This window comes from Pseudonocardia sp. NPDC049154 (genome assembly GCF_040648315.1).
Taxonomy (GTDB): Bacteria; Actinomycetota; Actinomycetes; order Mycobacteriales; family Pseudonocardiaceae; genus Pseudonocardia.
On record NZ_JBEZDN010000070.1, the window covers coordinates 1 to 42,310 of the forward strand.

The 42,310-nt window shown below is 75.2% G+C and carries 38 protein-coding genes and 1 pseudogene; 14 read left to right on the top strand and 25 right to left on the bottom strand.

Annotated features, from left to right (window positions below; genetic code table 11):
* Positions 1–1,680, top strand: a pseudogene (locus tag AB0B41_RS27250) (hypothetical protein); the annotation flags it as partial.
* Between the two features lie 66 nt (positions 1,681–1,746).
* Here AB0B41_RS27250 and AB0B41_RS27255 read toward each other — a convergent pair.
* A complete protein-coding gene (locus AB0B41_RS27255) occupies positions 1,747–3,165 on the bottom strand; it encodes an FGGY family carbohydrate kinase (RefSeq protein WP_358208212.1) in 1,419 nt (472 codons plus the stop codon).
* 52 nt (positions 3,166–3,217) lie between these two features.
* Here AB0B41_RS27255 and AB0B41_RS27260 point away from each other — a divergent pair, with 52 nt between their 5' ends.
* Complete coding sequence (locus AB0B41_RS27260; RefSeq protein WP_358208214.1) at positions 3,218–3,988, top strand: NAD(P)-dependent oxidoreductase; 771 nt, start codon at positions 3,218–3,220, stop codon at positions 3,986–3,988.
* Positions 3,989–4,092: 104 nt separating this feature from the next.
* Here the strand turns inward: AB0B41_RS27260 and dgt are convergent, their stop codons facing one another.
* The 3 genes from dgt to AB0B41_RS27275 all read right to left on the bottom strand — a co-directional run bounded on the left by dgt (position 4,093) and on the right by AB0B41_RS27275 (position 7,172).
* Entirely contained in the window at positions 4,093–5,589 is a 1,497-nt protein-coding gene (gene dgt / locus AB0B41_RS27265) for a dGTP triphosphohydrolase (protein ID WP_358208216.1), read from the bottom strand.
* A gap of 129 nt (positions 5,590–5,718) precedes the next feature.
* Positions 5,719–6,888, bottom strand: coding sequence for an MFS transporter (locus AB0B41_RS27270; protein WP_358208218.1), 1,170 nt, complete (start codon positions 6,886–6,888; stop codon positions 5,719–5,721).
* Entirely contained in the window at positions 6,882–7,172 is a 291-nt protein-coding gene (locus tag AB0B41_RS27275) for an MFS transporter (protein WP_358208220.1), read from the bottom strand. The genes AB0B41_RS27270 and AB0B41_RS27275 overlap by 7 nt, the downstream gene beginning before the upstream one ends.
* A 78-nt stretch (positions 7,173–7,250) precedes the next feature.
* Between AB0B41_RS27275 and AB0B41_RS27280 the strand changes: the two genes are divergently transcribed.
* Positions 7,251–8,207, top strand: a complete 957-nt coding sequence (locus AB0B41_RS27280; protein WP_358208222.1) for an AsnC family transcriptional regulator — start codon at positions 7,251–7,253, stop codon at positions 8,205–8,207.
* A 24-nt stretch (positions 8,208–8,231) separates the two neighbouring features.
* Here AB0B41_RS27280 and AB0B41_RS27285 read toward each other — a convergent pair whose 3' ends face one another.
* The gene (locus AB0B41_RS27285) at positions 8,232–9,665 is read right to left on the bottom strand and encodes a cytochrome P450 (protein ID WP_358208285.1); all 1,434 of its coding nucleotides are present in this window, start codon (positions 9,663–9,665) and stop codon (positions 8,232–8,234) included.
* Positions 9,666–9,805: 140 nt separating this feature from the next.
* Between AB0B41_RS27285 and AB0B41_RS27290 the strand changes: the two genes are divergently transcribed.
* Complete coding sequence (locus AB0B41_RS27290) at positions 9,806–10,384, top strand: TetR family transcriptional regulator (protein WP_358208224.1); 579 nt, start codon at positions 9,806–9,808, stop codon at positions 10,382–10,384.
* Positions 10,385–10,420: 36 nt separating this feature from the next.
* Here the strand turns inward: AB0B41_RS27290 and AB0B41_RS27295 are convergent, their stop codons facing one another.
* The 5 genes from AB0B41_RS27295 to AB0B41_RS27315 all read right to left on the bottom strand — a co-directional run bounded on the left by AB0B41_RS27295 (position 10,421) and on the right by AB0B41_RS27315 (position 13,661).
* Positions 10,421–11,248, bottom strand: a complete 828-nt coding sequence (locus AB0B41_RS27295) for an ABC transporter permease (protein ID WP_358208226.1) — start codon at positions 11,246–11,248, stop codon at positions 10,421–10,423.
* A complete protein-coding gene (locus tag AB0B41_RS27300; RefSeq protein ID WP_358208228.1) occupies positions 11,208–12,032 on the bottom strand; it encodes an ATP-binding cassette domain-containing protein in 825 nt (274 codons plus the stop codon). The genes AB0B41_RS27295 and AB0B41_RS27300 overlap by 41 nt, the downstream gene beginning before the upstream one ends.
* Positions 12,029–12,493, bottom strand: a complete 465-nt coding sequence (locus AB0B41_RS27305; protein ID WP_358208230.1) for a MarR family winged helix-turn-helix transcriptional regulator — start codon at positions 12,491–12,493, stop codon at positions 12,029–12,031. Before AB0B41_RS27305 ends, AB0B41_RS27300 begins: the two co-directional genes overlap by 4 nt.
* Before the next feature lie 119 nt (positions 12,494–12,612).
* Positions 12,613–13,338, bottom strand: coding sequence for an SRPBCC family protein (locus tag AB0B41_RS27310; protein ID WP_358208232.1), 726 nt, complete (start codon positions 13,336–13,338; stop codon positions 12,613–12,615).
* Positions 13,335–13,661, bottom strand: coding sequence for a metalloregulator ArsR/SmtB family transcription factor (locus AB0B41_RS27315; protein WP_358208234.1), 327 nt, complete (start codon positions 13,659–13,661; stop codon positions 13,335–13,337). Before AB0B41_RS27315 ends, AB0B41_RS27310 begins: the two co-directional genes overlap by 4 nt.
* Positions 13,662–13,742: 81 nt before the next feature.
* On the opposite strand from AB0B41_RS27315, the gene AB0B41_RS27320 reads away from it, so the two are divergent.
* The 4 genes from AB0B41_RS27320 to AB0B41_RS27335 are packed head-to-tail and all read left to right on the top strand — an operon-like array spanning position 13,743 to position 16,463.
* Entirely contained in the window at positions 13,743–13,937 is a 195-nt protein-coding gene (locus AB0B41_RS27320; protein ID WP_037050254.1) for a hypothetical protein, read from the top strand.
* Between the two features lie 53 nt (positions 13,938–13,990).
* Positions 13,991–14,734 (top strand): SDR family oxidoreductase, encoded by a 744-nt coding sequence (locus AB0B41_RS27325; RefSeq protein WP_358208237.1) that lies wholly within the window; start codon positions 13,991–13,993, stop codon positions 14,732–14,734.
* Positions 14,731–15,417, top strand: coding sequence for a helix-turn-helix domain-containing protein (locus AB0B41_RS27330; protein WP_358208239.1), 687 nt, complete (start codon positions 14,731–14,733; stop codon positions 15,415–15,417). Before AB0B41_RS27325 ends, AB0B41_RS27330 begins: the two co-directional genes overlap by 4 nt.
* Complete coding sequence (locus tag AB0B41_RS27335) at positions 15,414–16,463, top strand: phosphotransferase family protein (protein ID WP_358208241.1); 1,050 nt, start codon at positions 15,414–15,416, stop codon at positions 16,461–16,463. Before AB0B41_RS27330 ends, AB0B41_RS27335 begins: the two co-directional genes overlap by 4 nt.
* A gap of 7 nt (positions 16,464–16,470) precedes the next feature.
* On the opposite strand, the gene AB0B41_RS27340 is transcribed toward AB0B41_RS27335, so the two are convergent.
* From AB0B41_RS27340 to AB0B41_RS27350, 3 genes are read right to left on the bottom strand one after another with little or no spacing between them, the layout of a single operon-like run.
* On the bottom strand, positions 16,471–16,977 hold the full coding sequence (locus AB0B41_RS27340; RefSeq protein WP_358208243.1) for a gamma carbonic anhydrase family protein: 507 nt from the start codon (positions 16,975–16,977) through the stop codon (positions 16,471–16,473).
* Between the two features lie 10 nt (positions 16,978–16,987).
* Positions 16,988–17,491, bottom strand: coding sequence for an O-acetyl-ADP-ribose deacetylase (locus AB0B41_RS27345; RefSeq protein WP_358208245.1), 504 nt, complete (start codon positions 17,489–17,491; stop codon positions 16,988–16,990).
* Entirely contained in the window at positions 17,488–18,288 is an 801-nt protein-coding gene (locus AB0B41_RS27350; protein WP_358208247.1) for a 5-formyltetrahydrofolate cyclo-ligase, read from the bottom strand. The genes AB0B41_RS27345 and AB0B41_RS27350 overlap by 4 nt, the downstream gene beginning before the upstream one ends.
* Before the next feature lie 53 nt (positions 18,289–18,341).
* Here AB0B41_RS27350 and AB0B41_RS27355 point away from each other — a divergent pair, with 53 nt between their 5' ends.
* The gene (locus AB0B41_RS27355) at positions 18,342–20,603 is read left to right on the top strand and encodes a molybdopterin-dependent oxidoreductase (protein WP_358208249.1); all 2,262 of its coding nucleotides are present in this window, start codon (positions 18,342–18,344) and stop codon (positions 20,601–20,603) included.
* Positions 20,604–20,700: 97 nt separating this feature from the next.
* Here AB0B41_RS27355 and AB0B41_RS27360 read toward each other — a convergent pair whose 3' ends face one another.
* Positions 20,701–21,414 (bottom strand): DUF4383 domain-containing protein, encoded by a 714-nt coding sequence (locus AB0B41_RS27360; protein WP_358208251.1) that lies wholly within the window; start codon positions 21,412–21,414, stop codon positions 20,701–20,703.
* 121 nt (positions 21,415–21,535) lie between these two features.
* On the bottom strand, positions 21,536–21,793 hold the full coding sequence (locus AB0B41_RS27365) for a Rho termination factor (protein ID WP_358208253.1): 258 nt from the start codon (positions 21,791–21,793) through the stop codon (positions 21,536–21,538).
* A gap of 153 nt (positions 21,794–21,946) precedes the next feature.
* Here AB0B41_RS27365 and AB0B41_RS27370 point away from each other — a divergent pair, with 153 nt between their 5' ends.
* Together AB0B41_RS27370 and AB0B41_RS27375 are read left to right on the top strand one after the other, a co-directional pair.
* Complete coding sequence (locus AB0B41_RS27370; RefSeq protein ID WP_358208255.1) at positions 21,947–22,273, top strand: hypothetical protein; 327 nt, start codon at positions 21,947–21,949, stop codon at positions 22,271–22,273.
* Positions 22,274–22,276: 3 nt separating this feature from the next.
* The gene (locus AB0B41_RS27375) at positions 22,277–22,612 is read left to right on the top strand and encodes a hypothetical protein (RefSeq protein WP_358208257.1); all 336 of its coding nucleotides are present in this window, start codon (positions 22,277–22,279) and stop codon (positions 22,610–22,612) included.
* A gap of 45 nt (positions 22,613–22,657) precedes the next feature.
* On the opposite strand, the gene AB0B41_RS27380 is transcribed toward AB0B41_RS27375, so the two are convergent.
* The 9 genes from AB0B41_RS27380 to AB0B41_RS27420 all read right to left on the bottom strand — a co-directional run bounded on the left by AB0B41_RS27380 (position 22,658) and on the right by AB0B41_RS27420 (position 38,452).
* A complete protein-coding gene (locus AB0B41_RS27380) occupies positions 22,658–24,127 on the bottom strand; it encodes an MFS transporter (protein WP_358208259.1) in 1,470 nt (489 codons plus the stop codon).
* Positions 24,128–24,519: 392 nt separating this feature from the next.
* On the bottom strand, positions 24,520–25,011 hold the full coding sequence (locus AB0B41_RS27385) for an NUDIX domain-containing protein (RefSeq protein WP_358208261.1): 492 nt from the start codon (positions 25,009–25,011) through the stop codon (positions 24,520–24,522).
* 52 nt (positions 25,012–25,063) lie between these two features.
* The gene (locus AB0B41_RS27390) at positions 25,064–25,402 is read right to left on the bottom strand and encodes a UBP-type zinc finger domain-containing protein (protein WP_358208263.1); all 339 of its coding nucleotides are present in this window, start codon (positions 25,400–25,402) and stop codon (positions 25,064–25,066) included.
* Positions 25,403–25,415: 13 nt separating this feature from the next.
* Positions 25,416–26,846 carry an ATP-binding protein gene (locus AB0B41_RS27395; RefSeq protein WP_358208265.1) on the bottom strand — a complete coding sequence of 477 codons (1,431 nt, stop codon included), beginning with the start codon at positions 26,844–26,846 and terminating at the stop codon, positions 25,416–25,418.
* Positions 26,846–28,531 carry an FAD-dependent oxidoreductase gene (locus tag AB0B41_RS27400; protein WP_358208267.1) on the bottom strand — a complete coding sequence of 562 codons (1,686 nt, stop codon included), beginning with the start codon at positions 28,529–28,531 and terminating at the stop codon, positions 26,846–26,848. The genes AB0B41_RS27395 and AB0B41_RS27400 overlap by 1 nt, the downstream gene beginning before the upstream one ends.
* Before the next feature lie 90 nt (positions 28,532–28,621).
* Positions 28,622–30,574 (bottom strand): exodeoxyribonuclease V subunit alpha, encoded by a 1,953-nt coding sequence (gene recD / locus AB0B41_RS27405; RefSeq protein WP_358208269.1) that lies wholly within the window; start codon positions 30,572–30,574, stop codon positions 28,622–28,624.
* Complete coding sequence (locus AB0B41_RS27410) at positions 30,571–34,482, bottom strand: UvrD-helicase domain-containing protein (protein WP_358208271.1); 3,912 nt, start codon at positions 34,480–34,482, stop codon at positions 30,571–30,573. The genes recD and AB0B41_RS27410 overlap by 4 nt, the downstream gene beginning before the upstream one ends.
* Entirely contained in the window at positions 34,479–37,811 is a 3,333-nt protein-coding gene (recC, locus tag AB0B41_RS27415) for an exodeoxyribonuclease V subunit gamma (protein ID WP_358208273.1), read from the bottom strand. The genes AB0B41_RS27410 and recC overlap by 4 nt, the downstream gene beginning before the upstream one ends.
* A 167-nt stretch (positions 37,812–37,978) precedes the next feature.
* Positions 37,979–38,452: a DUF6319 family protein gene (locus AB0B41_RS27420; protein WP_358208275.1), complete on the bottom strand. Its 474-nt coding sequence runs from the start codon at positions 38,450–38,452 to the stop codon at positions 37,979–37,981.
* 127 nt (positions 38,453–38,579) lie between these two features.
* Between AB0B41_RS27420 and AB0B41_RS27425 the strand changes: the two genes are divergently transcribed.
* The 3 genes from AB0B41_RS27425 to AB0B41_RS27435 are packed head-to-tail and all read left to right on the top strand — an operon-like array spanning position 38,580 to position 40,857.
* Positions 38,580–39,122 (top strand): MarR family transcriptional regulator, encoded by a 543-nt coding sequence (locus AB0B41_RS27425; protein ID WP_358208277.1) that lies wholly within the window; start codon positions 38,580–38,582, stop codon positions 39,120–39,122.
* The gene (locus AB0B41_RS27430; RefSeq protein ID WP_358208279.1) at positions 39,119–40,405 is read left to right on the top strand and encodes an MFS transporter; all 1,287 of its coding nucleotides are present in this window, start codon (positions 39,119–39,121) and stop codon (positions 40,403–40,405) included. The genes AB0B41_RS27425 and AB0B41_RS27430 overlap by 4 nt, the downstream gene beginning before the upstream one ends.
* Entirely contained in the window at positions 40,402–40,857 is a 456-nt protein-coding gene (locus AB0B41_RS27435; RefSeq protein ID WP_358208281.1) for a universal stress protein, read from the top strand. The genes AB0B41_RS27430 and AB0B41_RS27435 overlap by 4 nt, the downstream gene beginning before the upstream one ends.
* A 10-nt stretch (positions 40,858–40,867) precedes the next feature.
* On the opposite strand, the gene AB0B41_RS27440 is transcribed toward AB0B41_RS27435, so the two are convergent.
* A partial coding sequence (locus tag AB0B41_RS27440; RefSeq protein ID WP_358208283.1) for an alpha/beta fold hydrolase occupies positions 40,868–42,310 on the bottom strand: 1,443 nt, incomplete at its 5' end.

Below are 42,310 nucleotides of genomic sequence, written 5' to 3' on the forward strand. Positions count from 1 at the left end.
CTCCGGCGCAGCACCGCCGCCTTGCGCGAGGCCCGAGACGGTCTCGACGTGCCGGCCGGCGACCTGGAGACCGCCGACGCGCCCCCGGTGGCCGAGGCGCAGCGGGCCTGGGAGAGCGCCGAGCGCGCCTACGCGCGGGAGGTCTCCGACTCCGCGCTGGTCGCGGCGGTCGTCGAGGCACGGCGGGCCGTCGACGTCCCGGCCCAGCAGGTGGCCGCCCTGCCCGCCGCCGTGCACGCGGCCGCGACCGCGCTGGCCGACGGGCCGGAGGCCGTCGACGCGGAGGCGCGCGCCGCCGCCGTCGCACGGGCCGAGGAGGCCGCGCAGGCCGCGGACGAGACCGTGGGTTCCGCCCGGTCCGCCGTCGGCCTGGCCGAGGCCGAGCTGGCCCGGCACCCCGCCGTCGTCGACCTGCCCGATCCCCCCGCCGACGCCGCCGGCGCGCTCGCCCTGGCGGCCGAGGCCGCGGAGGAGCACGCCGCGCACCGGGCCGCCACCGAGCGTGCCAGGACCGAGCACGAGAAGGCCGGCGGGCTGCGGGCCGAGGCGCGGGAGCGGGCGTCGGAGCTGGGCCATCAGGGGCAGCTGCTGGGCGTCGAGCCGCCCGCCGAGGACGGCACCGACACCGCCGCTCCTGGCGACGTGCTCCCGGAGGGCGCGATCTCGGTCGACGAGGCCACCGCCGAGGTGACCGCCGTCCGCGACCGTCTCGACGCCGCGGGGGCCGCGGTCCGCCGCGGCCGCGGCGCCGTCGAGAAGGTCGCCCGCGAGATCGTCCTGTGGTCCGCGGCGGATCGGTTCTCCGCGGTCAAGCCGGCGGTGCGGGACCGGTTCCGCGTCTCGGACGTGGCCGGCGAGCTCGGCCCGGAGGCCGACGGCCTCGCCGGCGAGCTGGAGACCTACGCCGCCAACCTGCGCAGCCGGCTGGAGGAGCTCGAGGAGCACAAGTCGGTCGTCGTCACGGCGATGACCGGCATGGTGCGCCAGGCGCTCAAGTCGCTCGCCCGCGCGCAGTCGCTGTCGGAGCTGCCGGAGAACCTCGGGGCGTGGGCCGGGCACCGGTTCCTCGACGTCGGGCCGCGGTCGGCCGTCGAGACCGCCGACGTCGTGGTCCGGGACCGGTGCGCCCGGCTCGTCGACCTGCTGACCTCGCGGGGCGCGGAGGTGCCGCGCGGCCAGGAGCTGCTGTGGCAGGCCACGAACGCGGTGGTCGGCGACGGGAACTGGAAGGCGCGGGTGCTCAAGCCCTCGACCGCGCTCGCCCTGGAGCGGGTGCCGGTGGAGCGGATGCGGAAGTGGTCCGGCGGCGAGAAGGTCACCATCTCGCTGCTGCTGTTCTGCATGGTCGCGAAGCTGCGCGCCACCAGCCGCGGGCGGGACCTGCCGGGGCTGGGCGCGCTGCCGCTCGACAACCCGTTGGGCAAGGCCAACTACGTGGTCTTCCTGGACCTGCAGCGCAAGGTCGCCGCCGCCAACGGCGTGCAGCTCATCTTCCTGACAGGGGTGGGGGACATGAAGGCGGTCGGCCGCTTCCCGAACATCATCCGGTTGCGCAACACGGCCAACCGCGGCCGCGAGTACGTCCGGGTGGCCGACCGCACGCAGGCGGGGGAGGACCCGGCGGGCGCGGTCGACGTCACGCGCATCCACCGCGACGACCCGGTGCTCACCCTGCTGTAGCGCTCGTGATCCACGTCCGGGCAGGAGAAGCCTCGGAAATCGGCGGTTCCGCTGCCGGGATGTGGATCATGGTCGACGGGGGAGGTACTTCTCCGCCGCCTCGCGGTAGCGCTCCGCCAGCCCGTCGGTGAGGTCGCCCTCGTAGCGCTCCGAGGTCCCGCCCGCCCAGGACGGGGGCTCGGCGCCGCCGGAGAGCACCCAGGCGGCCTGGCGGGCGGCGCCGTCGGCCACGTACTCGCCGGGTTCCGGCACCACGACCGGCACGCCGAAGACCGTCGGGGCGATGCGTCGCACCGCCTCGGAGCGGGCCGCGCCGCCGATCAGCATGATCTCGTGCGCGTGCACGCCGACCGCGGCCAGCGCGTCGACCCCCGCCTTCTGCCCGGACAGCATCCCCTCGATCGCGGCGCGGGCCAGGTTGGCGGGCGTGGCGTTGGCCAGCGTCATGCCGTGGATCGCGCCGGTGGAGTCCGGCAGGTTGGGCGTGCGCTCACCCTCCAGATACGGCACGAGCGTGAGGCCCTCGGCGCCCGGCGGGGCGGAGAGGGCGAGCCGGGAGAGCTCGGCGTGGTCGACGCCGAGGAGGCGGGCCGCCGCGTCGATCACCCGGGCGGCGTTGAGCGTGACCACCAGCGGCAGGAAGGCGCCGGTGGCGTCGGCGAACCCGGCGATCGTGCCGGTCGGGTCCGTGCCCTGCCGGTCGCCGCGGGCCGAGACCACGCCGGAGGTGCCCAGCGAGACCACGACGTCGTCGCCGGCCCCGAGCCCGAGCGCGGCCCCCGCGTTGTCCCCGGCGCCGGGGCCGAGCCGGAACCCCGGGCCCTCGACCGACTCGGTGGGGCCGAGCACCCGGGGGAGGACGACGTCGTCGCGGCCGAGGCCGAGCCGCAGCAGGTCGCGGCGGTACTCGCCGGAGGAGGCGTCGAAGTAGCCGGTGCCGGAGGCGTCGGACCGGTCGGTGACCAGCGCGTCGAGACCCGGAGCGCCGCGCCGATGGTCGGCTCCGCCTCCGGCGAGCTGCCAGGTCAGCCAGTCGTGCGGGAGACAGACGGCGGCGGTGCGGGCGGCGTTCGCGGGCTCGTGCTCGGCGAGCCAGCGCAGCTTGGTCACGGTGATCGAGGCGACGGGGACGGTGCCGGTCGCGTCGGCCCACGCCTGCGCGCCCAGCTCCTCGACGAGCGCGGCGGCGGCGGGAGCCGAGCGGGTGTCGTTCCACAGCAGGGCGGGCCGGACGACCTCGCCGGTCTCGTCGAGGCACACCATCCCGTGCTGCTGCCCGGCGACGCTCACGGCCGCGACGTCCGCGAGCCCGCCGGCCTCGTCGAGGGCCTGCTGAAGGGCCGCCCACCAGTGCTTCGGCTCGATCTCGGTCCCGTCGGGGTGCGCAGCCCGGCCGGAGCGGACCAGCTCCCCGGACTCCGCGTCGCGGACGACGACCTTGCAGGACTGCGTCGACGAGTCGACGCCGGCGACGAGCTCACCCATGCCGCCCACCCTGCCCTGCGCGACCCCTCCCGCGCGAGGGCAGGATCACGGCGTGCAGCGAGTACTGATCACGGGAGCCGCCGGACGGATCGGGCGGATGCTCCGGGCGCGGATGCCGCGCCCCGGCCGCGAGTTACGGCTGCTCGACCGCGTGCCGGTCGACGAGCCCGGTGCGATCACCGCCGACGTCGCCGACCTGGCCGCGATGGTGGCCGCCTGCGAGGGCGTCGACGCCGTCGTGCACCTCGGCGGGATCTCCGGCGAGGCGGACTGGGCGTCGATCCGGGACGCGAACATCGAGGGCACGTACGCCGTCTTCGAGGCGGCGCGACGGGCCGGGGTCCGGCGGGTGGTCTACGCGTCGAGCAACCACGCCGTCGGGTTCGCGCACCAGCCGCACGACCCGGACCTCGAGATGCCCGATCATCTCAGCCCCCGCCCCGACACCTTCTACGGCGTGAGCAAGGTGCTCGGCGAGGCGCTCGGCAGCCTGTACCACGACCGGCACGGGCTCGACGTCGTCTGCCTGCGGATCGGCACCTGCGCCGACGAGCCCCACGACCTGCGCGGACTCTCCACCTGGCTCTCGCCGGACGACTGCGCCCGCCTTGTCGAGGCGGCCCTCGCGACGCCGTCGCCGGGCTTCCGGGTCGTCTGGGGCGTCTCGGCCAACACCCGCCGGGTCTGGTCGCTCGACGGCGGCGCCGCGATCGGGTACGTGCCGCAGGACGACGCCGAGGTGTTCGCCGACCGGACCGGGCCCGGTGATCCGGCGAAGGACGAGGCGGGGCGCAGGTACGTCGGCGGGGCGTTCACCCTCTGACGTCGACCGGGATGTGCGACTCGGACGCCCGAACCTGCCGACTCGCGGGTCCTGAACTGCCGACTCGCGGGTTCAGAAGTGCCGACTCGCGGACCCCGGCGGGGTCAGAGGGCCATGGCGTCGGTCCAGAGCCGGGCGGAGCGGCCGGTGAGGACGTCGAGCAGCGCGCCCGCCTGCGCGTCCGTCAGCGAGGCGACGTAGTCGATCACCGCCCGGCCGCGGGCGAGGTCGCCGACCTGCGCCGCCTTCACCACGCCCTCCTCCGCGAGCGCGGCGTACTCGCCGCGGGCCAGCTCGACGAGGTCGTGCAGGCGCGGCGGGAGGCCGGGCGCAGCGCTGACAGCCCCGCCCGCCCGGCCGTCGGCCAGCCAGTCGTGCAGCGCCCCGACCAGCCCGGTGACGACGGTGGCCTGGCCGCGCTGGTGCGAGGCCAGGTCGGCGCGGCGCAGGACGAACTGCTGGTGCACGAACTTCAGCACCGCCACCTCGTGCCACTGCGCCTCGCCGAGCGCCACGTGCGCCGCGCGGACCGGCGGCTCCTCGAGCACCCGGATGCCACCGACCAGCCGCGAGGTCCAGCGCGCGGAGAACTCGGCGACGGCCCGCTCGGCGGCCATGGACCCGTCGAAGGGCACGGCGAGCAGGCCGTCGACCAGCTCCGCCCGCACCCGCGACACGGCGGCGGCGAAGGCGTCGTCGGAGTAGACCCAGTCGTCGCGCTCGGCGAGCCGGCGGCGCAGGCGCTCCAGCGCGGCACCGGGCCCGGCGGTCGGGCCGGGCTCGGCCGACCGCTCCCAGCCGCGCAGCTCGGAGGCCACCCCGGCCTGCTGGAGCACGCCGACCCGGTGGAAGTCCTCGACGTCGTGGATGGCGTAGGCGATGTCGTCAGCCATGTCCATCACCGCGGCCTCGACCGTCTGCTGCCACGGCGTCACCGGGAACGGTGCCCGCGCCGCCCGCAGCTCGCCGAGCTCGGTCACGTAGGCGGAGAACTTGGCCGAGCCGGAGTCGGGCACACCCGGCAGCGGGCCGCCGCCGCGGGGCGGCAGCTCGGCCTCGCTCGGGTGCGGGTCCGGGTGGCCGCGGCGCGCCCACGGGTACTTGAGGACGGCGGCGCGCACCGCCGCCGTCAGGCCGAGACCGGTGCGCCCGGGGCCGTGCAGGTCGATCGTGGTGACGATCCGGAAGCTCTGCGCGTTGCCCTCGAAGCCGTCGGTGAGGCCGAGCCGCTCGCGGGCGAGCCGGTCGAGCACCTGCTCGCCGAGGTGCCCGAAGGGCGGGTGGCCGAGATCGTGGGCCAGCGCGGCGGCCTCGACGACGTCCGGGTCGCAGCCGCCGAGCTTGTCGACCACCGGTCCGGACTCCTCGCCCAGCCGCTCGGCGATCGCCCGGGCGACCTGCGCGACCTGCAACGAGTGCGTGAGCCGGTTGTGCAGCAGCAGCCCGGCCCCGTTGGGGCTCACCACCTGCGTGACGCCGGCGAGGCGGGCGAAGAAGGGCGACGCGGCGATCCGGTCCCGATCCACGCGGAACGGCGAGCCCGCCAGCCCCGCACCCGTCTCCGCCGCGCCGGCCGCGCGCTCCTCCCGGCCCTCACTCATGCGCAGGAGGCTACTGATCCCGTTCGCACCACGGATCCACAACGCCTCGGGGGAGCGCTGCCTGGCGCAGTATGGATCCATCACGCCTCGGGGACCGGAGACTCGGTGCGTCATGGATCCATACTGCGGTCACGCCCTCGCCGGGACCGCCGCCTCGGGCGCGTGGGCGCGGGCCGCGGGGCGGACGAGCCAGAGCACCAGCAGCCCGCCGACCACCCCGGCCGCCCCGGCGACGAGGTACCCGGCGTGCAGCCCCGCGGCGACTGCCTCGCGGACCTCGTCGACCCGCAGCGCCTGCCCCGCGGCGACGGCCTCGACCAGCCCCGGGTCGGAGACGTGCCCCTCGACGGTGTCCCGGAAGACCAGCCCGAGCACGGCGACGCCGAGGGCGTACCCCAGCTGCCGCGCGGTGTTCAGCGTCCCGGCGACCATCCCGCCGAGCTGCGGCGGTGCGGCCGACATCGCGGCCGCGGTGAGCGTGGGGATCGCGAGCCCCACCCCGATCCCGACGACGGCGAGCCCGGGCAACAGCCCGAGCGCCCCGGAGTCCGCGCCCACCACCGACTGCAGGCCGGATCCCAGGCCGATCAGCACCAGGCCGATCCCGACCGTCCAGCGCGGGGAGGCGCCCTGCAGCGCCCGGCCCGCGACCGCCGAGACCAGGAAGGAACAGACCGCCATCGGCAGCAGCGCCACGCCCGCGGCGATCGGGGACAGCCCGAGCACGCCCTGCAGCCAGACCGAGGTGTAGGCGAGGATCGCGAAGGCCGCGGCCATGAGCACCAGCCCGGCGGTGATCGTCGCCGAGAAGGAGGCGGACCGGAAGAGCCGCAGGTCCAGCAGCGGGTGCTCGACCTTGCGCTCGATGACGAGGAACACCGCCAGGGCGACCGCGACCAGCACGAGGAGGGCGACGGTCCCGGGCGCGGTCCAGCCGTCGTCGCCCGCCCGGATCAGGCCGTAGGTGAGCGCGCCGGCGACGACGGTGAAGGCGAGGAGGCTGGGCACGTCGAGCCGGACGCCGGGGCGCCGGGTCTCGGCGCACACGGCGAGCGTCAGCGCGATCGTCAGGACCGTCACCGGCAGGTTGACCAGGAAGATCCAGCGCCAGCCGGCGTGCTCGGTGAGCAGCCCGCCGACCAGCGGGCCCAGCGCGGAGCCGGCCCCGTTCGTCGCGCCCCACACCCCGAACGCGACGCCACGGTCGCGGCCGGAGTAGGTCGCGTTGAGCATGGCCGTGGTCGTCGCGAACATGAGCGCGCCGCCGATGCCCTGCAGGCCCCGGGCCGTGATCAGCACGGGCGCGTGGGCGCGAGCCCGCAGGCCAGCGAGCCGAGGGCGAACAGGGCCAGGCCGGCGACGTAGGCGCGCCGCCGGCCGACGATGTCGGCCACCGACCCCGCGCCGAGCAGCAGCGCGGCGAGCACGAGGGCGTAGACGTCGAGGACCCACTGCAGGCTGGTGAACGACGCCTGCAGGTCCGCTGCCATGTCGGGCAGCGCGACCGTCACGATCGTGACGTCGAGCAGCAGCATGAAGGAACCGAGACAGATGGCCACGAGCGGCCACCACCGAGAGCGCATGCGACGAGGATCCGGCCCGCACGCTCGGAATCGCACTCAGATCTGCGATGATGCGGAGTTCCGACACGGGAGGCCCGGGTGACGCCCGAAATCGACGACCTGGACCGCCGGATCATGCACGCGTTGAACATCGACGGCCGGGCCGCGTTCGCCCGCGTCGGCGAGGTCCTCGGGGTGTCGGACCGGACGGTCGCCCGGCGCTGGGCCCGGATGCGGGAGGCGGACCGGGTGCGGCTCGTCGGCGCCGTCGGCGGGGCGGGGCTCGGGGGCGCGCAGTGGATCATCCGGATGCGGTGCCGGCCGGGGAGCGCCGAGGACGTGGCGCACGCGCTCGCCCGCCGCGAGGACACCCGCTGGGTGCAGCTGCTCTCCGGGGGCACCGAGATCAGCGCCAGCGTGCAGGCGTGGTCGGCCGAGGAGCGCGACGAGCTGATCCTGCAGCGACTGCAGCGCACCGCCCAGATCCAGTCGGTGACCGCGCACAGCATCCTGCACGTCTTCGGGGGCGGGCCGGACGTCTTCCACGCCGTCGACGTGCTGACCCCGGACGAGATCGCCGCGCTGCGCCCGGTGTTCCGCACGAACCCCGCCGCCGGGATCGCGGACGCGGACCGGCCCCTGCTGCGGGTGCTCAACCGAGACGGGCGCGCGCCCTACGCCGAGCTGGCCGCGGCCACCGGCTGGTCGGAGTCGACGGTCGCGCGCCGGATCGAGGCGCTGCGGGCCGCCGGCCTGCTGTTCTTCGACTTCGACGTCGACGACCGGCTGCTCGGCTTCCACGCCCACACCCGGATGTGGCTCACCGTGCCGCCCGCGCACCTGCCGGAGGCGGGCCGGGCGATCGCGGCGCACCCGGAGGTCGCGTTCTGCGCGGCGACCACCGGCCGGGCCAACCTCACGGTGTCCGTGGTCTGCCGGGACGAGGCCGACCTCTTCCGCTACCTGACCGAGCGGGTCGGGGCGCTGCCGAACATCGGCGACGTGGAGACCGGTCCGATCATGCGGACGGTCAAGCGGGCCGGCGCCTACCCGTGAGCGCGCACGAGCGGCGGCGCCGCGTCACAGCCGGTGCAGCCGCATCGGGATGCCGCCGACGGGGACGGGCAGCGAGGTGTTGTCCCAGCGCAGCGTGTAGCCGGGCTCGATCTCCCAGCGGTAGGTCCGCAGCATCTCGTGCAGGATCGCGGTGACCTCGTACGTGCCGAAGTGCAGGCCGATGCACTTGTGCACACCGCCGCCGAACGGGATCCACGCGTCGCGGTCCGACCGGTCCTCGCGGCGCGCCTCGGAGAACCGGTCCGGGTCGAAGGTCTCCGGGTCGGTCCAGCACTCGGGGTCGTAGTGGTTGACCCCCTGCGCGACGACGACCCGGGTCCCCTTCGGGACGTGGTAGCCGGCGACCGCGGTGTCCTTGACCGCCGTACGCATCACGACCGGGACCGGGGCGTCCATCCGGAGCGCCTCCTTGATCACGAGGTCCAGCGTGGTCAGCGACTTGAGCGCGGCCACGTCCGGCGGCGTGTCGCCCAGCGCGAGCGACTCGTCGCGGGCCTTCTCCTGCCACTCCGGGTTGCGGGCCAGGTGGTAGGCGGCCGACGCCGTGGCGATGGTCGACGTGTCGTGCGCGGCCATCATCAGGAAGATCATGTGGTTGACGACGTCGTCGTCGGAGAACCGCTCGCCCTCCGGTGTCACGGCGTGGCAGAGAGCGGTGAACAGGTCGTCGCCGGTCCCGGCGCGCTTGGTCGGCAGGGCGTCGCGGAACCACTTCTCGAGCACGGCCCGGCCGTGTAGGCCCTTCTGCCAGCGCGTCCCCGGGATCGGGTACCGGACGAAGGAGTTGGCCGCCCGCACGCACGCGACGAAGGCGCGGTTGATCTCGTCGGCCTCCGGACCGCTGCGCGCGTCCATGAACACCCGGGTGGCGATGTCGAGGGTCATGCTCTTGAGCGTGGGGTAGAGCCGCAGCGAGTTCTCCCAGTTCGGCACGACGTCCCGGATCACGGGCACGGCCTCGTCGACGTAGGCCTTGATGCGGTCGGCGGTGAACGCCTCCTGCATGATCCGCCGGTGGGCGCGGTGCTCGTCGAAGTCCATGAGCATGAGCCCGCGGTGGAAGAACCGGTCGACCAGGACCCGCCAGCCCTCCTGCGAGAAGGCCTTGTCCCGGTTGGTCAGCACCTCGCGGGTCGCCGCCGCCCCGCCTACGACGATCGCGCGGCCGTTCGGGGTGCGCATCCACCAGACCGGGCCGTAGTGGCCGCTGCGGCGGCGGTTGAGGTCGGTGCCGAAGCGGACGTAGCCGAGCGCGTGCCCGAGCAGGGGTAGGCCCTCGTCGCCGGGCACCGGGCGCAGCCCCTCGGGCGCGGGGGCGAACGGGGTGCCGACGCCGCCGCCGGAGCGCTCGAGCAGGGCGCGGTCGACCTGCTCGGGCAGGGGCAGGGTCAGCACGGAGGAGAACCGCTCGCGAGCGCGCCGGGGGAGCGACCCCAGTCCCGCACCGACCTGCTGCACCTGCTCGATCACCGTCACGTGAGTCTCCCTCGACCTCGGCTACCGTGCCGACGTTAGACACTGTGACCGATTGTGTCCACACGATTGACGAATCCGTCGTCGACGTCCAGGCTGACGCGATGGAACCGAGGTCGATGGCCCAGCGGGCGCGCGCCGGACTGCGCGGCGACGCGCTCGACGTGGCCGAGGAGCTCGTCGTCGACCGGGGGTTCCGGGCCTTCTCGATGCGCGACCTGGCCACGCGCGTCGGCGTGAGCCGGCAGACCCTCTACAACGAGTTCGGCGACCGCCGCGGCGTCGCGTCGGCGCTGGTCCTGCGCTCGACCGAGCGCTTCCTCGACGAGATCGAGCAGGCCCTGGCCGGCGAGGCCGACCTGCACGCGGCCTGGGTAGCGGCGGTGCGCGGGGCCCTGGCGCGGGCCGAGGACAACCCGCTGCTCAAGACGTTGCTGACCGGCGAGGAGGGCACGCCGGAGCTGTTCGGCACGGACAGCGAGCCGATCGTGGTGGCCGCGCGCGAGCGGGCTGCCGGCTACCTGCGGCGCCGCTGGCCCGAGCTCGATCCCGACGCCGTCGGGCTGGCCGCCGAGACCGCCGCACGCCTCACGGTGAGCCACATCGTGCTCCGGCTGGCCCCGGCCGACGTGGTCGCCGAGCAGGTCGCCACGGTAGTGGTGCGGATCTGCTGTGCGCGGTAAGTGGTGCTGGAGCACCACTTACCGCGCACGGGCGCGTCAGCGCGTGAGGCGGGGGAGCAGGGCGCTGGCGACCGTGATCATCACGGTGGCGGCGAGGACGAGCACGCCGAAGCAGAGGCTCAGCCGCGCCGGCGTCCCGATCAGCAGCCCGCGCAGTGCCTCCACCTCGTAGGACAGCGGGTTGACGTGGTTGACCCACTGCAGCCACGTCGGCATCAGCTCCACGGGGTAGAGCGCGTTCGACGCGAAGAACAGGGGCATCGTGATCGCCTGCCCGATGCCCATCAGCCGGTCCCGGGACAGCACCAGCCCGGCGATCGTGATCGACAGGCAGCAGAAGAACGCCGAGCCGAGCATCAGCGCCACGACCACGCCCAGCAGCTTCAGCGGGTTCGCGGTCAGGGACACGCCGAGGACCAGCGCCAGCAGCAGCACGACCACGGCCTGCGCCACCGCGCGTACCCCGGCCGCGAATGCCTTGGCCGCGACGAGGGCGACCCGCGGCGTCGGCGTGACCAGCAGCTTGGCCAGCACGCCGGCGTCGCGTTCCCAGATGATCTGGATGCCGTAGAAGATCGCGATGAACAGCGCGGACTGGGCGAGGATCCCCGGGGCGAGGAAGTCCAGGTAGGGCGTGTTCCCGGTCGGGATCGCGTGGATGTTGGTGAAGACCTGGCCGAAGACGAGCAGCCACAGCGCCGGCTGCACGGCGCGGGTGACCAGCTCGGTCCGGTCGTGGCGGAGCTTCTGCAGCTCCACCAGGCACATCGTGGCGACGCGCGAGACCGCGGTCCGGACGAGCGCGACCGGACCCGGCTCGGCCTCAGCCCAGGCGGCCGGCGGTGCGGCGAGCGGCGCGGACATCGCGGATCCCTCCCTTGTCGTCCGTCAGGGTGTCGCCGGTGTGGTGGCGGAAGACGTCGTCGAGCGTCGCGTCCGGCCCGATCGCGCTCTTCAGCTCCCCGGGCGTGCCGAGCGCGCGGACGCGGCCGCGGTGCATCAGCGCGATCCGCTCGCAGTGCTCGTCGGCCTCCTGCATGGCGTGCGTGGTGACCAGCACCGTCATCCCGGTCTCGGCGCGGGTGCGGGCGATCCGCTCCCACACGCCGTCGCGCGCGACGGGGTCCAGGCCGACCGTCGGCTCGTCGAGCACCAGCAGCTGCGGGGCGCTGACCAGCGCCTGTGCCAGCTCGAGCCGGCGCACCATGCCGCCGGAGTAGGTCTTGACGGGCCGGTCCGCGGCCTCGACCAGGTCCATCGCCTCGAGCACGCCCTCGACCTGGGCCTTCCGCGCGCGGCGCGGGACGTCGAACAGCCGGGCGAACAGTATGACGTTCTCCCGCCCGGTGAGCGTGCCGTCCGCGGACAGCTGCTGCGGGACGTACCCGATCAGCCGTCGGACCTGGGTCTTCTGCCGCGCGACGTCGCGGCCCAGCACGGTGACCGCGCCGGGCGGGGCGGGCAGGAGGGTGGTGATCGACCGGATCGTGGTGGTCTTGCCGGCGCCGTTGGGGCCGAGCAGGCCGAAGACCTCGCCGCGGTGGACCTCGAGGTCGAGGCCGTCGACCGCGACGGTGTCGCCGAAGGCCTGGCGCAGCCCGGTGCAGCGGACGGCGGGGGGATCGGAGCTCGTCGCCGGGCTGGTCACGGGGCCTCCGGATCGGATCGGTCCTCGAGGGTGGCGAGGAGGTGCTCCAGGGCCGGGAGCGCGGCGGTGATCGCGGCCCGATCGCCGGCGTCGAGCCGCGCGAGCGCGTCGTCGAGGAGCTCGCGGCGCGCGGCGCGGCGCAGGGCCAGGCGCTCGACGGCCGCGGGCGTGAGGAAGAGCCGGACGGCGCGGCGGTCGGCGGGGTCGGGCTCGCGGCGGAGCAGCTTGTCGTCGACGAGCTGGTTCACGAGCGTGCTCACCGAGTTGCCGGCGAGGTAGAGGGCGCGCGCGGCGGCGGCCACGCCGATCCCGGGCTCGGCGTCGACCTGCTGCAGGAGCTCCGCCTGGGCTCCGCGCAACGGCGGCTGTCCGAACCGGGCGCGCAGCCGCCGTCGGAGCACACGCCGCATCCCCACGACGACGCGGAGGACGTCGTCGGAGGTGGTGGTGGGTGCGATCACGGCTCCACGATAGCTCGCACTCAGAGCTGTTAGCAACGCTCACTATCACGAATGACGCACTCGGAGGCATGAGCGAGCGGCCCGTTCACGCACATCGAGTGAGCGAGAGTGCCGTTCGCTCAGCGTCGGAGAGGGGTGGCGGACAGTGTCGTGGCGATCTCCTGCACCCTCGCGCGCAGTGCTGCGGCGGCGTCCGCGACCGGGACGTCGAACGGGCCGGTGGCGACCGCGACGAGCCGGGCGCCGTGGCCCGTGCCCTCGACCAGCTCCCAGTGCACGGTCCCGCCGGCGAGGAGGGCCGGCTGCAGCAGTGGACGTGCGGCGTCGGCCGGGGCGGTGAGCTGCCGCTCGACCCGGACCGCGTCGCCGTCGATCACCGGCTCGTCGAGGGTGAACTCCCGGACGTAGTCCTCGTGCCGCGCCGTCATGTCGACCGTCGGCGCCGGATCCTCCCCGGCCAGCACCTGCGACAGCCCCTCGACGCAGGCCGACCAGCCCGTCGCGAAGCTGGCGGCGCCGTAGTGGTCGGTGAAGGCGTGGTGCAGGACCAGCAGCGACCCGCCGTCGGCCGGGCGGACCTCCCAGCGCAGGTGGTCGGTGTCGCCCCAGCTGAAGGCGAACAGCCGCGGCGGGTCCAGGTCGGTGACGACGCCGCGGGTGTCGCCGTCGTCGAACACGATCTCGCCGCCCTGCCGCAGGTCGAGCCGCACGGTCGACGGGAACCACTGCGCAAGGTGCTCCGGCGTGGTCAGCGCCCGCCACACCTTCTCCGGCGGGTGGGGGAGCGGTCGCTCCAGGCGGAGGACGGTGCGGCCGTCGCGCAGAGTGAGGCTGTCGGGGGTCACGGGCTCTCCTCGGGTGCGGAGTCGGGCATGCGGTCGAGCTCCCGTTCGAGGGCGTCGAACCGGCGGTTCCAGAAGCGGCGGTAGGGGGCGAGCCACGCGTCGAGCTCGGCGAGCGGCGCGGCCCGCAGGGCGTACCGGCGCCGTTGCGCGTCGGGCTGCACCTCGACCAGCCCGGCCTCCCGCAGCACCCGCAGGTGCTTGGACGTGCCCGGCTGGCTCAGACCCAGCTCGGCACCGATCTCGCCGACCAGGCGCGGGCGCTCCCGCAGCAGGTCGAGGATCCGGCGCCGGGTGGGCTCGGCGAGGACGGCGAACGGCAGCACGGGAGCAACGTACCGCCACGGTTATATAACTGGCAAGGCATGTACGAGCGTCAACGTCCGTGACCTGCCAGGCTCACACCCATGAGCGAGCAGCAGTGGTTCTTCTGCCTCAAGCACCACACCGTGGAAGGCCCGGAGGGCTGCCGGGCCGCCGACCGCCTCGGCCCGTACCCGGACAAGGAGACGGCCGCCCGGGCGCTCGAGATCGCGCGCGAGCGGACCGAGCAGGCCGACCGCGAGGACGAGGAATGGCGCGAACGGGGTTCCACGCGCTGATCACCGGCTAGGCTTCCCGTTCGGTGATGCAGGCGCATGAACGGAGGACGCCGATGGACAGCAAGGTTGCTGTCGTGACCGGGGGCAGCCGGGGCATGGGGCGCGAGATCTGCCGGGATCTCGCGCGCCGCGGCCACCGGGTGGTCGTGGCCAGCCGGAAGGCGGAGGCCTGCGAGGCCCTCGCCGCCGAGCTCCGCGAGGAGTTCGGGGTGCAGGCCCTCGGGATCGCCTGTCACGTCGGCCGCTGGGCGGACTGCGACGCCCTGATGGACCGCGTGCTCGACGAGTTCGGCCGGATCGACGTCCTGGTGAACAACGCCGGCATGTCGCCGCTCTACCCCTCCTTGGGCGAGGTGGGCGAGGACCTGTTCGACAAGGTGATCGGCGTGAACCTCAAGGGTCCGTTCCGGCTCGCCGTGCGCGCGGGCGAGGCGATGCAGAAGGGCGAGGGCGGGCAGATCGTCAACGTCAGCAGCATCGCCGCCGTCCAGCCGCAGCCCGGCGAGCTGCCCTACGCCACCGCGAAGGCCGCGCTCAACGCGATGACGCTCGGCCTGGCCCGCGCCTTCGGCCCGACGGTGCGGGTCAACGGCGTGATGCCCGGCATGTTCCGCACGGACATCAGCAAGGCGTGGGACGAGGAGATGTTCGCCAAGGGGGAGACGGCCGCACTCGGCCGGATCGGCGAGGCGGACGAGATCGTCGGTGCCGTGCGGTACCTCACCAGCCCCGACTCCAGCTTCACCACCGGGGCGATCCTCAAGGTCGACGGCGGCATGGCCTGGGCCCCGGCATGACCGACACCGACACCAGGACGGACGGCAGGGGCGACACGCGCTCCCGGCTGCTCGACGCCGCCGAGGCGCTCTTCGCCGAGCGGGGCAGCGAGTCGGTGTCGCTGCGCGAGATCGGCCGGGCGGCCGGGGCGCGCAACGTCATCGCCGCGCAGTACTGGTTCACCGACCGGGACGGCCTGCTCAAGGCGCTGATCGACCGGCACCGCCCCGAGATCGAGTCGGCCCGCCACGCCCTGCTCGACGAGTACGAGGCCGCCCTCGCCGCGGGCACCGCCGGCGACGCCGAGGCCCGGATCGCCGCGCTCGCGGGCGCCCTGGTCCGGCCGAGCGCCGTGAAGCTCGACCAGGGCGCGAGCGGCGCCGGCTACCTGCGCACCGTCGCGGACCTGCTCACCCGGCCCGAGCCGCAGACCGAACCGCTGGGCTACGACGTCGAGGGCGGCAGCATCCTGCGCTGGCGGGCGCTGCTGGAGCCCCTGCTCGATCCCGACGCCGTGGTGCTGCACCGGCGCTTCCACGTGATCCGGTTCGTCGACGTCGAGCTGGCCCAGCGGGCCCGGGCCCCCGGCCGCCGGGACCACCGGCTGTTCGTGAGCCAGCTCGTCGACTCCGCCGCCGGGCTGCTCAGCGCCCGGACCTCCGAGGAGACCCGGCGGCTGCGGGCCGAGCGGAGCGGCCGATGAGCGCCGTCGACACCGTCGACCTCGACGCGTTGGCCGGCTGGCTGCGCACCCAGGGCGTCGAGGGGACGATCGGGGAGGTCACGCCGCTGGCCGGCGGGACCCAGAACGTCGTGCTGCGGATCGAGCTCGACGGCCGCCCCGTCGTGCTGCGCCGCCCGCCCGAACACCCGCGCCCGACGAGCGACCGCACCATCGCGCGGGAGATCACCGTGCTGCGCGGCCTCGCCGGAACCGACGTCCCGCATCCCCGGCTGATCGCCGGCTGCGAGGACACCTCGGTGCTCGGCGTCGTCTTCTACCTGATGGAGCTGATCGACGGCGTCAACCCTGGCGAGGAGGTCACGCCCGAGCAGCGGGCGGACCCGGAGCTGCGGCACGGGCAGGGCCTGGCCATGGCCAGGGCGTTGTCCCGGCTCGGGGCGCTCGACCCCGCCGCGCAGGGGCTCGACGTGCTGCGCAAGCCCGGCAGCTTCCTGGCGAAGCAGGTGCCGCAGTGGCTGCGCCACCTCGAGGGCTACCGCGAGTTCCCGGACTGGGAGCCGGGCGGGCTGCCCGACGTCGAGCTGGTCGCGCGGTGGCTGGAGGAGCAGCGCCCGCCGGACGCCCCGCCCGGCGTGATGCACGGCGACTTCCACCTCAACAACGTGATGCTCGCGCGCACCGAGCCCGAGGTGGCGGCGATCGTCGACTGGGAGATGTGCACGGTCGGCGACCCGCTGCTGGACCTGGGCTGGCTGATGGTGACCTGGCCGCAGGAGCCGACGGCGACGGACATCGGCGGGCCGCTCGCCCGACTCGGCGGGCTGCCCACACGCAAGGAGCTGGTCGCGGCCTACGCCGACGCCGGGGGCCGGGAGCCGGTGCACGTCGACTGGTACACCGCGCTCGCCGGGTTCAAGCTCGGGATCGTCCTCGAGGGGACGTGGGCGCGGGCGAGCGCGGGCAAGGCGCCGCAGGAGACCGGGCAGCGCCTGCACGACCACGCCGTCGGCCTGCTCACCCTCGCGGGGCGGGTCGTGCGGGGGGAGTGGTCGGTCCTCGACTGAACCCGCGTCAGGTCGCCGCGCGATGGACGCCCGCGAGGTGCACGTAGGCGGCGGCGTTGAGGGCGATGCCCTTGCGCTCGTCCTCGCCCGTCTCCTTGCGCACCTTGCCCGGCACGCCCGCGACCAGCGAGTTCGGCGGGATCTCCGCGCCCTGGGTGATCACCGCGCCCGCGGCGACGATCGTGCCGGAGCCGATCCGCGCGCCGTTGAGCACCACGGCGCCCATGCCGATCAGCACGTCGTCCGCGATCGTGCAACCGTGCAGCACGGCCCGATGGCCCACGCTGACCCCGGAGCCGACGCTGACCGGGAACCCGGGGTCGGCGTGCACGACGGTGCCGTCCTGGATGTTGGAGCGGGCGCCGACCGTGATCGAGTCCATGTCGCCGCGCAGCACGCACGTGTACCAGACGCTCGCCTCGGCCCCGAGCCGCACGCGCCCGGCCAGCACCGCGCCGGGCGCCACCCACGCCTGCGGGTCCACCGACGGTGTCGCCCCCTCGATCGTGATCATGGAACTCCTCTCACACCTTCTCGAACGCGCGCAGGATCTCCGCGCTGAACAGCACGAACCGCGCCAGCTCGACCTGCGTGTCGGCCTCGCGCACGGTGGTCACGGCGATCCGCGCGGCGTCGGCGAGCGGCCAGCCGTAGATCCCCGCCGACACCGCCGGGAAGGCGACGGACCGGGCGCCGAGCTCGTCGGCCACCCGCAGCGACTCCCGGTACGCCGAGGCGAGCAGGTGCGAGCGGTCCTCCCGCTTCGCGTACACGGGCCCGACGGTGTGGATCACCCAGCGCGCGGGCATGTTCCCGGCCGTGGTGGCCACCGCCTGGCCGGTGGGCAGCCCGTCCGGGTAGCGCGTGGCCCGCAGCTCCCGGCACTCGGCGAGGATCGCGGGGCCGCCGGCGCGGTGGATCGCGCCGTCGACGCCCCCACCGCCGAGCAGCCCCGAGTTCGCCGCGTTGACGACGGCGTCGACCTCCTGGGTCGTGATGTCCCCCTGGACCAGCTCGATCCGGGTCACGAGGCACCTCCCTGGTTCCGTAGCCCCTGGTTCCGTAGCTTCGCCAGCAGCGGGATCGCCGCGATCTTCTCGTCGGTGAGCGACTCCCACCGCACTTCCCCGGTCGGCCGCGCGCCCCGCGCCGGCCGGCAGTCGATCACGCGATCCGGGGTGACGACGAGGTCGACCGGGATGTCGTGCGCCGTCGTCGGGATCACCCCGGCCGGGCGGACCTGCAGCTCGTGCACCGTGGTCACCACGACCGTCCGGTCGGAGATCAGCCCCGCCGCGCCGGCCAGCGCGAACTCCAGGTCGGCGAAGCCGCCGCCCTTGCCCAGCCGGGCGCCGTCCTCGCCGACGGCGACGCAGCCCGTCACGACGAGGTCGACGGGGTCCAGGTCGTCGACGGCCACCCGGCGGGCCGAGCGGGTCGCGTTCTTGATCGACACCGCGCGCCGGGGCGGGTCGGCCAGGTGCTCGGGGTCGAGCAGGAAGAACGGGTCCTCCTCGGCGAGCTTCGGCACCGCCATGTAGAGCGTCTTGCCGTCCTCGAGGGCGCGCTGCCGGACCGGGAGCTGCGCGGAGTCCGGGTTCGACTTGACCGCCCGCGCCTTCTCCCACTCGGGCAGCGAGCGCAGGAGCTCGGCGGCCTTCTCCGCCCCGGTGAAGTTGGAGATCCGGTTGCGGGCGCCGGGGAAGCGCGCGACCTTCGCCTCGGTCAGCGCGGTCCAGACCTCCTCGCGCAGCGCCGCCTTGGCGTCGAGGAGGGCGCGGTCGCCGCCCGCGTCGTGATCGTGCCGCCGGGGCGTCCGTGCCATGGGCCGACCCTATCGGCGGCGGTCGGCCGCGGCGCGTGCCGCATGATGAGGAAATGACGGCGGTCCCGCACAGCGCGCACTGGGGAGTGTTCCGGGCCGAGTGGCGGGAGGGTGAGCTGCAGGTCCGCCCGCACGAGGCCGACCCGAACCCGTCGCCGGTGCTGCAGAACATCCCGGCCGCGGTACGCAACCCCGTCCGGGTGGCCCGCCCCTCGGTCCGGCGCGGCTGGTGGGAGCAGGGGCCGGGGCCCACCGACGGGCGCGGGCGCGAGGAGTTCCTGGAGGTCGGCTGGGACGAGGTGCTCGACCGGCTCGCCGGCGAGTTCCGTCGCGTGTACGCCGGGCACGGCCCGACCGCGGTCTACGGCGGCTCCTACGGCTGGGCCAGCGCCGGCCGCTTCCACCACGCCCAGGGCCAGATCCACCGGTTCCTGGGCCTGGCCGGCGGCTACACGCAGTCCGTCAACACCTACTCCGGCGGGGCGGCGGAGGTCCTGCTCCCGCACGTGCTGGGCCCCTTCGACGCGGTGACCCGCTCGGTGGTGACCTGGGACCAGATCGCCGCACACACCGACACCGTGCTGGCCTTCGGCGGGATGGCGCTGAAGAACTCGACCGTGGCGGCGGGCGGGGTGAGCCGGCACGTCGAGCGCGACGCGATGCGCGCGGCGCACCGCCGGGGTGCCCGGTTCGTACTGGTCAGCCCGCTGCGGCAGGACCTTCCGGAGGAGGTCGACGCCCGCTGGCTCGCCCCGGAGCCCGGCACCGACGCCGCGCTGATGACCGGCCTCGCGCACACCCTGCTCGCCGAGGACCTGCACGACCGGGAGTTCCTCACCACGCGCTGCGCGGGATGGCCCGAGTACGAGCGCTCCCTGCGCGGGCGTGACGCCGAGTGGGCGGCCGGGATCTGCGGAGTCGACGCCGGGGAGATCCGGGCCCTGGCCCGCCGGCTCGCCGCCGGGCGCACGCTGATCACCGTCTCGCAGTCCCTGCAGCGCGCCGAGCACGGCGAGCAGCCGGTGTGGGCGGGGCTCGCGCTCGCCGCGATGCTCGGCCAGATCGGACTGCCGGGCGGCGGGTTCGTCTACGGGCTCGGGTCGCTGGGGCACTACGGCCGGCCGCGCAACGCGGTCCCGGTCCCGACGCTCTCGCGGCGGCCGAACCCGGTGCGCAGCTACATCCCCGTCGCGCGCGTGGCGGACATGCTGCTGCACCCCGGCGAGCAGTACTCGTACAACGGCGAGGACCGGACCTACCCCGACGTCCGGCTGGTGTACTGGTGCGGCGGCAACCCGTTCCACCACCACCAGGACCTCGCGCGGCTGCGCCGGGCGTTGGGCCGGGTGGACACCTTCGTCGTCCACGAGTCCGTGTGGACGGCCACGGCCCGGCACGCCGACGTCGTCCTGCCGGCCACGACCACGCTCGAACGCGAGGACATCGGGGCGCACGGCACGGACCCGCTGGTCGTCGCCATGAAGCAGGTCGCCGAGCCCTACGGCGAGGCCCGCGACGACCACGCGATCCTCGCCGCGCTGGCCGATCGGCTCGGGTTCGGCGAGCGCTTCACGGAGGGCCGGACCACCCGCGAGTGGCTGGCCCACCTGTGGGGGCGGACCGAGAAGGCGTTGGCGGACAAGGGGTTCCCTGCCCCCACCTTCGACGAGTTCTGGGCGGCGGGGGAGCACGAGCTCCCGCCCGGGGCGGACGACGGCGGCCTGCTCACCGCCTTCCGCGCCGGTACCGGCCGGCTGCCGACCGAGTCCGGGCGGATCCAGCTCGCGTCGGAGCGGATCGCGTCGTTCGGCTACGACGACTGCCCGGGCCACCCGGCCTGGCTCCCGCCGACCGAGCCGCCGACCCCGGAGCAGCCGCTCTGGCTCGTGGCCAACCAGCCGTCCACCCGGCTGCACAGCCAGCTCGACTTCGGCGCCACCAGCGTGGCGGGGAAGGTCGGCGGGCGGGAGGTCGTGCGGATCCACCCCGCCGACGCCGCGCCGCGCGGGATCTCCGACGGCGACGTCGTCCGGCTGGTCAACGCCCGCGGCGCCTGCCTGGCGGCCGCGCGCGTCACGGACGAGGTGCGGGCCGGCGTGGTGCAGCTGCCGACCGGGGCCTGGTACACGCCCGCGTCGGCCGACGACCCGACCTGCGTGCACGGCAACCCGAACGTGCTGACCCGGGACGTCGGGACCTCACGGCTGGCGCAGGCCTGCACCGGGCAGCTCACCACGGTGCAGGTGGAGCGGTACGCAGGGGAGCCGCCGCAGGTGCGGGCGCACCGCCGGCCGTCGATCGTGCCGCGCGCCTGACGGTCTTTCCCCGCCCGCCGCCGGGGCTCTCGTCCGGCGGCGGGCGGGCGTCCGGCGTCGTCGGGGTACCGCTGGGCCGCGACGGCGCCGGGAATCCTCAGGAGGGAGTGGGGCCGCCCGCGTGTCGCTGCTGCCACGCGTGGATGCGGTCCTCGGGCCGGCGCACGCCGGCCAGCGCGCGCACCTCGGCCACCACCTCGGGCCGGGCACGGTGCTCGGCGACCGCCCGCTCCGCCTCGGCCAGCTCGCGGGCCGCGGCGGCCTCGCCCGCACTCCCGTCCAGGTCGATGCCGCCGAGCTCGGGGCTCAGCTGCGGGTCCTCGAACGTGCCGACCGAGTGCTCGCGCGAGTAGGGGCTGTCGGCGCGGAGCCGGCCGGTGAACCGGCCCCAGGACCCGACCGTCAGCAGGATGCCGCCGACGACCAGGCTGAAGATCACGTTGGGCATGCGGAACGCGAGCAGGTTGAGGTCCGAGTTCAGGACCAGCACGTTCACGATGCCGGAGAGCAGGAACAGCGCGCCGACCACGACCTGCACGGTCGACGACAGGCGCCCGCCGCGGATGCCGGCGCCGATCAGGATCGCGCCGAACACCACGGAGATCGTGGAGAGCAGGCCGTTGGACGACAGGCCGAGCACCGGCTGGCCCTGGGTGGAGAAGAAGTCCAGGCGCTGCACGAAGCCCAGCACCGCGAACACCCACAGGCCGAGCCCGATCACCACCGATCCCGTCCGGTGCAGGTGGTCGAGACGGCGTGCGGCGCGCTCCTCCGCGGCGCGCGTCCCGCGGGATGTGTCGGTGCTGCTCACGGTGCTCCTCCTCGTGGTGGAGACGAACGCGCCCGCCCTGGGTCGAAACGCGCCGAACGTTGTTCACGTCCAGGATGGTGCGATCCGCCGGAGGGCGCCACCCGAGCGGCCCCGAGGTGGGTCAGTGGTCGCGCAGGGCCTTGACCAGCTCGTCCTTCGACATGTCCGACCGGCCCTCGATGCCGACCTTCTTGGCGCGCTCGTAGAGCTCGTCCTTCGTCATGTCGTCGTAGGAGCCGGACTTGCCGCCGCGGGCCGAGACCTTCTTCTTGCCCTCGGCCGCGGAGGCGTTCGCGATCCGGGCGGCCTTCTCCTTGCTCTCGCCGCGGTCGCGCAGCTCCTCGTACATCTTCTCGTTCTTGATGCTCGAGTTCGGCATGTCGGCGGTGGTACCCCGGCTCGCTCCGTGCTACGCGCATCCGTCGGAGGAGAAGCCCGGCGGTCGTCGGGAGTCGGTGAGCGGAGGTGGCGCGAAAACACCGTTTGAGCAGGCGTGACCGGGGTACCCGTGGCGATTCGGGGGAGGTGCGCCATGGGCCTGCTGCGGGGGGTCACCGGTCTGGTGTCCGGTCTGCTCGGGGCCGTCACCGGCCTGCTGTCCGCCGTGGTGCGCGCGGTGCTGGCGCTCGTGCTGGGTCTGCTCGGGACGGTGCTGCTGCTCGTCGGGGTCCTGTTGTGCGCGACCGTCCTGCTGCTCCCGCTGGGGATCCCGGTCGTCGTCCTGGGGCTGTCCTGCTACAGCCGGGCGGCGAAGCTCATGGTGCCCGGCAGCACCCGCGTCGAGGGTCTCGTCCGCCGGGCCGAGGACTCGGTCCGCGGCGGCGGTTCCCGGCTGCGACGCCGCCTGCATCTGGGGTGAGCGATGGTGATCCGCGCGCTGCGGGCCGTGGCCGGGGTGCTGCTGCTGGTGCTGGCGTCGCTGCTGATGGTCGTCGGGCTGGTGTTGTGCCTGACGGTGGTCCTGCTCCCCGTCGGTGTCGCCCTCGGCTTCCTCGCGGTGAAGCTGGGCAAGGCCGGTGTCCGGCTCGTGCTGCCGCGGAAGGTCGACGTGCAGCGGCGCCTGGAGGGGAGTGTGCGGATCCCCGAGATCCGCGCGGCCGTCCGTCGGCTCGCCCGGTCGTCGCGCCGACCCCGCAAACGGGTGCGCAAGCGGGTCCGCAAGGTGCGTCGGCGGCTGGGAAGGCGCCTCTCCTCCTGAGTGCGGAGGGCCGCCGTCGCGGCGGCCCTCCGCACCCGGACCGGTTCAGGAGGCGAGCAGCTCCAGGCCCGGGTAGGGGCGGATGCGGGCGCCGGGGGCGCGGGTCGGCGGCGTGGTCGTGGTCGCCGGGGTGAGGGCGGGCAGGTCCGCGGCGGCCCGGTGGACGATCGCCTTCCCGCGCAGCATCGCCGGCCGGGCGGTCACCGCGACTCGGGAGCCGGCGGTCCGGACGATGCGCAACGGCTGGGTGCGCGCGACGACGGTCGCCGTGCGGGCCGCGAGGATCCCCAGTCCGGCGGGGTCGACGGGCCGCGCCGTGGCCTGTGCGACCCGGCCGAGGGCCGCCCGCACCGGACGGGCCGGGAGGGGCAGGCGGCTCGGGAGCCGGAGGCGCGGCCCGTCCTTGGCGACGCCGAGCGCCAGGCCGGCCGCGACCACGGCCAGCAGGGGCACCGACGCCAGTGCCGCCGGGAGCCCGGCGTGCTCGGCGAGGAAGCCGATGGCGGGTGGCCCGCCGAGCAGCCCGCTGTAGCCGACGGTCGACGCGAGGGCCACGCCGCGCGAACCCGAGTGCGCCCCGGCGCGGGCGATCGTGACCGGGAAGAGGTTCGCCAGGCCCAGCCCGACCAGCACGAACCCGGCCAGCGCAAGCTCGGGCGACGACGTCACCAGCGCGGCGGTCATCCCGGCCGCGGCGAGCAGCGCACCACCGCCGAGCAGCCGGGTCTCGCCGAGCCGGCGCAGCAGCACGCCGCCGGTGAGCCGCCCACAGGCCATCGCGAGCGAGAAGCAGGAGTAGCCGGCGGCGGCCAGGGCCGGCGTGGCGCCGAGGGTCTCGCGCAGGTGCAGGGCACCCCAGTCGGTGACCGCGCCCTCGCCGAAGGCGGTGCAGCCGGCGATCAGGCCGAGCAGCACGACGAGGGCCCGGCCGCGGCGGGGCGGGCCCGGCTCGGGCGGACGGTCCGTGTCCGGCCCGCGGCCCTCGCCGTCGTGCAGCCCGGCCAGCGTCGACCGGGTCGCCGCGACGAGCACGAGACCGACGACGCCGACGACAGCGAGGTGCGGCAGCACCGGCCCGATCGTGGAGGCAACCCCACCGGCGGCGGCGCCGGCGAGCCCGCCGAGGCTGAACGCGGCGTGCAGCGCGGGCAGCAGCGCGCGCCCGGGCCGCCGCGACTCGACGGCGACTCCCGCGCTGTTGATGGCGACGTTGACCATGCCGGTGAGCGCGCCGAACAGCAGCAGGACGGCGGAGAGCTGCGGGATCGACGTCGCGAGCCCGGGCAGCGGGACCACCAGCGCGGCGCCCGCGGAGCCGGCGAGGGCGACCCGGCCGGCGCCGAAGCGGCCGGCGAGCACACCGGTGAGCTGCATGCTGGCCAGGGCGCCGAGCGACACGCAGAGCAGCGCGACGCCCAGTGTGGCGTGGGTGGCGCCGACCTGGGCTGTGACGTCCGGGATCCGGGCGGCCCAGCTGCCGAACACCGCGCCGTCGAACGCGAAGAGCGCGGTCACGGCGGTACGCAGCCGGCTGAAGGAGGCCGGGGCGCGGTCGACGCGGTCGCCCGTGCGGGGGGACGGATGGAGATCACGGAGGCGTACGGGCGCACGCCGGCGCGACCCGACGGGGGAGACGGGCATGAAGGTGGGTCCTCGGGCGGGCCACGCGCTCCGGCGGCGCTCGGGTTGCCGGCTCGGAGGGGCCCACCGTGACGGTCGCGACGCTCGGGGAGGGCGCGCGCGACGGGGCGGTCGGGGTTCGGCGCACGACCGCGTGCGTCGACGTTCCACGGTGGCAGAACCCGGGTCGTGATCGCCAATCTTCCGCAGGTGAGACGACTCACGATCGATTCAGACGAAGGGTAGGCGGACGAGCGGGGTGGGGGTCCCCGGGGTTCGGGCGGGGATCAGGCCGGGGCCAGGAGGGTCTCGAGCCGGTCGAGGAAGGGGAGCTGGCCCTTCACGAGCTTGACCCGCGCGGTCGCGAGGTCGAACCAGGCGGCGCGGTCGATCTCCGGGAACCGCAGCCGGCGGCCGGAGTTGCGCGGCCACTCGATCTCGATCCACGAGCCGTCGTCCGGCCGTTCGGCCACGGCGGCGACCTGCGCGTCGGGCACGTCTCCGCTCAGCGCGAAGCCCAGGACCGTCTTGCGCCGCCCGGACTGGACGACGAAGCCCAGCTCGTGCAGCTCCCCGTCCGGCGGCGGGAACCCCAGCTCCTCGGCGAACTCGCGGCGCGCGGCGGCGACCGGCTCCTCGCCCGCGTCGAGCTCGCCCTTCGGGATGGACCAGGCGGCGGCGTCCTTACGGGACCAGAACGGCCCGCCCATGTGTCCGAGGAGCACCTCGACGATCCCGGCGCGGTCGCGGTGGAGCAGGATCCCGGCACTCGTCAGCACGGCGCGATTCTCCGCCCTGCCGGCGCGCCGCCGCCCGCCGGCCTCACGCTTCTCAGTGGATCTTCGACCGCCAGTCGGCGGGCACCCGGCCGGCCGGACCCGGGACGGGCTGGGCCTCCGGCCGCGCCGACGGCGGGGCCAGCGAGGGGCCGGACAGCGCGACCTCGCGGTCGTAGTCCCAGAACCAGTCCTCGCCCGGCTCGAAGCTCTGCACCACCGCGTGCCCGGTGGAGCGGAAGTGCGCGGTCGCGTGCTGCTCGGGGGAGGTGTCGCAGCAGCCGACGTGCCCGCACGTCGCGCAGCGGCGCAGGTGCACCCACCAGCCACCGGCGGCCTCGCACTCCGCACACCCGGTGCCCGAGGGCGGCACCGACGGGTCGATCGTCGTCACGGTTCCTCCACTGTCACGATTCGTCGATCAGCGCGTCGAAGGGCAGCAGGACCTGGAAGCGGGTGTTCCCCGGCTCGGAGAGGACCCGCAGGTCGCCGTGGTGCCGGTTGACCACGATCCGCCACGAGATGTCCAGGCCGAGCCCGGTGCCCTCGCCGACGGCCTTCGTGGTGAAGAACGGCTCGAAGATCCGCGACCGGATCTCGGCCGGGATCCCGGGCCCCGTGTCGCCGATCTCGACGAGCAGCCGGTCGCCCTCCCGCGCGGTGCGCACGGTCAGGGTGCCGTGCCCGTCCATCGCCTGCACGGCGTTGTCGATCAGGTTCGTCCACACCTGGTTCAGCTCGGCCGCGTAGACGGAGATCTTCGGCAGGCTGCGGTCGAAGTCCTTGACCAGCTGCACGCCGTTCCCGAACTTGCCGTGCAGCATGACGATCGTGGACTTGAGCAGCTCGTGCACGTCCACGGTCTGGTAGGGCGCCCGGTCCATCTGCGAGTACTGCTTGGCCGCACCGACCAGCGTCGAGACCCGGGTCGTCGAGTCCGCGATCTCGTTCATCAGCAGCTCGGTCTCGACGGTGTAGTTCAGCCAGCGGACCGCGCTCTCCAGTATCGGCGCGGGCACGCTCGCCTTGACCTGCTGGAGCCAGTCGACGTCGATCCCCGCGGCCACGAAGTTCGGCGCGATGTCCCAGCCGCCCTCGATGCCCTGGTCGGAGATCCACTCGCCGACCTCGTCCTCGGCGTCGCCGGCCTCGAGGGGGCCGAGCTCGGGGGCCTTCCCGACGCGGTCGGCGGCGTCCTCCTGCAGGCGCATGAGGGTCTCGAGGTCGGCCCGTTCGTAGGGGCCGGCCGCGATCAGCCCGAGCTTGTGCCGCATCCCGGCGACGCGCTCGCGCAGGGTGGACGTGGCGCGCACCGCTGCGGCGGCCGGGTTGTTCAGCTCGTGGGTGAGGCCGGCCGACAGCGAGCCGAGGGCGAGCAGCCGTTCGCGCTGGCTGACGGCCTGCTGCGTGTTCTGGATGCCGAAGAACAGGCCCTCGAGCAGGTGCAGCGCCATCGGGAACCACTCGCGCATGAGCGTGGAGAGCTTCTCGGCGTCGAGCACGTAGAACCGCGAGCGCACCGTGACCCGCAGCGAGTTGTTGTAGACCTGCGGCACCCGGTCGCCGAGGTAGGCGTGCCAGGCGCCGGCGTACACCCCGGGCTGGGAGGTGCGCTCCACCTCGACGTCCTCCTCGCCCGAGCGCCGGGCGAGCACCACCGTGCCCTCGATCAGCACGTAGAAGCACGTGGCCGGATCGCCCTCGCGGTAGACCTGGCCCGGCTCGAACGTCTCGATCTGGCCCTGCCGGCACAGCGCGTCGAGCTGGTCGGGCTGCAGCTTCTCGAACAGGAAGAGCCGGCGCAGTTCCTCCGGGTCGCAGGCGATCGGTGCGCTCATCAGGGCCTCTCCAGGTAGCGGTGGACGAGCGACACGGCCATCGCCCCGTCGCCCACGGCCGACGCGACCCGCTTCACGGACTCCGCACGTGCGTCGCCGGCGACGAAGACCCCCGGGAGGCTCGTCTCCAGGTGCAACGGATCCCGGTCCTCGGTCCATCCCGTGGGCCGCCTGCCCTCGACGACGAGGTCGGGGCCCGCCAGGACGAACCCGCCGGCGTCGCGCTCGACGAGCCCGCCGAGCCAGTCCGTGCGCGGCGTGGCGCCGATGAAGACGAAGAGGTAGCCGGCGTCGACCGTCTCGGTCTCGCCGGTGTTGCGGTCCCGCAGGGTGAGCTTCTCCAGGTGCTCCCCGCCGGTGGCCTCGACGACCTCGGTGCAGGTCCGGACGGTGATCTCCGGGATCCCCTCGATCTGCTCGATCAGGTACTGCGACATCGACGCCTGCAGGCCCGGTCCGCGGACCAGCATCGTGACGCTGCGGGCGTGCCGGGAGAAGTAGACCGCGGCCTGACCTGCGGAGTTGGCGCCGCCGACGATGTAGACGTCGGCGCCGGCGCAGCCCGCCGCCTCCGTGAGCGCGGAGCCGTAGAACACGCCGCGGCCGGCCAGGTCGGCCAGGCCCGGCGCGTCGAGCTCCCGGTAGCTGACCCCGGTGGCGAGCACGACCGCGTGCGCGTGGATGGCGCTGCCGTCGGCGAACCGGACCGTGCGAGCCGGCCCGTTGGCCTCGAGTGCGACGACCTCGCGTGCGGTCAGCAGCTCCGCCCCGAGCCGGACGGCCTGCCGCCGGGCACGGTCGGTGAGCTGGGCGCCGGAGACGCCGTCGGGGAAGCCCAGGTAGTTCTCGATCCGCGAGCTCTGCCCGGCCTGGCCGCCGGTCGCCGTGCGCTCGACCAGGACCGTCCGCAGGCCCTCCGACGCGCCGTACACGCTGGCGCCGAGCCCGGCCGGGCCGCCGCCGATCACGATGAGGTCGTAGAAGTCCGTGGCGGGGACGGTCGCCAGCCCGACGCGCTCGGCCAGCTGGACCTCGTCCGGCGCGACCAGGCACTCCCCGGCCGGGGAGATCACCACGGGCAGGTGCGAGTCGTCGACGCCCGCCGCCTGCAGCAGCCGCGCGGCCTCGGGCTGGTCGACGGGGTACCAGCGGTAGGGGACCTGGTTGCGGGCGAGGAAGTCCCGGACCTCGTGGGAGCGGGCGGACCAGCGGTGGCCGATCACGCGCGTCTCGCAGACCTCCTTGCGGGGAGCGGCCCGCCAGGCGTCGATCATGGCGTCGACGACGGGGTAGAGCTTCTCCTCCGGGGGGTCCCAGGGCTTGAGCAGGTAGTGGTCGAGGTCGACGACGTTGATCGCGGTGATGGCGGCGTCGGTGTCGGCGTAGGCGGTCAGCAGGACCCGCCGGGCCGCGGGGTACAGGTCCATGGCCTGCTCGAGGAACTCCAGCCCGTTCATCCCGGGCATGCGGAAGTCGGCGAGCAGGACGGCGACGTCGTTACCGCGCAGCGCCATCTCCTTGAGCGCGTCCAGGGCCTGCTGCCCGGACTCGGCGCGCACGACGCGGAACGTCTCGCCGTACCGGCGCCGCAGGTCGCGGGCCACGGCGCGGGAGACGCTGGGATCGTCGTCGACGGTGACGAGGGCGGGCTTGGCGGGGACGAGCGAGGAGGCAGCCTCCGGCATGGCACCCATCCTGCCCTGCCCGGCGCCGCGGGGTCACCGGCATTCGTCCGCAGAGCCCGCGTGTTCGCCCTGGGCTGTACGGGTGGGCGGTCAGCCCATGCGTTCCCGCAGGCCACTGGCCCGGCTGACGGGGCGGGCGACGGCGGCGCGGACAGCCTCCTCGCTGCCGACGATCCGGACGGCGGTGCGGGCGCGGGTCACCGCCGTGTACAGCAGTTCCCGGGTGAGCAGCGGGGAGTCCGGGGGCGGCAGCACCACGGTGACCCGGGCGAACTGGCTGCCCTGGCTGCGGTGGACGGTCATCGCGTGCACCGTCTGCACCCCGCCGAGCCGGGCGGGCGCGAACGACTGGGGCGCATTCGGCCGGCCGAACACCGCCCGCAGCGCACCGCCCTGGCGCACGACCACGCCGGTGTCGCCGTTGTAGAGGCCGAGGTCGTAGTCGTTGGCCGTGACGAGCAGCGGCCGGCCCGGGTACCAGGGCCCGGGCTGGCCGGGCGCCACCTCGTCGAACCCCGGCAGCGCCTGCGCGAGCCAGCGTTCGACCTCCAGGCCCCAGCGCGTGACGCCGTAGGGGCCGCGGCGGTGGGCGCAGAGCAGGCGGTGGCGTTCGAGGGCGTCGAGCGCCTCGCCGGTGCGGCCGGCGACCGCCGCGGAGATCAGCGCGCCGGACGCGTCGACGACGTCCGCCCGCAGCCCGTCCAAGCCCGCCGGCTCCCGCACCTCCAGGTCGCTCTCCACGAACTCCAGGTCGGGGCGGCCCTCGCGGAGCAGGGCGACCGCGTCGTCGGCCCGGCCCGCCTGGACCGCGCCGGCAAACTCGGCGATGCCGCCGTCGAAACGCCAGGTGTGCCGCAGCGTGACCACGCCGTGGACCACCGGCGGGTCCGCCGCGGCGAGCGCGCCGACCTCGCGCAGCCGGTCCTCGAGCGCCGGTTCGGGCTGCCCGCCCGCCCGGGCGAGGTCGCCGAGTACCGCGCCCGCCTCGACGGACGCGAGCTGGTCCGGGTCGCCGACCAGCACGAGCCGGGCGTCGGGCCGGACCGCCTCGAGCAGCCGGGCCATGAGGGTGAGGGAGACCATCGAGGTCTCGTCGACGACCACGACGTCGTGCGGGAGGCGGTTGGCCCGGTCGTGCCGGAAGCGGCTCGACGAGCCGGGACGCCGCCCGAGCAGCCGGTGGATCGTCGACGCCGCCGGGGACCCGACGCGCGCCCGGTCCTCCTCGGGAAGCTCCGCCGTGTGCTGGGCGACCGCCTCGCCGAGCCGCGCGGCCGCCTTGCCGGTCGGAGCGACGAGCGCAACCCGCAGCGGCGACGGCGACTCGGCCTCGTGCAGGTCGTGGAGCAGCGCGATCAGGCGGGCGACGGTGGTGGTCTTGCCGGTGCCCGGGCCGCCCGCGAGCACGGTGACCTGGCGCAGGGCGGCGACCGCCGCGGCGAGCCGCTGCAGGTCCGTGCCCTGTGGCGCGTCGGCTCCTGCCGGGGTGTCGAACAGGCGGGCGAGGGCGTTGCGGAGCCGGTCGGGGTCGACCTCGGGCTGCCCGGTGGCGGCGCGGTCCCGCAGCTCCCGGCGGACCAGCTCCTCCTCGGCCCAGTAGCGATCGAGGTAGAGCAGGCCCCGCCCGCCTGCGACCGGGATCATCCGCAGCGGGCGCCCGGACACCGCGTCGGCCCCGCTCGCGACCAGCGGGCTCTGCTCGACGGCCGCGCGCCAGGCCCCCGGCTCGGGCCACGACAGGGCCGAGACGTCGACCGACTCCTCGCCCTCGCCCAGGACGGTGTGGGCGACCTCGGCGAGGTCGACGCAGACCGAGCCGTTGCGGATGGCGCGGACGGTGAGGGCGACGGCGAGCAGCACCTCCTCGGGCTCCCCGCGAGGGTCGCCGCCGAGCCGTCCGAGCCGGGTCGCGACGTGCACGTCGGCGGCCGAGAGCACCCCGGCCACGTTGAACTCACCCAGCAGGCCCGCGGCGGTGCGGGCGGTGCGGAGGTCGTAGGGATCGCGCTCCGGGGGCGCGAGCGCGGTCCGGGCGATGCTCACCGGTCGCCTCCGAGGTCACCGAGGTCGAACAGCCCGGGCTCGTCGGGCTCCACGTGCGCTGCCTTCCGCGGCCGTGTGGTCCGCTCGCGCGGATGCGGCGCCTCCGTGGGCTCGGGCAGGTCGAGCGGCAACTCCACCCGCTCCTCGTCGCCACCCACGATCACTGTTCGGGACGCGTTGCCGCCGCTCTCGGCCGGAAGCGGTCCGGGCTGGTGATCGTGGGCAGGAGGTGCGGCGGGGCCGGAGTCGGTCCCGGGAGTGATCGCCGTGTCAGACCGTTCCACGCCATCCGCACCATCCGCCCCATCTGCGGCCGGCAGCGAGCCTGGGCGGTGATCCTGGACGGAAGGTGTGGCGGGGCTGGGGGCGGCGTCGGGGGTGATCGCCGGTTCGGACGTTTTGGCGCCACCAGCGGCCCGAAGCGGTCCTGGACGGTGATCTTGGGCGGGAGGTGTGGTGGGGCCCGAGTCAGCGGAGGTGATCGGCATGTCAGACCCTTCTGTGCCACCCGCGGCCGCCGGCGGTCCGGGCTGGTGATCACGGGTGGAGCGGGCGTCGAGGACGTCCGAGAGCTCGGCGATCAGGGCGGGGGGTGGTTGCCAGCCGAAGACCCCGCACGGGGTGCCGTCGACCTGTGGGGTGTCGGGGCCGCACATTCCGCGGAGGAAGAGGTAGAGCGTGCCGCCCAGGTGCCGCTCGGGGGAGTAGCCCGCCAGCCGCCAGCGCAGGAAGCGGTGCAGCGCGACCGAGTACAGCAGCGCCTGCAGCGGGTAGTGCGCGGCCTGCATCGCGGCGGCGAGGACCGGCGGGGCGTAGTGCGCGGCGGTCAGCGGCTCGCGGCCGCCCGGGCCGGAGGGGCCGAGCCAGTTCGTCTTGTAGTCGACGACGAGGAAGCGGCCGTCGACCCGCAGCACGGCATCGATCGACCCGGTCAGGTACCCGCGCAGGGGCTGCGCCGCCAGACCCGGCGCGGCGATCAGGTCCGGGTAGCTCGCGAGCGGGTCGCCGGCGGGCAGGTGCCGGCGCAGCACCGGCGCCAGGTCGCCGAGCGTGACCTGCCCGGAGGGCGTGTCGCCGCCGGCGAGCGGCATCTCGAAGTCCAGCTCCGCCAGCCTGTCGGCCGGCCGGATCTCCCGCAGCGCCCGCCCGCCCGCGAGCGGCCCGAGCGGCGTCTCGACGACGGGCCGCAGCCCCGCCGCGAGCGCCTCGGGGTCGATCTCGGCGGGCTGCCGGGCCAGCTCCTCCGTGATCCGGGCCCGTAGCTCCGCGGCCATGTCGGCCGCGGTGGTGTCGAGGTGCTCGAAGACGGCGTGGACCAGCGTGCCGAACCCGGTGCCCAGCGGCAGGTCGGCCATCGGCGAGGGCAGGTCCGCCCCGAGCTCGGACGTGACGTCGAGCAGTTCGAGCTCGGCCTCGTCGTCCTTGCCCGGCGCCTCGGGCTCCGACCCGACACCCGGCGTGGGCGGCTCCGGCGTCTCCACCGAGGCGTGGTGGCCGTGGGCGTCGGCGGTCAGCGCGCTGTAGGAGGTGCGCCGCCACGCCGCGTCGAGCCGGCGGGCGAACCGGGCCACGCCCAGCTTCGGCGGGTCGCCGTCGCGGTCCGGGGCAGGCGCCGCGGTGCGGTCGGAGAGCGTCTCGACTGTCACCCCCGGCAGTGAGCGCAGGAGCTCCAGCGCCGACGCGTCGGACGGGACCCGGTAGCCGGCCTCGGGCACGGTCCCGGCGGCGGGCCGACCGATCAACAGCCGGTGCAGGGCCGAGCACTCGGTGGTGGTGGTCGGCGCCCACCACGCCACCACCTGGCAGCGCGCCCGGGTGAGCGCGACGTACATCAGCCGCAGGTCCTCGCCGGCCTCCTCCTCGAGGTGCCGCTGCAGCCGCTCGGCGCGGTGCGGCCCGAGGGCCCCGCCGACGTCGAGGACGCGGGCGCCCGTGTCGTCGTGGACGAGCAGGACCTCGGCCTTGTCGTTGACCCACCGGTCCCAGCCGAACGGCACGTAGACCACCGGGAACTCGAGCCCCTTGCTGCGGTGGACCGTGACGATCTGCACGGCATCGGCGTCGGACTCCAGGCGCCGGCTCCGCTCGGTGGTGGTGTCCCGCGCGGCGTCGGCCATGCGATGGCGCAGCCACTCCACCAGCGCGGACGGGCCGAGGTGCCGCTCCAGCGACGCCCCGTGCAGCACCTGCCCGATGTGCCGGACGTCCGTGAGCCGCCGGTCGCCCTCGCGCAGCCCGAGCAGCCGCGCCGGCAGCCGGGTGCGGCTGGTGACCGCCTCCAGCAGCGCCGCGACGCCGCGCTCGGCCAGCACCGCGTGCCAGGCGCGCAGGTCCGTGCCCAGCTCGTCGATCAGCTCCTCGGCCCGCTCGCCGCACAGCTCCTCGACCGTGTGCCCGACGAAGCACGTCAGCGCGGCGGCCCGCAGCCGGGTGGCGCGCTGCGGCTGCTCGACGGCCTCGAGCAGGGTCAGCCACTCGGCCGCGGCCTCGGTGGTGAACACGCTGGTGGTGCCGGTGAGCACCGCGGGGACGCCGGCCGCGGTACACGCGTCCCGCACCTGGACGCCCTGGGCGTTGGTGCGGACCAGGACCGCGACGTCGCCGGCGCGCAGCGGCCGGTCCTCGACGGTGGCGGGGGAGGCGAGCAGGGCGGCGATGTCGGCGGCGACGTCCTCCGCCACCACCTCCCGCGCCTTCTGCGCCCGGCCCAGCCGCCGGCCGGTGAGCGGCTCCAGCCGGTCCCGGTCGACCACCCGCAGCCGGAACGGCTCGTCCGACGGGGCCGAGGCCAGCCGCCGGGCGGTGTGGTGCGCCTCCACCCCCCGGACGACGATCTGGTCCGACCCCAGCGCGACCTCGCCGAACACCCCGTCGAGCGCCTCGAGCAGCGCCTCGTCCGTGCGGTAGTTGGTGCCCAGGGTCCGCAGCTCCCCGGCCTCCTTCGCCGCCTCCAGGTAGGAGACGACGTCCGCCCCGCGGAAGGCGTAGATCGCCTGCTTCGGGTCGCCGATCAGCACGAGCGTGACGTGCCCGTGGAAGGCGCGCTGCAGGATCTCCCACTGCACCGGGTCGGTGTCCTGGAACTCGTCGACCAGCACGACGTCGTACCGGGCCTGCAGCCGCTCGCGGGCCGCGGCGCCCCGCACCGGGTCCCGCAGGGCGCCCGCGAGACGGGTCAGCATGTCGTCGTACGAGAACAGCCGCCGCGCGCGCTTGCGCCGGTCGACCTCTCCGCGGACGGCCTTGGCGAAGTTGTACCGGACGCCGGCGACCGAGCCGGCCGACGCGTCCGCGGGTTCGAGGCGGGCCTGCGGGTCGCCGACCGCCTGTCGGGCGAGCTTGAGCGCCTCGTCCCGGGAGAAGTCCGGCCGGCCGGCGCCGGGGGCGGCGTACTTGCGGACGTAGAAGTCGTCGACCACCTCGGTGACCAGGTCGTCGACGTGCTCGACGAACTCCGCGTCGGGGTCGCTGTCCCCGGCCACCCCGAGCCCGGCCAGCATCTGCTGGCAGAACTGGTGGGTGGTGGCGATCGTGGCCGCGTCGAACTCCGCGAGCGCGGCGCGGAGCCGGGCCCGCCGCTCCGCGACCTCCTCCGGGCTGCCCTGCTGCAGCAGCCGGGTCACCGGGTCCGCCGAGGGCACCCCGGCGGCGAGCCCGCGCTCGGTGGCGCCGAGCCGCTCCCGGACGCGTTCGCGCAGCTCCTGGGTGGCCTCGCGGCCGAAGGTCACCAGCATCAGCCGGGGCAGCGCGGCGATCCCCTCGGCGACGTACCGGGTGGCGAGCGCGGCGATCGTGAAGGTCTTGCCGGTGCCCGCGCTGGCCTCCAGCACGGTGGTGCCGGCGGGCAGCGGGCCGTCGACCTCGAACTGCGGGTGGGCGAGGAGCACCTGTGTCCCGGTGGCAGTCACAGCAACTCCACGTGTTCCGCGTCGAGCAGGGGCCGCCAGATCCGCTCGGCAAGCTCGCCGAACCGGGTCTCCGCGCCGCCGTGCAGCGCCCCCCGCTGCTCCAGCAGCCGCTCGAACTCCGGATCCGCTCCCAGCACCGCGACGATCGCCTCGTCCTCCTTCTCGAACGTCCACTCCTTCGCCGCGGCCAGCTCGGCGTCCCGCGCCGCCGCACCGGCCCGGCGGGCCTTCGCGTAGGCGGCGGTGCAGGGGGTGGAGACCGGCAGCGGCTCGCAGAGCCCCTCGCGGTGCAGCGCCACCAGGTCCGCCAGCGCCGCCCCGGCCTCGTCGGCCCCGAGCGGCCGGATCGTGGCGCGCATGGCCCCGCCACCGCGCCCGCGGCCCAGCGTGACGGCCCGCCACTGCATGTCCGGGCGGGTCACGGTGAGCGCGAGCAGCCGGGCCCAGGCCCGCAGCCGGTGCTTCGGCCCGAGCCGCGAGTACTCGACCGTGACCAGCGTGGACCCGTACAGCCCGGCGACCGTGCCGACGACCCGCAGCCCACCCAGGTCCGCCGCCACGTCCCGCGACACCGGCTCCCCGGTCCGCAGCTGCGCGCTTGCCTCGACCAGCGGCTCGACGGCACTGTTCACCTTCTCCAGCACGGCTCCGCCGAGGCTGCCGGGCGGGAGCTCGCCGCGCCGCCACTCCGCCTGCACGCACTGCTCGGCCGGTGCCCCCGCGAGCCGGTCCCGCAGCATCCGGTTCCCGACCGCCCACTCGTCCAGCCCGCCGAGGCTGACGGGCAGCGCGTCGGCCGGCTCCTCGTCCTCGGAGCGCGGCACCATGCCGACCCGCTGCCGCAGGAACGCCTTCATCGGGTGCTCGAGGAAGCGCACCAGGTCGTCGAGCTCCACGGTGTCGCCGGACTCCGCCGGCGCGAGCGGCGCGGCGAGGAACGGGGGGACGGGGCGGCGCTCGCCCAGCAGCGCCCGGGCACCGGCGAGGGCGTTGCGGTCGAAGCTGAACGGCGTGGTCCCCGCGACGAGCTCGGGGGTGAAGTTCCGCGGGTCGAAGGGCTGCAGCGGGTGCCGGACCGTGATCGCCTCGCTCGCCCGCCGGCCCTCGACCCGCACGGTCGCGTCGACCGCGTCGAGCAGCTCGCCGAGCGGGACCGCGGGCGGCCGCTCCGCCCCGGTCCGCTCGTTCATGCCCGAGTGCACCACGACCAGGTGCTCGGTGGCGGCCGTGATCGCGTCGAGCAGGAGCTGGCGGTCCTCGCTGCGCGGGTCCCGCTCGCCGACGCGCGGGTCGCGGGCCAGCACGTCGTCCCCGTCGGGGGCGCCGGTGCGGGGGAACACCCCGTCGTCCACCCCGAGCAGGCAGACGACCCGGTGCGGCACGGACCGCATCGGCACCAGCGTGGCGACGGTCAGCGTGCCGGTGCGGAAGTTCGCCCGGCTCGGGCGCCCGCGCAGCCGGTCGGCCAGCAGGCCCCGCACGTCCGACAGCGTGAGCGGGACGGTGCCGCCCTGCGGGCCGGCGGAGCGCACCACCTCGGCGAGCTCGGCCCGCGCCTGCGCGTCCTGCCAGGCCTCGGACGCGGTGGTGGCGGTCAGGGCGGAGAGCCCGTCGAGCAGCGCCGCGATCCAGGCGGTGAGCGGCTGCGGTCCGGCGAGCGCCGCGAGGATGGTGTGCAGCCGGTCGAGGAGCTCGGCGAGCGAGCCGACGAGGTCGACGTCCGAGGAGTCGACGTCGTCGAGCGGGAGGGCGGTGCCCAGCCAGCCCTGCTCGCCGGGCCGCTCGGCCATCGCGACCCCGAGCAGCATCCGGTCCAGCCCCGCCGCCCAGGTGTTCTGCGGGAACCCGTCCAGCCTGAACGGGCGGCGGTGCTCGCCGTCGAGCCCCCAGCGCACCCCGGCCCGGACGACCAGCTCGCCGATCCGGTCCAGCGCGTCGTCGTCGAGGCGGAAACGGCGGCGCACCGGCGCGGAGCCGACCAGGTCGAGCACCTGCGAGGCGGCGACCCGGGAGTCGGCCAGCTCGAGCAGCGCCGACACCGTGCCCAGCAGGGGATTGGCCTGGCGGAGCGCCCGGTCGGCGAGCCGGACGCGCAGCCGGTGCCCGGGATGGGTGTTCTCGGGGTCGGCGCCCGCCGCGCCCGCGTCCGGCAGGGCCGCGGCCAGCCCGAACGACGCCGAGATCAGCGGCGCGAACGCCTCGATGTCCGGGCACATGACGATGACGTCCCGCGGCTCGAGGGTCTCGTCCGCCGCGAGCAGGCCGAGGACGATCTCCCGCAGCACCTCCACCTGCCGGTCCGGCCCGTGGCAGGCGTGCACCTGCACGCTGCGGTCCGCGGGATCGAGCAGCGGCAGCTCGTCGGCGGCCGGCCGGTCCTCGCGCAGCCCCTCCTGCAGGCGGCCGAGCAGCGTGGCCGGTGCCGGGCCCGCCGGGTGGTGCACGTCCTCGACCCCGGCGGGCAGCCGCAGCTGCAGCTCGCGCACGTCCCGCCCCAGGGACCGGAGCAGCGGGTTGACCACCTCGCCGGCCGAGCGGTCCTCCCGGCGCGGGACGGCGGCGCCCTGCGCCGGCGACAGCTTCTCCCACAGCGCGGGGGAGGGGTGCGGCAGCCAGAGGTGGACCTCGCGGTGCTCGGCCAGCGCGGACAGCACGGCGAGGTGCTCGGCGGCCAGCCGGGTGGGACCGAACACCGACAGCCGGCCCGGCAGCTCGACCAGCCCCGGGTCGGCACGCAGCGCGCGCTCGGCCTGCTCCAGCCGCTCCGCCGGGCCGGGGACGTCGATCCGGGCGCGCAGCCGCCGCCACAGTTCCACCTGCCAGCGCAGGTCCTCCGGCACGCCCTCCGGCGAGCCCGCCCACCAGGCGCGCAGCATGTCCGGCCGGTGGACGGCGTAGCCGGCGAAGAGGTCGGCGAGGCGGCGGGCGACGGCGTAGGTCCGGCTGCCGCCGCTCTGCGAGAGGTGTGCGGCCAGCGCCGCGAAGGTGTCGCCCGGCGCCTCGACGGCCGCGACGACCTCCTCCAGCAGCGGCCACACCGCCCGCGCGGGGTGCCACGGGTCGGTCTCCGGGTCGGTCCCGGTGGCGGCGTCGACCGCCTCGGCGAGGACCTGCCCGGGCGCCGGGAAGAGGACGTTGGCGCACACCCCGTCCGCCCCGGAGGCGGTGCCCAGGCGGTGCGCGAGGCGCTGCCCGAGCCACCGCTCGACGCCGCGCTCGGGCACCGCGACGATCTCGGGCACGAACGGATCGGCCGCCGGCCCGCCGATCACCTCGGCGAGCGCGTCGGCCAGCCGGTCGGCCCGCTCGGCCCGGTGCACCACCCACACGTGGGCCAAGTTAGCGACGCCCACCGACGGTTCCGGCGAGCCCCCCGCGGCGTGTCCACAGGCCCGGCGCCGACCGGTCGGCGGGCGTCGGCGAGAGACGGGGCGCAGCGCAGCACCGGACCGGCGCAGGACCGGCGCGGGAACCGGCGCAGCACCGGCGCCGCGGATCACTCGAGCTCGGCGAGTGCCTTCTTGGCCTGCTCCAACTGGGCCTCGAGCTCGGCGACCTTGGCCTCGCGGGTGGCCCGTGCCTCGCCGATGACCTCCTCGATCGGTCCGGAGATCTCCGCATGCAGTTCGGCCGCGGCCTTCTGCACCGCGCCCGCCGACACCGGCAGCGCCCGGGCGAGCCATGTGGTGCCGCGCTTGAGCTCGGCCTGCCACTCGCCGTCGGCCGTGCCGCTCACGGTGAGGGTCAGCTCGACCACCCGGGTCGTGCGGGCCGTCGAGCCCTTGGGCCGGCCCCGCTTGCGCTTCTCCGGCTCGGCCCCGGCGGCCACCGTCGCCTCGGCGGGGGCGGCGCCCCCCTCGGGTGCCGCGGCGGTGGCGGCGGTGGCGGGGGCGGTGTCCGGTGTAGAACCCCCGGTGGGGGCGGTGTCGGTCGAGGCGGTCGTCGAGGTGCTCTCGGTCTCGGCGGTCACGTGCTCCCTCTCCTCACGGGCGGAACGTCCAAGGGTGACCGTAGAACAGGTGTTCGACGGGTCCGGGAGCAGGGTGTGAGCCACGGTGCATCGACCACTTATATAGTTGCGTGATGTAATGGTGCACGTGACTCCCACGGCATCCGTGCGCCCACCGCGCGACGACGCGCAGGTGGCCGAGCTCGCCCAGGTCCTCGAACGCACCGCGAGCTGGCTGCGCCGCACCCTGCGGGCCGAGGAGTGGAACACCGTCGCCCTCGCCGTGCTCGACGACCTCGACCGGCACGGGCCCCGCCGGGTCACCGAGCTGGCCGCCCAGGAGCGGACCTCGCAGCCCGGGATGACCGGCATCGTCGGGCGGCTGGAGGCCGCCGGGATGGTCGAGCGCGCCCCCGACCCGTCGGACGGCCGCGCCACGCTCGTCTCGGCCACCGCCGCGGGCCGCGCCTACATCGCGGGCCGGCACGCCCGGCGCACGGAGTTCCTCGCCGAGCGGATCACCACCCTGTCGGCCGACGACCGGCGTGCACTGCTCGGCGCGACGCACGCCCTGGCCGCCCTGGCCGACACCCCGTACCCGACGACCCCGACCGGCCCCACCGTGCCGGGCGGCGAGGCCGCCGGCACCCCGACCACCCGCGAGACCCGTACCGAGGGGGAGCCGTCGTGAGTTCTCACGGCACGTCCGCAAGTCCGTTCCGGCAACCGAAGGCCGTCTGGGCCGTCGCCTTCGCCTGTGTCATCTCGTTCATGGGCATCGGCCTCGTCGACCCGATCCTGCCCGCGCTCGCGACGCAGCTGCACGCCAGCCACACGCAGGTGGAGCTGCTCTTCACCAGCTACCTCGTGGTCACCGCGGTGGCCATGCTCGTCACCGGCTGGGTGTCCAGCCGGATCGGCGCCAAGCGCACCCTGGTCATCGGGCTGGCGCTGATCGTCGTGTTCGCCGCGGCGGCCGCGCTGGCCGGCGGCATCGGCGGGATCGTCGGCTTCCGCGCCGGCTGGGGCCTCGGCAACGCCCTGTTCATCGCCACCAGCCTCGCCGTGATCGTCGGCTCGGCCAGCGGTGGGTTCGCCGGGGCGATCGTGCTCTACGAGACCGCGCTGGGCGTCGGCATCGCGTCCGGGCCGCTGCTGGGCGGCCTGCTCGGCACCATCTCCTGGCGCGGCCCGTTCTTCGGCGTCTCCGCGCTGATGCTGATCGCGCTGGTCGCGACCGTCGTGTTCGTGGACAAGACCCCGAGGCCCGCCGAGCCGTCGAGGCTCTCCGAGCCGCTGACCGCGCTGCGGCACCGGAGCCTGCGCACCACGAGCCTGGTCGGCCTGCTCTACAACTGGGGCTTCTTCACCCTGCTCGGCTACGCGCCGTTCCTCATGAACCTCTCCGCGCTGCGGCTGGGCGCCGTGTTCTTCGCGTGGGGCGTGCTCGTCGCGCTCTTCGCGGTGTTCGGCGCCACCTGGCTCAAGGACCGCTTCGGCACCGCCCGGACGCTCTACGGGAGCCTGGTCTGCGTCGCCGTGATCCTCGCGGTGATCGGCACCTTCTCCGGCTCGGTGCCCACCGTGATCGTCGCGGTGATCCTCTCGGGCGCCTTCGTGGGCCTGAACAACACGCTGGTCACGACCGCGGTCATGAGCATCTCGCCGGTGCCGCGCAACGTCGCCAGCGCCACCTACGGCTTCGTCCGGTTCATCGGCGGCGGGCTCGCCCCGTTCGTCGCGGGGCTGCTGGCGGAGGGCCTGAACGTGCACGTCCCCTTCTGGATCGCCGCCGTCGTCGTCCTCGCCGGGGCGCTGCTGCTGAGCACGGTGCACCGCGCGCTCGAAGAGGCCGACGAGGACGCCGCCGCCGAGGACGCGGCCGCCGAGGAGGCCGTCACCCGGGTGCCCGCGGTCGAGGAGGAGGCGATCCTCGCCGAGCAGGCGCTGGAGCACGAGAGCGGCCGGCGGTGAGCAGCGGCTTCGAGTACGGCTGTGACGGCCCGCGGGCCGTCGTGGTCGGCGTCGACGGGTCGGAGACGGGCTGGCGGGCGCTGCACTACGCCGTCGGGCAGGCCCGCCGGCAGGGCGGCCGGGTCGTGGCGGTGTACGCCGACCGGATCCCGTCCGTCGCCTTCGCCACGGCGGTGCCCCTCGCCGCCGCGGCCGTCACCGACCCGCAGGACGACACGCTGCTGCAGGAGCTGCGCTCCGGGGTCGAGGAGCTCGGGCCGCAGTACGGCGTCGAGGTGGCGTTCGAGGTCGTCGTCGGCGACCCGGTGCTGGCGCTGACCCAGGTCGCCGAGCGCGAGCGGGCCGACGCGATCCTCGTCGGGGCCAGCGTGCAGGCCGGGCACAAGCTCTTCGGCTCGGTGGCCGTGCGCGTGGTGCGGGCCGGGCGCTGGCCCGTGACCGTGGTCCCCTAGTAGGACCCGGTCAGCTCTCGATGTAGGTCCCCGGGGCCGGGTGGATCGGGTGCAGCCCACGCCCGCCCAGCTCCGGTGGCGCGTCGACCACGGCGCCCGACCGCTCGCCCAGCCAGGTGACCAGGTCCTCCCACCACGAGCCCTGCTCGACGTGCGAGGCCGCCCGCCACCGCTCGGCGTCGGCCGGGTTGCCCGCCGACACCGCACCCGCGGCGACCCGGTGCGCGTTCGTGCCGTAGCCCACCGCGGCGGCCGTGCTGCCGGGGACGGCCACGAAGCGGCACTTGCCGCCCAGCACCTGCGAGGTCCGGTAGACGGCCTGCCAGCTCCCCACCCGGTCGGCGACGCCGGCGAGCAGGTAGACGTCCCGGTCCACCGCGGAGAGGTCGACCGGACCGCCGAGGACGTGTGCGGCGCCGGGCCGGGTCAGCGCGCCCGAGAGGGCCAGGCCGGCGAGGTCGCGGAACAGGGCGGCGGGCACGTGCAGCGCGTCGAGGTTCCACGCGCGCAGCGGATCGGGCCGGGTGTCGGCCTCGTCGGCGCCGGCGAGGTAGCGGCGCTCCCAGGCCGGCCAGATCAGCGCCTCCGGGCACAGCAGGGCGTGGATCTCGGCGAGCCGGCGCCCGTCGAGCAGGCCCGCCCGGCCGATCGACGTGACGGCGGCGCGCACCTCGGCGTCGTCGACCGGCGCGGCGGAGGGGCCGGTGCGCGAACGCTCGCGGTCGAGCGTCGTGCCGGCGAGGACGAGCGCGGCGACCCGTTCCCGCCGCTCCAGGCGGGCGGTGACGGCCGCGGCCAGCAGCCCGCCGGTGGAGACGCCGAACAGGGTGGTCCGGTCCACCCGGCAGATCCGCTCGCACGCCCCCAGGGCCTCGACGACGGCCTCGGCGTAGGCGTCGAGCCCCAGCCCCGCGTCCTCGGGGCCGGGATCGCGCCAGGACAGCGCGAACACCTGCTGACCGGCCGCGACCAGCCGACGGACCAGGCTGCGGTCCGGGGCGAGGTCGACGAGGTGGAAGCGGTTCACCACGCCCGGCACGACCAGGACCGGCACCTCGGCGACCTGCTCGGTCGTGGGCAGGTAGCGGATCAGCTCGAAGAGCGGCGTGCGCAACACGACGGCGCCGGGCGCGGTCGCGGTCTCGGTGCCGGGCTCGAGCCGGGCGCCGCCCTCGGGCAGCCGCGGCGGGGACGTGAGGTCCGCGGCCAGCGCGCGCACGGCCCGGACGGCGCTCGAACCGCCGGAACGGACGGCGTCGCGCAGCCCGCGCGGGTGCAGCAACGGGTTGGTGCCCGGGGCGAGGAGATCGGCGAGCCGGGCGACGGCGACCCGGAGCCGGTCGGCGTCGTCGGCGTCGGCGGCGAGGTCCTCGACGAGCTCCAGCGCCGACGAGCGGGCGGCCCGGTGCGCCTGGAGCAGCCGGGACAGCAGCGGGTCGTCCGCCCAGGCGGG

Bases quoted from the DNA above. Each gene is read 5' to 3' on its own strand.
- AB0B41_RS27255 (WP_358208212.1), bottom strand. From the start codon at position 3,165: ATGGGTGAGCTCGTCGCCGGCGTCGACTCGTCGACGCAGTCCTGCAAG.
- dgt (WP_358208216.1), bottom strand. From the start codon at position 5,589: ATGAGTGAGGGCCGGGAGGAGCGCGCGGCCGGCGCGGCGGAGACGGGT.
- AB0B41_RS27275 (WP_358208220.1), bottom strand. From the start codon at position 7,172: ATGCGCTCTCGGTGGTGGCCGCTCGTGGCCATCTGTCTCGGTTCCTTC.
- AB0B41_RS27290 (WP_358208224.1), top strand. From the start codon at position 9,806: ATGGAACCGAGGTCGATGGCCCAGCGGGCGCGCGCCGGACTGCGCGGC.
- AB0B41_RS27295 (WP_358208226.1), bottom strand. From the start codon at position 11,248: ATGTCCGCGCCGCTCGCCGCACCGCCGGCCGCCTGGGCTGAGGCCGAG.
- AB0B41_RS27320 (WP_037050254.1), top strand. From the start codon at position 13,743: ATGAGCGAGCAGCAGTGGTTCTTCTGCCTCAAGCACCACACCGTGGAA.
- AB0B41_RS27325 (WP_358208237.1), top strand. From the start codon at position 13,991: ATGGACAGCAAGGTTGCTGTCGTGACCGGGGGCAGCCGGGGCATGGGG.
- AB0B41_RS27330 (WP_358208239.1), top strand. From the start codon at position 14,731: ATGACCGACACCGACACCAGGACGGACGGCAGGGGCGACACGCGCTCC.
- AB0B41_RS27335 (WP_358208241.1), top strand. From the start codon at position 15,414: ATGAGCGCCGTCGACACCGTCGACCTCGACGCGTTGGCCGGCTGGCTG.
- AB0B41_RS27340 (WP_358208243.1), bottom strand. From the start codon at position 16,977: ATGATCACGATCGAGGGGGCGACACCGTCGGTGGACCCGCAGGCGTGG.
- AB0B41_RS27350 (WP_358208247.1), bottom strand. From the start codon at position 18,288: ATGGCACGGACGCCCCGGCGGCACGATCACGACGCGGGCGGCGACCGC.
- AB0B41_RS27355 (WP_358208249.1), top strand. From the start codon at position 18,342: ATGACGGCGGTCCCGCACAGCGCGCACTGGGGAGTGTTCCGGGCCGAG.
- AB0B41_RS27365 (WP_358208253.1), bottom strand. From the start codon at position 21,793: ATGCCGAACTCGAGCATCAAGAACGAGAAGATGTACGAGGAGCTGCGC.
- AB0B41_RS27370 (WP_358208255.1), top strand. From the start codon at position 21,947: ATGGGCCTGCTGCGGGGGGTCACCGGTCTGGTGTCCGGTCTGCTCGGG.
- AB0B41_RS27375 (WP_358208257.1), top strand. From the start codon at position 22,277: ATGGTGATCCGCGCGCTGCGGGCCGTGGCCGGGGTGCTGCTGCTGGTG.
- AB0B41_RS27395 (WP_358208265.1), bottom strand. From the start codon at position 26,846: ATGAGCGCACCGATCGCCTGCGACCCGGAGGAACTGCGCCGGCTCTTC.
- AB0B41_RS27400 (WP_358208267.1), bottom strand. From the start codon at position 28,531: ATGCCGGAGGCTGCCTCCTCGCTCGTCCCCGCCAAGCCCGCCCTCGTC.